Here is a 57,671-nt window from a genome sequence, read left to right as displayed (position 1 = left end):
GTTTCTCAATCAAAAGAAAAAGAAAATCAAGGGCAAGTAAAAGAAATTACGAAAAAGCCTTGGTTTTGGCCGGCGGTTTATCTTACGGTCTGTGCGGTACTGCTTAGCTCATTCTTTATGTTCCAAGGTGGCGGCACCGATTTAGCCGAAGAGGATCCAACGGAAGAAAATGAAGGAATCTTCGATTTCAATACAGATTCTGAAGACGAAGAAGCGGTTCCGGTAGGCACGGAAGAGGAGCAAATGCAGCTGCCGGTATTTGATGAGTCCGTGGTCAATGTTGTCGGTCATTTCTACGATCATAATGCGACGGCAGAAGAGCAAGAAGCTGCACTCGTATATTACAACCAGACGTATTACCAAAACAAAGGAATTGACCTTGCTAACGCTGATGGCGAAACGTTTGATGTAACAGCAGCGCTTAGTGGTGAAGTCGTAAGAGCAGAGCAAGATTCGCTTTTAGGACATGTTGTTGAGATTTCCCATGGTGATGACCTTGTAACGGCGTATCACAGTTTGCAAGACTTGCAAGTTGAAGAAGGCGACACGATTACGAAAGGCTCAATCATCGGTACAGCTGGTGAAAATGAGTACAACCGCGATGCGGGCGTACACGTTCACTTTGAAGTTCGAGAAAACGGTGTCGCGTACAACCCGATGGATGTTATGAATCTACGTGTTGCTGAAATGAGCTTTGACGATGCTGATGGTATTGATGAAGCGACTCCCTCAGACGAGGAAGGCGACGATGAAGCAGATGAACGTGAAGATGAAGACACTGAATTAGAAGAAGAAGCATCAGACTCAGATTCAGATGAAGATGATGACACAGAAGAAGAAGAATAAACTGTTCTCACCCTTGATTTGATCTTGCTCCCGACGATCGGGGGCTTTTTTTATGATGTAAGCGCTTTATTTAAAAATTCAAAAAATTACCTTGCATTTTTTTGAGGAACGTCGTATGATAATTTTCATAACTAGTGATGTTAATTATCTTTACATATTAGGAGGGGGATGCATGAAAAAGATTGAAGCGATCATTCGACCTGAACATTTTCAAAAGTTACGCGTTGGGCTCGAAGAAGTTGGGATTAGTGGCTTAACGGTTTCAGAAGTCGCTGGTTGTGGCAAGCAAAAGGGGCAAAAGGGTGTGTTCAGAGGCAATGCGTTTGAGGTGACGCTGTTGCCGAAAGTTAAAGTGGAAATGATCATCGCAGAAGAACAAGTTGAAGAAATCATCGATTTAATTTCGGAATCTTCTTTCACAGGAGAAGTTGGGGATGGCAAGATCTTCGTCTACGAAGTGGTTGAAGCGGTAAGGATTCGTACGAAAGAACGCGGGGAAAAAGCGATTTCATAAAAAGGGGGATTTCAAATGGACGCGATTGCAGTAGATACGATGTGGGTAATGATTGCTACGTTTCTTGTCTTTTTTATGCATGCTGGGTTTGCCATGTTAGAAACAGGATTTTCCAGGTCTAAAAACGCCGTCAACATTCTCATGAAGAATATGCTTACGATGGCAGTTTCTGTCATTGCTTTCTTTTTCATCGGGTATGCCTTCATGTTTGGGGATACTGCAGGTGGCTTTCTTGGTACGAGCGGGTTTGCCCTCTCTGGCGTTGATGACATTGGGTTCTTCGCGTTTCAAGCCATGTTCGCCGCTACGTGTGCAACAATTATTTCAGGGGCAGTAGCTGAGCGGATGAAGCTCGGAAGTTATATTGCGCTCGCGCTCATGATGGTCGTCATCATCTATCCGATGGTCGGTCACTGGATTTGGTCAGATAACGGCTGGTTAGCCAACTTAGGATTCGTTGATTTTGCAGGGTCAACCGTCGTTCACTTTACCGGTGCCGCTGCCGCCGCAGTTGCTGTATTCGTGCTCGGTGGTCGGATCGGTAAATACAATAAAGATGGCAGTGCCAATGCCATCCCAGGCCACAACTTACCACTCGGCGCACTAGGTGTGTTTATCCTTTGGTTCGGCTGGTTCGGATTTAACGGAGGTAGTACGCTTTCCCCAGCAGACCCTCTCCTCACTTCCGTTGTCGTCTGCACCGCGCTCAGTGCATCCGGGGGGATTGTCGCAACGGCGATGTACACGCTCTTCAAGTACAAGCGAGTAGATGGATCACTCACACTGAACGGCGCACTTGCAGGGCTTGTCGGGATTACAGCAGGTGCTGCTGATGTTGCCCCGATTGGCGCGCTTATTATGGGTCTTGTAGCCGGTATAATCCTCGTCGAAGCGGTTGCGCTTTTAGACAATAAGTTGAAGCTCGACGACCCGGTCGGCGCGATCGCTGTTCACGGCATTTGCGGCATTTGGGGAACGGTAGCCGTCGGATTATTCGCACTCGAAGGCGGATTGTTTTACGGCGGCGGAGCGACGCTACTCGGAATCCAAGCGCTCGGAGTGTTCGCCGTCATGGCTTGGGTGCTCGGCTCCACCTTCATCGTCGTGAAAATCATCGGTGCACTCGGTGGCGGCATCCGTGTGAGCGAACAAGAAGAATTAGAAGGATTGGACTTTAGCGAACACGGGTCAAACGCTTACGACTCCGGCTCCACAGCGCTCGGCTTGTCCGGACGTCAAAGTGTCGGCGGCTTAAGCGAAGATCTCGTCACTCGCTTAGACGCACTGTCTGATGACGATAAAAGCGCAAAAGTGTAACTCAAATGTGTAGGAACGCTCTAGGTCCCCGCAGGGATCTAGAGCGTTTTTTTGAGGGTGTTAAGGGGACGCAGATGAAGCGGCAGGAGCGCCAAGCGGAGGACGGTTTTGGTGTCGGCCCCCAGCGGGGCCAACAAGTCGATGGGTCTTTGGCTTGGCTTGATTTGCGCGCGAGTTGGAACAAACTGCGCGCATGTTTGGGGAAATTCGCGCTAAAACCGGTCAAAAGCGCAAACTTGCGCGCAGAAGGCATAAACTCGCGCGCAGAACGAGCGTTCGTCATCCGCGCAGCCCTGCCCGTGCACTTGCGGCAACCGGGCACAGGAAACAATTTTGCCATTCCACGCTAAAAACTGAATTTCTTGTCGGCGCGAGCCGCGCCCAACCGAGGAAGGTTTTGGTTTCGGCCTACCCTCCAGGGGTCCGACGTTTCTCTAGCTATATAAGCGCTAATGTGCACGCAAGTTCCCATGAAATCTACGTTTATTCCGCTAATCTCAACAAACTAGAGCGCAGAATACAGTGATCCGTCCGGAACGCATCCTGAAGAAATGGAATTGTTCTACCCTACTCGTCATGAATGACAGGACCATCACGTATATTTCATGGTCGCCTTCGTATAATTAGAACGAGTAACCCATTTTGTTTTAGGAAATGTTTTTTGATTGCTTGAATAAGCGGTCTGTAAGGCGATTTTTCTTACTTTTTCACAGCAAACCCTTGTCCTCACTGAGTTTTTGGTATATCTGCCGGTCTTGGTTAATAAACTGTAACAAACCATCCAGACTGGGAGGCGAGCGGTGTGCATGACTACATCAAAGAGCGAACCATCAAGATCGGTAAGTACATTGTGGAAACTCGAAAAACCGTCCGGACAATCGCTAAGGAGTTCGGCGTTTCGAAGAGTACTGTCCATAAAGACCTAACGGAGCGGTTGCCGGAAATTAATCCTGAATTGGCGAGTGAAGTGAAGGTTATTCTGGATTACCACAAATCTATTCGACATCTAAGAGGAGGAGAAGCGACGAAGGTAAAATATAAAAAAGATACAGAATCGGTATCCCAGCCATAATCATCTAATAGAAGTTAGAAAGTTCAAACATAACAAGAGATGAGGGTTTGATCGTTAGTGACGATCAACCTTCTTTACGTTTACAGCAGGACGAGCTTGAAGTGAGTGACGATTCATTCATAATGTGATACAGTAAATACACAAATATTCACACAAAAGGTGGTTCTTATGTTAAAAGATCACGTTCAACTCCCAGTCATTGCGGCACCGATGTTTCTCGTTTCAGGTACAGAAATGGTGATTGAAAGTTGTAAGCAAGGAATTATCGGGACGTTCCCGCTGCTCAATGCACGTACGGGTGAAGAACTGGAACGTTGGATGACAGAAGTGAAAGACGCGCTCGATCAAGCGAAACAAGACGATCCTGAGGCAACGATTGCTCCGTGGGGAGTGAACTTGATCGTGCATCGTTCAAACGCGCGGTATGAAGAAGATTTGGAGCGGATTCGGCAATTTCAGCCACCGGTCGTAATTACGTCACTTGGAAATCCAACACCGGTCGTTGAAGTCGTTCACAGTTACGGTGGGATCGTCATGAGTGATGTGATCACGACCAAACATGCAAAAAAAGCAGCGGGTGCAGGTGTAGATGGACTTATTCTCGTCTCAAGCGGCGCAGGAGGCCACGGTGGCTTATTAAACCCGATGGCATTTATCGCTGAAGTAAAGCAGTTTTTTGATGGAACAATTGTACTTGCAGGCTGCATTTCTAGTGGCCGAGAAGTGCTCGCAGCCGAAGTGCTCGGTGCGGATTTAGCCTACATGGGCACGCGCTTCATTGCGACTGAGGAAGCGATGGCACAACCGGAGTACAAGCGAATGCTTGTCGAAGCGAGTACCGATGACATTCTCTATACCGATGCCATTAGCGGGGTGAACGCCAACTTCCTCATTCCGAGCATGCAAGCCGCTGGCTTGGACCCGAAAAACTTACAACCCGCTGGGGAAGTCGATGTGACACACACGAAAAAAGAAGCCAAATCGTGGAAAGACGTGTGGAGCGCAGGCCAAGGTGTGACGTCAGTAAAGACAGTCGCATCAATTAAAGATACTGTAAAAGAAATTAAAGCTGAATATGAGAAAGCAGTGGACGAAATTAGTGCGAAGCGGGCGTGACTCGCATAACAAAACAAAACGAGCCTATATAGGCTCGTTTTGTTTATTCCACAAATCCGAATCGTTGGACGGGCCAGTAACGCAAGCTCGCTTTGCCGACGATCGCATCTTCCTCAATAAAACCGCTCGACCGGCTATCGATGCTGTTATTGCGGTTATCGCCAACGACGAAATACTCATCCTCGGGGATGATCTCGCCTTCCCCAATATCTGCGAACGTAAAGTCCATCGTCAAGTCATCGGTAAACGGCTCATCGATGAGCTCTCCATTAATGTATAAATCATTATCCGTATATTCCACTTCATCTCCAGGCAACCCAATGACCCGCTTAATGTGGTCTTCAGTTTCGGAGTAGTTAAACACAATCACATCAAATCGATCGGGCTCAGAAAATGTGTACGACAATTTATTAATAATGATCCGGTCCCCATGTTCAATGGTTGGGAGCATCGAACTTCCATTCACGAGATAATTCCCAAAAAGAAACGTTCTTACGATTAAAACAATAATCAACACAATTAAAATTGTCTTTACCCAAGACCAGATCTCTTTCATCAATGCCGTTGCCCTCCTCTGTCTATATTCTGATTGTACAACAACATCCAATCATCCACAAAGGATAGATAAAATTAGCATAAAAGGAAATGAAAGAGAGAACGGTCAGGATCTTATATTGTTAAAATATTATGTTGCAATATGCAGATAAATGCCTAATGGGCCGTCGATCACATAAGTGCTGCTCGTTCAATTTGCAAGTGGTGAACTTATGGAAGATGACTATACCTTGTCATCAAAAACAGGTAAAGGTAATTGCTAGATCGATAAGAAAAAAAGCACCCGACAGAGAGGTGCTTTTTTTCTTATCATAGTGCTCGCTTTTCAATCGCAACTATAAATTCACATCTTAGTGCTTAGATTATAACGGTCTTCTATACAGTGGAGGTTTCTATATCATTTGGTTTTTATCGTGGGCGTTTGCGTCTCCGCCAATGCCTTCAGTTCCTTCTACATTGACATTCAAAACGCCCCCGCCCATGTGGGCGTTGACCTCAGGCTCCATCGTGTCAAGGTCGTCTTCAGGTGCCTCACCGTTGCAAGCTGCGAGCACACTTAACAAGATCATACTGGAAATGATGCGTTTATTCATGGTCGTTCACCTCATTTCTTTTGCTAAGTATTCCCGAGTGAATGGAGAACATGCATCGCATGATTATGTCCATCGCTTCATACACTAAGCATATTACTTGTTCGATTTATAGTGCGGGTGTATGGTGTTCTATAGAATCAAACTAGAAAGGGTGGACAAAGTGAGTCAACTTCCCCTCTCCGTGCTTGACCTTGCGCCCGTGTTGCCGGGTCAAACACCAAGCGAAGCATTTGAAAATAGCAAGCATCTTATTCAACATACAGATCAACTCGACTACCACAGGTATTGGGTAGCGGAGCACCATAACATGGAAAGTATTGCGAGTTCAGCAACGAGTGTGCTCATTGGCTACCTTGCGGGGCACAGCGAAAAGATTCGAGTTGGATCTGGAGGCATTATGCTTCCGAACCACGCCCCACTCATTATCGCAGAACAGTTCGGAACACTGGAAAGTATGTATCCAGGCAGAATTGATCTCGGACTAGGTCGTGCACCAGGAACAGACCCGATGACGGTGCAAGCTTTGCGCAGAGATACGAGAAATGCTGTAAACCAATTCCCTGAGAACGTTAACGAGTTGCAGCAACTGCTAGGTGATGCGGATATGCCAGTGAAAGCTCACCCTGGTCACAACACGAATGTACCCATATACTTGCTCGGCTCGAGCACATACGGTGCACAGTTAGCAGCAGCGATGGGACTGCCATACGCATTTGCTAGTCACTTTGCTCCGAAAGAGCTACACAATGCGTTAAAGATTTATCACGATCGCTTCCAGCCTTCTGCATATCTCGATGAACCGTATGCAATGGTCACAGTCAATGCGACTGTTGCCGAAACAAACGAAGAAGCAGAGCGGCTTGCCTCTACAAGCAAGTTGAAGTTCTTAAGCATCATTCGTGGTAATCGAGGCGTGGACACCGCACCTGTCGATAACGTGGACGACTATATGAGCCCGATTGAAAAAGAGCAAGTAGAAAGCATGCTCAAATACTCATTTGTTGGCGACGAAGAGCGAGTGGCTACAGATCTAAAATCATTTTACAATGAGACGCGCTTCAACGAACTGATCGTCACCACCGATATCCACGATCAAGAAAAACGCCGCGACAGCTACACAAGACTCAAAAAGACATGGGACAACATTGAATTTTAAAAACGGAAGGCGAGCGTAGCTGTGTTAGCTATGCTCGCTTTTTTTTAATGTTTAAAGGGTGGGGCGGGGAGCGGCGCGGTGCGATCTAGATCGCCAACCCCCTAGACCCTTCAAAATTCAAGCGACATGTCGGCACCGGAGGTGCCGAAACCAATGAAAAACGATCTAGAGCACACATCTCCTAAAATCCCCCAAACCCGACTCCGCTCTACCCCACCTAACACCTACTCAGCGAATCGACGGATGGCGGCGAGATCTAGGTTGCCGCCGCTGGCAACGAGGACGATGTTGCCGCCATTGTGTGCAATTTTTCCCGAGCGCAATGCGGCGAGGGTAGCGGCGCCGGATGGTTCGATTACTTGTTTCATGCGAGACAGGTAAAAGACGAAGGCTTCGCGGATGTCTTCTTCGCTGACAGTGACGATTTCGTCGACGTGTTGCTGGATGATTGGGAACGTCATAGCGCCGGGTGTAGATGCACGTAACCCGTCTGCGATCGTATTGGCTGCATCAATGGAAACGCGTTCCCCTTGTTCGAGTGAGCGTCGTGTGTCATCGGCGTTGACGGGCTCCACGCCGATGACCTTTACTTCTGGATGGATGCTCTTGATGGCAGTCGCTACACCTGAGATAAGCCCGCCTCCACCAACAGGGACGACAACGACTTCTGGGTTGTTCACTTGGGATAGGATCTCTAGGCCAACGGTGCCTTGTCCGGCAATGATTTGCGTGTCATCGTATGGCGGGATGAAGGTTGCGCCGAGTTGATCAACGAGTTCGTTGGCGTGGGCGATTCGTTCCTCTGATGTCGTACCGCAGTGAACTACCTCTGCCCCGTAGTTACGAATGGCTTCTTCTTTGGCGGCGTTTGCATCCTCGGGAATGACGATTGTCGCATTTAGGCCGAGTTCTCGGGCGATGTAGGCGACGGCCTGTCCGTGATTGCCAGACGAAGCGGCAATGAGATGTTCTGCTCCTTGCTCTTTGGCTTGCATCACGCAATTGGTGGCACCTCGAATTTTGAAGCTGCCGGTTTTCTGCAAATGCTCAGACTTAATATATACGCTTGCGTTTGCTTGTTTGTTCAATGTGTTAGACGTAAGCACGGGTGTAACGTGAACAGTATTGTGCAGTCGGACGCGTGCTTCGTTTAATTCTTTAACGGTAATCATTGGCTAGGCTCCTTTAAATAGGGTATATGTATACTTCTATTCTAATACAAAAACTCCTCTTTGAATAAAAAGAAAGCGCTTTCGAAAAAATGATTGACACCTATCAGAATTGCGTGTAAATTAATACCGAAACCGGTTTAGTTACTCAAAGGGGGAGAGATCACTGCAATTATTTCCACAGTCATTTCATTGGGGAGCAGCAACGTCTTCTTATCAAATTGAAGGGGCGGCGTTTGCAGACGGAAAAGGCAAATGCATATGGGATACGTTTGTTGAGCAAGACGGAGCCATTCAAGATGGCACGGACGGGCGCGTAGCCTGTGACCACTATACGTATTATCGGGACGACGTCAAACTTCTAAAAGAACTCAACTTTAGCCACTACCGTTTTTCAGTAAACTGGGCTCGGATCATGCCAGACGGAAAAGACCGGGTAAACGAAGCCGGATTGGATTTTTACAAGCGACTCATCAATACATTAAATGAACAACACATCACGCCGATGCTCACGCTTTACCATTGGGAGCTTCCTCAACAATTAGAGGATGAAGGCGGCTGGTTAAACCGGGATACGGCTTACTACTTTGCGGAATATGCAGAGCGGGTGTTTCGCGAGTTCTCTGCTGAAGTGCCGTATTGGATTACGCAAAATGAGCCGTGGGTGGCATCGCGTTTAGGATATGGAGAGGGTGTTCACGCTCCCGGTAAGAAAGGGTTGAACCATTTCCTGACCGCCGCTCACCACTTGCTACTTTCCCACGGTCTTGCGACAGAGCGATTGCGCGCGATGAAGCAAACCGAGCAACAAACGGGCATCGCCTTAAACCTTAGTTCTCATTACCCGGCAGATGACCGCCTGTCGAGCCAAGAGGCTGCCACCCGGGCGGATGGCTTCTTAAACCGGTGGTTTTTAGACCCCGTTTATAAAGGAACGTATCCTAAAGATATGCTCACCATCTATGAAAAACAGACGGATCTGTCATTTTTACAACAAGGAGATTTAGAGCAGATTCAGCAGCCAATTGATTTTCTCGGCATTAATTATTATTCAAGCGATTTTGTTGAGTCGTCACCGGTGACGACTGAGAACCCCACAGGATCGAAGCCGGTGCAAACGAGCCTGCCAAAAACGGCTATGGAATGGGATGTGTATCCAGACGGGCTATATGATCTGCTCGTTAGGGTGACGAATGATTATGGAAAACAGCCGTTGTATGTGTCAGAAAACGGTGCGGCGTATCGAGATGAAGTGGTTGGGGGAGAGGTGAATGATGAGCAGCGAGCCGATTATTTAGACCAACACTTGCAATCGTGTTTACGGGCCATCCAGTCGGGCGTTGATTTACGTGGGTATTATGTCTGGTCGTTTCTGGACAATTTTGAATGGGCATACGGGTTATCAAAGCGATTTGGCGTTGTTCATATTGATTTTACAACACTTAAGCGAACGCCTAAGCAAAGTGCCTATTGGTTACAAGCGTTCATTGCTAGTCAGCGGGTACACTCATGAATGTTTACGAAAGCGGTTTCTTTAAAAAGGAGGGCGAATGGATGAAGTGGCGTAACGGGTATGTTGTTGTCGGTTCGGTACTGCTGTTGACTGCATGTAATGGGGATGAGGGGTCTTCTGCAGATGGAGAAGATGTGTCATTAACGATGTGGACGTTTGACACCGTTCCGTATGAGGAGATGGCAGAGGAGTATATGGAAGAACATCCACACATTACGATTCAAGTGGAGAATCTCGATATGGAAGACCACCACAACAACCTATTTAATGCTCTATCAGCAAGCAGTGGGGCTCCAGACATGGCGATGATTGAAGTGTCGGAAATGGATCGTTTCCAAGTGGCAGAGGACCGTTTTCACAATTTGTATGAGTACGGTGCAGAAGATGTGACTAGTGACTATTTGGACTGGGCGTGGGCAGTTTCGGAGAATACCGATGGTGACTTCTTGTTTGGGCTCCCTACAGACATTGGGCCGACGGTTATGTTTTATCGTCAAGATGTATTTGAAGAGGCAGGTCTGCCTAGTGAACCTGAGGAAGTGGAAGAGATGATCGCTACGTGGGAGGACTATGAAGAAACCGCGCGTACAATCTATGAAGAGACGGGAAAACCAATGGTCGATAACCCTGAGCTCATCTTTAACGCACAGCGAGACATTCGGCCAGAGGCGTACTTTAATGAAGAGGATGAACTCATTATGGAGACGTCCACGCACGTGCGCGAAGCCTATGATTACACGGTGGACATGATCGATGAGGGGACGGTTGGAAGTGTGGATATGTGGTCGCCAGAATGGGGGGACGCCCAAGCGCAAGGCAGCTACGCGACGATGTTAGCTCCGGCCTGGATGCAAGGGGTGATCCGGAACAATGCTCCCGATTCTGATGAGTGGCGCGTCGTGACGATGCCAGGAGATGAAGGCGGTAACTGGGGCGGTTCGTATATGACGGTTCCAGCGGAGTCGGAACATCCAGAAGAGGCGTATGAGTTTTTAGCGTGGATGCTTTCCCCGGACCAACAGCTCGAAGCGTTTCGGGCAGACGGCCTGTTCCCTTCCACACCAGCTACGTATGAGATGGAAGAGTTCCAAAATTATAGCGACGAGTATTTCGGTGGTCAAAACACCGCACAAATCTTTGCGGAAGCCGCTGAAGACGTGAGTTACATCTACAAAGGAAGACACTACGGCATGGCAAACGAGGAAGTGCTTGAAGCGCTCATGAATGTTGTTGATGGGTCTGACGCTGAGCAAGAATGGCAAGCGGCAGTGAATCGAATTGATCAGCAAATGAATCGGTAATTCTATTTCGGGAGAGGAGTGTGAATCATTCCTCTCTTCCCTTTCGAGGAGAGATAATCATGGGCCTTACCTTGGAGAAAAAACAGAAAAAAATTACTGAAAAGAAGCGAAATGCGCTATCGGGATATTTGTTTATTTCCCCATTTTATTTGTTGTTTGCTGTGTTTGGTCTGTTTCCGATTTTGTTTAGTTTCTATATTGGTTTCTTTCGTTGGGACGGGCTGAGCGACATGGAATTCGCAGGCTTACATAACTTTCAGTACATCTTAAACGATGAGTTGTTTTGGAAAAGTCTTTCGAACACACTCATTATTGGCATTATGGGAACCGCGCCTCAGCTTGTCATCGGAATATTGCTCGCGTACGCCCTTAATGCAACATTTTTAAAATACAAAAATGTATTTCGGATCATGATTTTTTTGCCGTACGTGACGTCGATTGTAGCGGTAGCCATTGTGTTTAGCGTTATTTTTAGTAACCAGCCACATGGGCTGATCAACTCGGTCTTTGGTTTGTTTGGAATGGACCCTGTCGTGTGGAACCGTTCGGAGTGGGGTGCGAAGATTGCGATAGCGACGATGATTTTTTGGCGCTGGCTCGGCTACAATACGCTTATTTATTTAGCGGGGATGCAAAGCATACCTGGGCATTTATATGAAGCGGCGCGGCTAGAAGGGGCATCAATTTTTCAGCAGCTTCGCTACATTACAATTCCAATGTTAAAGCCGTTCATTCTCTTTACCGTGTTTACGGCAACGGTCGGTGCTTTGCAAGTGTTCGCCGAGCCAATGATTTTCTCTGGGTATCGCCCGGAAGGTATGACGGTAGTGCTCTATTTGTACCGGGAAGGGTTTCATAATAATTACTTCGGAACCGCAGCGGCAACGTCGCTCGTCTTATTCTTTATTATTATTGTATTTACAGCTGTGAACATGTTCTTGACGAGTCGAATCGGTCAGCAGTCGAAACGGAGGGCGCGAGTATGAAAAAAGGAATCGTTTATACGCTTCTCATCATCGTTTCTTTGTTGTCGATTTTCCCAATCTATTGGATGTTTGTCATGGCGACGAACCCGAACCATGTGATTAATAGCATACCCCCTGTGTTAATTCCAGGTCCAGAAGTGATGACGAACTTTGAAAACGTCTTGAGTAACATTCCGTTTTTCCGTAACTTGCTGAATTCATTCTTTGTCGCAAGTACGATTACGATCGGCGTTATCTTTCTTTGCTCCCTTGCGGGGTTTGCGTTTGCGAAACTACAGTTCCCAGGTCGGCGATCTTTATTTCTCATCGTGCTTGCAACGATGATGATCCCGCCTGTACTGGGTGTGATTCCGCTTTATTATTTGATTACAAACTTTGGCTGGCTGAATGATTATCGTGCCCTTATTTTCCCAGGGTTAATTAACGCGTTCGGGATATTTTGGATGAGGCAGTACATCTATAGTGCTGTTCATGATGAGATTGTAGAAGCGGCCCGCATTGACGGGTGTTCCAACTGGCGAATGTATTGGAATATCGTCATTCCGATGGTATATCCGGCGTTTGCTACACTAGGAATTATCGTGTTTATGCAAATTTGGGGAGACTTTATGTGGCCGCTCATCGCTTTGCAAGACACATCGATGTATACACTTCAAGTTGCATTGAGTGTATTGGAGAGTGACCGGAGCCGGGATTACGGTATGATTATGTCAGGAACGTTTTGGGCGACCGTCCCACTCATCGTTGTGTTTCTTATTTTTAATCGATTATTTATCCGCAGCATCACCGACGGCGCGTTGAAGGGATAACTTTAGGAGTGTGTAGAAGCAAATGAGAATGACAATCAAAGAAATCGCACGCCTATCAGGCGTTTCGCAGAGCACAGTATCTAAAATCATTAACAACTACGATGATGTCGGGAGCGAGACGAAAAATAAAGTCTTGCAGATTATGAAAGAACACGGATACCGGCCATCGTATTCTGCCCAATCATTAGCGAAAAAAGTAACCCATGTGATTGGTGTTATCTATGCAGGGCGGGTAAATGCTGACTTTAACCATCCGTTTTTCGTCGATGTGTTAAATGCGTTTAAAAATAGCGTCGGGCGGCTTGGTTATGACTTGATGTTTTTTTCAAATGAACATTTTCACGAAGGAGACGAGGATTTCTTAGAAAGATGCCGCCATTACAATGTAGACGGGTGCATCATTATCGGCGGGGAGACAATTCAACCGTCTGTCTATGCACTTGACCAGAGTGAGATTCCATGTGTTGGCATTGATCTCACCTTGCGGGGCAAAAATTCGACGTACTTGATGACCGACAACGATGAAATGCTAGCAAAAGTCATCGAACATTTTTATTTAGAAGGTCACCGAGATATCGGCTTTATCGGTGGACAGAAACCGTCGACCATTGCCCGTCTACGTTTGGACGCCTTCCACAGCGCGATGCGTAGCTATCAGCTTCACGTTAACGAAGACTGGATCTATGAGGGGGATTTCTTCGAACAGAGCGGCTACGAAGCGATGCGCTCATTTTTGCAGCAAGAAACCGTCCCGTCCGCCATCTTTGCCGCCTCCGACTTGATGGCGATTGGTGCGCTCCGAGCATTGAAAGAGGCAGGGGTACCGCTTCGTTCATACAGCATCATCGGCTGTGACGACATCGATGCTGCCCAATACGTCGATCCGTCGCTCACAACGATCCGCCAAAACAAAGAAAAGATTGGCCAGCTCGCGTCCCGGTTGCTAAAAGACTTAATTGACGAGAACATGCACGGCGTGGAGCGGCTCGTTGAGCCAGAGCTCGTCATTCGGGCTTCGTCCAATCCGGTTGAGAATTGAAGTGGGGGATGCTTCCTGCTGAGAAGCGGTGACCCCGGTGTAACCGTCTATACCCTAGTCGGGCAACATTTTCCGCTGAACAGAATTACCCCCTCCCTGCCATACGTAGACGTTAAAGGTCCAGCTTCAATCGGCGCGAGTCGCGCCGAAGCGACTCCGGGTTCGTTTCGGCCCCGCTGGGGCCTACAGGTTGATGTCTTTCGGCTTTAAGTCTGCGTGCAAGTTTGTTACATATGGCAGGAAGAGAGTAGAAAACATAAACTGGACCGTTGTCGCCGCTATGACCATGGAGTGAGGAGGTTGGATAAGGAATCTGCGCTCCAGTTAGCCCCGAATTGCCGAGATACGGTCTGAATCTAGCGAACTAGAGCGCAGAAGGGTAAAACTTGGTCGCAGAAATGGGTTTGTGCAAACGTCAGCCGGGGCCAAAGGAACGCGGAGAATGGAATGTATGGTCTGGATCACCCTTCATGACTACTTTTATAGTTGTATGCGGGGATTTCAGACTTTTTTAACCCGGAGCTCGGGCAGAACCCAACGTAGAATGTTCTACGTTGGGTTTTCGACTTTCTATGTTGGGATTTACTCCTGGAATCATCAAATGTTAGCCAAAATCCCAACGTGAGAAGGTTTATGTGAGCATCCCGCCGAGCGGGGCAAGTGACTATCCTGCCTCGCATGTCTCCGAAGGAGACTTTTTTGTATTTTCAGTTGTATTTTCTAACCGAGTGTAATAAACTAACTTAAAACATAGTAAACAACTAAGTATTATCAAATATACATGAATTAAGGTGATCCGATGACATCCCTTGTCGATGTTCAACAGATGAGCAAATCGTTCCAATCCCATCAAGTTTTGTCAGAGATTTCGCTATCGATTGAAAAAGGAGAATTCGTTTCTATTCTCGGCGAAAGTGGCTGTGGTAAAAGTACGCTTCTCAATGTGATCGGTGGGTTTGAGGCACCATCATCCGGTGCTGTGCACCTTGATGAAAAACCGGTAGAGCGTCCGAGCCGCCGCGCCATCATGCTATTTCAACATTACGGGCTTCTTCCGTGGCGAACGGTACAAAAGAATGTCGAGTTCGCGTTGGAGTCGGAAGTTCCATCCAAAGAAGAACGCCGGACGCGAGCGGAACAGTATCTAGAGCTAGTCGGGCTGAGTAGCAGTGCTAACCAGTTCCCGTCCCAGTTGTCAGGAGGAATGCAGCAGCGAGTGGCGATTGCGCGAGCGTTGGCTATTCAGCCGGAACTTATCTTAATGGACGAACCATTTGCCGCGCTCGATACATTTAATCGCTACCACCTCCAAGATGAGTTGCTCCGCATTCAGCAACAAGAGGAGACGACGGTTGCCCTTGTCACCCATGATATTGATGAAGCTGTGTACCTATCAGACCGGATCATCATTATGGACCGAAATCCTGGCACGATTCGCAGAACAATCAACATCACGTTGCCGCGGCCAAGAGATCGAAGCCATGGCGATTTTCAATATTTTCGAAAGCTAATTTTTGATACGTTTCATTTTGGTAGAACCGAAATTGATTCTGATTATCACATCTAGGGGGACCCATGATGCCACGCCAATACTATGCAATCCCAGCGATATTGCTTCTCGTTTCGGCTATTGTGATGAGTGGGTGCCAGCAACGTGAAGCGGCTGCAGACAACACGATTAAGGTAGGCTATCTGCCTATCACTCATGCAGCGCCCCTATACATCGCCAACGAACAGCAAGAACAATTCATGCAAGACGCAGACATCGAACTCATCCGCTTTGGAACGTGGATTGACCTAATGGACGCGCTGAACAGTGGCAGAATTGACGGTGCATCCGTACTCTTTCCACTTGCGATGAAAGCCCGTGAAAAAGGGATTGACATCAAAGCAACGGCACTCGGCCATGAAGACGGGAATGCCATCATCGCCAGTCACGACATTCAACAAGTAGAAGACCTGCACGGCAAGACCGTCGCCATACCGCACACCTTGTCTACGCACAACTTGTTACTCGATAAAATGTTAGAGAATGCAGATATGGCTTATGACGATGTAAACGTTGTGGAGATGCCGCCAGCAGAAATGCCTGCCGCGCTCTCAGAAGGTCGAATTGAAAGCTATATCGTTGCCGAGCCGTTTGGGGCGATTGGCGTCACGCTAGACGTCGGCCATGTGCTCGGCCAATCTCATCAACTTTGGCCAGGGTGCTTATGTTGTGCAATGGTATTCAGACAGAGCTTTTTAGAAGATCGCCCAGAGTTAGCCAAACAATTTATGGAAGGCTATGTACAAGCAGGCGAACATGCTGAAGATGATCTTGATGCTCACCTCGCTTACTTGAATGTGGAAGAAGAAGCTTTGGAATTGTCACTAGAATGGATATCCTATGAAAACTTGAAAGTGAATCGTGAGGATTATGATTATATGACGGAGCGGGTGCTCGATTTAAACTTGATGGAGCAGCCACCATCTTATGAAGAGTTTGTTGATACGTCACTACTTGAGGAGATCCAACGTCGCCCATGAAGAAACTTGTAAATATTCTTATCGCGTTTACGCTCGTTGTCATCGTGTGGCAACTCGTTATTTGGATTGGAGATTACGAAGAAGCGCTTTTGCCATCTCCATTGCGGGTTGGAGAAGGAATCGTCAGCATGACGCTGGATGGTACGCTGTTTGAACATATGGTCGTCAGTTTGTACCGGTTCTTTACTGGATATGGCCTTGCCGTCGTCGTCGCCATCGTGCTCGGATTAATTTTAGGTCGTTCCCCAAGACTATGGGGGGTTGCTGATCCAATTGTGCAAGTGTTACGGCCAGTTGCTCCCGTTGCTTGGACACCGTTTATCGTGCTTTGGTTCGGAATTGGGAGCATGCCGGCCATTGTAATTATCTTTATCGCAGCGTTCTTTCCTGTGCTTCTTTCTACCGTCTCTGCCGTAAAGAAAGTGGATGCAACGTATTTGAAGCTTGCCGAGAACCTAGAAGTAAGGCAGCCGGCACTCATGTATAAAGTGATTCTTCCTGCTGCGTTCCCCGGCATTGCCAATGGCCTTCACCTTGCAGTCGGGACTGCGTGGATCTTCCTCGTTGCCGGGGAAATGGTCGGGGCACAGTCAGGACTTGGGTATCTCATCATTGATGCGAGAAACGCTTTGGACCTTGACCTCGTGCTTGCAGGCATTGTATTTATTGGCGTACTTGGCTTAGCCATCGATAAACTAATCGGGCTGTTTGAAACATGGGTTGGGAAACAGTGGGGATTCAACCGCTAGTTTGCCGTTCGTACGGCAGCACTTGCAATTGGTCAGATGGAATTCGCTCACCACTCTCACGATCAAAAAAACCAATGCTCACTTCTTGACCGGTCTGTTCGTCAACGAGCTTCTTATAACATTTGTCCAAGTGGTCTCGTCCCCAGAGCAGAAATGCATGAAAAACGGGCTCAAGTGCTCGCCCTTTTTCGGTGAGTGCATACTGATAGCGTGGAGGGTGTTTGCTGTACAGCTCAGATGTGACCATTCCTTCTGCTTCCAACGTCTTAAGTCGAGTTGATAAAAGGTTTGCCGAAACCGTTTCAAGATTATGCTTAATATCATTAAAGGTCTTGTTTCCGATAAGAATTTCATGAATGATGAGAAGCGTCCAGCGATCGCCGACGATGTTCAGTGTTTGTGCAATGTTACATGGAAGTGGGTAACGTTCTTTCATCACATTTCCTCCTTTTGTTTCGTAAGTATAACATAGAGTATACTAAGTTGATTTTTTTAACTAAGTATAATAAAATAACTACAAACAATAAAGGAGTGACGAACAAATGGCATTATTTTTAGTTGAAGCGACATTAGATAAATCTGGTGAGAACAAGTCAGCTGTAGAAGCAGCTGTCGCAACATTACATCTAGACGAGGGGCAACTCATTGAAGTACAAGTCGCTAGCGACTTTAAGAAAGTGTACGTCATTGTTGAAGCGAACAAAGAAGAGGAGATTCAGCCTGCATTTTCAGGTGAAGCATTTACAGTGCAGACGGTGAAAGAAGTGCGAATCGTCGGGCAAGAGCTAGAAGATGTGAAGAAAAATGCGGGACAAATCAATTATCTTGTTGAGTGGAATTTCCCTGCAGACTTAACGATGGACCAATACTTGGCACGCAAAAAGAAAAACTCTGTGCACTATGCGGAAGTACCAGAAGTCGAATTTCAGCGCACGTATGTATGTGAAGATATGACAAAATGTTTATGTTTTTATGATGCCCCTGACGATGATGCAGTGAAACGTGCAAGGGAAGCGGTAAGCGCACCTGTTAGCTCGATCACAAAACTATCTAGAGATTAATAGGAGGAGAAGCACATGCTTGAGCAATGGTTGAAAAAAACATTAAAGCCACTCGTGCAAGACATCGATATGGAAGGACTGTATCCAGATCAAATCTTACGAGGGCTTGGAGAGCATGGGTGCTTCTCTTCGCAGGATCGCTCTTATTTAGAAACCGTTCAACAAGAAGTCGAAACGGTGAAGGTCGTTTCAAAGTTTTGCATGACGACAGGGTTTATTGCCTGGTGCCACCTTGCGTTGCTCACATACGTTCGTCATACGAGTAATGAAGCGCTAAAGCAGCAGTTTCTTCCTGGATTAGAGCGTGGAGACATTCTCGGTGGAACGGGTCTTTCCAACCCGATGAAACATTTTGCCGGTTTAGAGCCTTTGCACCTGTCAGCGAAACCGGTCGGTGAAAACTACGAAGTATCCGGTACGTTGCCGTCTGTTTCAAACCTTGGCCCAAACCATTGGTTTGGCGCAGTCGCTCGTGTCGAAGGCGAAGACCGAAACATCATGATTTTTGTAAATTGCTCGAGTGAAAATATTCGCTTGAAAGAAAAGAAAGATTATTTAGGCATTAATGGAAGTGCCACCTATGCTGTTCGGTTTTCTGAGCAAGTCATCCGTGCGGAGCACATATTAGCAGAGGATGCCGATGCTTTTGTGGCAACGATCCGACCGTACTTCCTCGTGTACCAGATTCCGCTAGGGTTTGGGGTAATGGAAGCGGCGATTGCGGCGGTTAAAAGCGCAAACAGCAAACAAAATGGCTGCAACGAATATTTGAGCGAGCAGCCAGACACGATTAGCGCCTTATTAAAAGAGCAAGAAGCTACGCTTTCTAATCAGTTTGCGAACAAGGATGAGCTCTATTGGGAGGCACTATTGCCAATTAGAAAAGCGAGTGCAGAAGGGGCCATTTTAGCTGCGCACATGACGATGCTCCACGTCGGAGGTCCTGCGTATACAAAGAAAAGTCACCCCGCAAGAAGGTTGAGAGAAGCCTATTTTCTAGTCAATCTAACCCCGACCATCCGTCATTTAGAGAAAATGATGGACAATACTGAAACCCGCGTAGCCAAATGATTGGCTGCGCGGGTTTTTTTAAGGGGTGTGACTCAAGTCGCAGAGAAATCTCAAAACATTCGATCCTTTGATTCATATTTCGACATCGATGTGGTAAAATTAAGCATTGATGACTGTGAATGTGAGCGTAAGGGAACACTATTATACATATATTGACATTTTATTTGAGAGGAAGGTGCCAAATGTTTGGCAGAGATATTGGAATTGACCTAGGAACGGCAAATGTGCTCATGCACATTAAAGGGCGCGGCATCGTGCTTAATGAACCTTCAGTTGTAGCAATTGATAAAGGAACGGGGAAAGCGCTAGCCGTCGGTGAAGAAGCCTTTCGCATGGTCGGGAGAACCCCTGGCAACATTGTCGCCCTTCGTCCGATGAAAGACGGCGTCATTGCTGATTTTAATTTGACCGAGGCAATGCTTCGCCACTTCTTAGCGAAAGTGAACGTCAAATCGTCATTCGTAAAACCCCGGATTTTAATTTGCTGTCCGACAGATATTACATCAGTGGAACAAAAGGCCATTCGTGAGACGGTTGAAAAGAGCGGTGGCAAGAACGTGTACTTAGAAGAAGAGCCGAAAGTGGCCGCGATTGGTGCGGGTATGGATATTTTCCAACCGAGCGGCAACATGGTCGTTGACATAGGCGGGGGGACGACAGATGTCGCTGTCTTATCAATGGGTGGTATTGTCACGTCGAAGTCAATCAAAACGGCTGGCGATCAGTATGACAGCGACATTCTTGCGTATATTAAGAGAAAATACAAGTTACTTATCGGTGAACGAACGGCTGAAGATATTAAGAAAAATGTGGCGACCGTCTCGCCTAGCGGTCGGGACGAGCAAATGGACATTCGCGGGCGGGATATGGTGAGCGGGCTTCCGCAAACAATTACGGTTAATTCTAGTGAGATTAAAGAAGCATTAAGCGAGTCGGTTTCAAACATTGTGGCCGCTGCGAAGTTCGTATTGGAGCAAACACCTCCTGAGCTTTCAGCAGACATCATTGATCGAGGCGTTATTCTTACCGGAGGAGGAGCCCTTCTTCACGGTATGGACACACTGCTGACAGATGAATTAAAAGTGCCGGTACTCATTGCCGAGGAGCCGATGCACTGTGTGGCCATAGGTACGGGAATTATTCTTGAGAATTTGGATAAGATGTCGACGCGCTTAAAGGCATAATACGAGAGGGGAAGCGGACTATGATTCGTGGGTATTATCAAGCGGCTTCAGGGATGATTACACAGCAACGCCGAACGGAAATGTTGAACGACAACTTGGCCAATGTGAATACACCAGGGCACAAAGCGGACTACGCAGGCATTCGCTCGTTTCCGAACATGCTTATCCAAGCGATGAATACCGGTCAGAGGCAACCGGTCGGGGAACTTTCGACAGGTGTTTATATGCAGGAGCGAACGCCGGATTATCGTCAAGGAGACTTGCAAGAGACTGGAACGAGTACGGATGTTGCGCTATTACAAGGCTTCGTTGATGGTGGGGGCTTGTTCTTTGCTGTAGCAGGTGAAGATGGAGAAACTGCCTACACGCGAAACGGTAATTTCGCCGTTGATGGGGAAGGCTATTTAACGACGAGTGCAGGGCATCGTTTGCTCGGTAATGATGGTGAAGCAATGCTTGTCACGAATGAATGGTTTCAGATGAATGAGACGGGGGAGATTACCGACCAAGAAGGGAATGCGGTCGGTCAGTTGGACGTTCGTTTTGCAGAAGACCCGAACGATTTGGTAAAAGCCGGTGAGAGCCTTTTGACGACAGAGGGCGGAGAATTGCCAAGCGCAATCGGCAATGCTGATCTCCCATATTCGTTGCAACAAGGGTTTGTTGAACGATCCAATGTGGACCCGATGACGACGATGACGGATATGATGACCGCTTATCGACAGTTTGAAGCGAATCAAACTGTACTTCAAGCATATGACCAGAATTTACAACGGGCAGCAAACGACATCGGTCGACTTGGGTAGCCATATTTCCCGGGAAATGATGTCGGAAATGGGGGGAGCGACGAAATGATTTCATCAACGGTTTCCATGGGTCAGTTGCAACAAGGCATTGATACAATTTCTCATAACTTAGCGAATATGAACCGAACAGGCTATCAAAGAAGAGAGAGCTCTTTTGCCGATATGCTTTATCAACAAGTGAACAATCAAACCGTTCCACAACCAGAAGGTACACGTTACACACCGGAAGGGATTCGCGTCGGTACAGGGGCTGGATTAGCGCAAACGGCGATGCGTTTTGAGCAAGGATCGATTCACCAGAGTGGGCGTAGTCTTGACTTTGCACTCACGCAACCTGGACAGTTCTTCCCTGTGGAGCGAGATGGTGAGACGTACTTAACGCGTGACGGCGCTTTTTATTTAACAGAATCAGCAGCAGGAGCGTGGCAGCTCGTGACGAGAAACGGGGAAGCGCTGCTTGATGCGGATGGCAACGCAATGACTGTGCCTGGAGAGGCCGTTGATTTCACGTTGCAGCCAGATGGAACATTAAACGCACAGTTAAATGATGGAACAGAAGTAGCAATTGGCACGCTAAGTGTAGCGAATGTGAGTAAGCCGCAATTACTCGAAGCGATTGGCAATAATTTATTTGCAATTCCGGACGTGGATGCGCTTGATCTTGCCATTGGTGATGTACTAGAATATGAAGCGGCGACAAGTGAATCGGTTGTTCAAGGCGCGTTAGAACAATCGAATGTAGATATGGCTATGGAAATGGTGAAACTGATGGAGATGCAACGTCTATATAGCATGCATTCTCGTTCATTAAGTCAGTCTGACCAAATGATGGGCCTTGTGAACAGTTTACGTTAATGTAGTGCCCTAGAGCGTAAGGAGTATTCCATGACTGAGCAATCGACGGATGAATCAATGGAAGAGAACGACAAAAAACAAACCCGTAAAGAGCGAAGAAAAGAAAAGCGAGCGGAAAAGAGAGGCAGAAGAATTCGGGCTTTCCCAATCTGGCTTCGCTTACTAATCGTTGCACTTTTATTCATTGTTGCCCTCGTTCTCGGCTTGCTCTTTGGTTATAATATCATTGGAGGTAGTGAAGGTTTTGATATCCTGCAATGGGAGACATGGACAGACCTCTATGACTATATTAACGGCTAAAGGATGTTGAACAGATGCTATCAATTGAAGAAATTAAAGAGATCATCCCCCACCGCTACCCGTTTTTACTCATTGATCGGGTAACAGAACTGCAAGCGGGAGAAAGTTGCACAGCGATTAAGAATGTGAGTGCAAATGAGGAGTTTTTTAACGGTCATTTTCCTGATTTTCCACTCATGCCTGGCGTGTTAATCGTTGAGGCACTTGCGCAAACTGGAGCAGTTGCCCTATTGAAGCATGAGAATTTTGCAGGTAAACTGGCTGTGTTTGCAGGAATTGATAACTGTAGGTTTAAAGGGCAAGTGAAACCTGGCGATCAATTAAAACTGGAAACTACACTTACACGGGTGAGAGGTTCGATCGGTAAAGGTCACGGAGTCGCAAGTGTGGACGGACAAACCGTAGCCGAATTAGATTTGATGTTTGCCATCACAGATAAAGATTCATAATTGCGAAGGAGCCGACACCGGTTCCTTTTTTATATGATGAAAGTAAAGATTCACAAATAAGACATGAATACGTTTAAATTGTGTAGTAAAATGGGCGAATTGTAAGAATCGGATGACATTGTGAGACATTGTCTAAACACATTCAAAAATGAACGCAATTCATAGACGAGGTAGGATTAGGCTGATAAGATGTACACAGTTGATCAACAGATCAGCACGAGAAACTCAAACTCTTACATTTAAAGGGGAAATTAACAATGAATAAAAAATTACTATATGGTGCACTTTCTTCAATCCTAGCTGTCGGTATGCTTGCTGCATGTGGCGACGACGCTGAAGAGCCAGCAGACGAGAACGGTACAGACGACGTAGAAGTTGACGGTGACGACGACATGGACACTGAAGACGACTTGGACATTGACGAAGAGCCAATGGACGAAGAAGAAGACGACATGGGCATGGACGAAGATGAAGACATGGATGCTGACGAAGATGCAGATGCTGACGCAGACATGGACGATGAAGACGAAGACACTGACGCGTAAGTGTCATAAAAAGGCTGCCTAACGGTAGCCTTTTTTTTATGGAAAAACACGGTTATCATTTTAACGTTTTGTGAGATAATATAAACGCTAATCTGGACCGTTGAACGAGGTGCGTAACAAACATGACGTGGGATGTATTAAATGTAATTGGAACACTGGCGTTCGCGCTTAGTGGTGTGGTCGTCGCTATGGAAGAGCGATACGATCTAATGGGTGTGTATATTCTCGGATTTGTGACGGCATTTGGCGGGGGAGCCATTCGAAATTTATTGATCGGTGTACCTGTCACAGCTTTGTGGGATCAAGGTATGTTGTTTATTATTGCTTTCGTCGCGATTACGATTTTATTTGTGTTTCCACGCTTTTTAAGCCGTAGGGGCTCGATGTGGGGTGTGTTCTTTGATGCAATTGGCTTAGCGGCGTTTGCCGCACAAGGAGCCATCTTTGCAAACAGCATGGGCCTGCCCGTCAGTGCAGCCATTGCAGCAGCGGCGCTTACAGGCACTGGTGGTGGAATGGTCCGTGATTTGTTAGCTGGAAGAAGGCCGCTGTTTTTACAAAAAGAAATTTACATTGCGTGGACTTTAATTGCAGGAGTGCCCATCGGATTAGGTTGGGTGTCACATCCGATCGGTTATTTTGTCGTGGTTGTGCTAATTGTCACCCTTCGAATGCTCAGCGTGCGTTATCAATGGCGTTTACCGTCCCGACAACTAGGTACTTCGTAGTGCCTAGTGTCAATATGGACTATATAACCAATTTTGGCGATTTTTACAGTTCATTCTAGCTTTAATAAGTATAAAGTAGTAAAATACATATACTATTTGTTTCCTCATTCCTTGCAATCTAATCATAACCACATATGAAGTTAGGAGGGCTAGAATGGCAGTTAGCACGATGGGCAAATTTTTTGTCACTTCAGCCACAGTTACAGGGGCTGTATTAACCGTTCCGATGATCGCCGACGCCGCTTTGGAGAACCAAGTGCTCCGATTTGGCCAGCAATCCGAGGATGTTAAACATCTCCAAACATTACTTAAAGAAAAAGGATATTTTACATATCAAACCGCAACAGGCTATTATGGCGACGTGACCGTTCGGGCCGTTCGCCAATTCCAAGGGGATCATAACCTTGTTGTAGACGGTATTGCCGGCCCTAATACGATTGGTGCCTTACTAAAAGACCAACCACGCCAGCAAGTACAAGCCGTTAGTACGAATTCGAGTCGTTCATCTGGAATGCTTCGTTCTGGAAGCAAAGGCGAATCTGTCAGTCAGTTACAGCGACAGCTTCGAGATCTCGGCCACTTCTCATCAACAGTTGATGGTCACTTTGGCCGCGTCACGGAAGCTGCAGTCAGAGACTTCCAACGCTCCCATGGGCTTAGTGCCGACGGCATCGTCGGACCGAAAACCGACCGCCAGCTTCAAGTCGTAGGAGCCGCTGACAACCCGAACCGTAATACAAACAGTGGGCAGTCCGAAACCCGGCCTTCCTCATCATCTCCGGGGCTTTTATCACCAGGTGATCGTGGCAACAGCGTATCCGTTCTTCAGCAACAATTGAAAGACCTAGGTTATTACAGTCATGCCGTTACTGGCACCTTCGGTCCTATTACCGAACGCGCTGTTCGCGACTTTCAACGCAACAATCGCATCGGAGTCGACGGGCTCGTTGGACCACAAACCCACCGCACGCTCTCTGACAGTCCGAAGCGAGCAGGGGAAAGCGCAGGTTCGGGCTCAGGCTCGACGCCAACGCCATCTAACACCGTTCTTCGCCAAGGCGCACAAGGACAAGCAGTGACGAACTTGCAAAAACAATTGCGAGACAACGGCTACATGAATATCGCACCAACTGGAGTATTCGGTGACCTTACATACCAAGCCGTTCGTAAGTTTCAAGGAGACAAAGGCCTCGTCGTCGACGGCATCGCTGGTCCCGCTACATTTGGCGCTTTAAATGGAAACACCGGTAGTGCAAAACCCGCCCCGCCACCAAGCAGTGGAGGGAATAGCGGCAGTGGCTCCTTTAGTCTCACAGAATTAGTGAACACAGCATCGCAATACATAGGAACACCATATGTGTGGGGAGGGACAACCCCTTCTGGCTTTGACTGTTCAGGATTTATCCAATATGTATTCAACAAAAGTGGTGTCAACACCCCACGGACCGTTGCACAAATGTTCGCATCAGGAAGCTCGGTCAGCTCACCAAGTGTTGGCGACATCGTCTTTTTCGACACAACCGGTGGACCGTCCCACGCTGGCATCTATATCGGCGGTAACAAATTCGTTCATGCAGGCAGCTCTACCGGCGTAACCGTTGCCGACCTGAACAACAGCTATTGGAGCCCGCGCTACCTCGGTGCAAAACGTCTACACTAAAACGAACGTCCCCATTATTGGGGGCGTTTTTTCGTTGCAATTAAGGTCGGTGTCCCGAGCTACGTATCGAGGGAAGTAGAGTACTTTAGCAGAGGCGCGTGCCCGGTTGCCATAGGTGGACGGGCGGGGCTGCGCGTGAGTTTATGCCATCTGCGCGCAGATCAAGCCAAGCGAAACCGGTCTCGGGTCGGCGCGGCTCGCGCCGACGGAATGTTGGAACTGTGGAGTGGAGATCTGAGATTCTGCGCGACACGCTTACTCGCAATTAAAGTTTGGCACATACGAGAGATTGCTCAAAACGTGACGTTTCTATTATTCAGAATATACAACCATTCGTGTATAATGAGCGAAAATGATGGGTGAGGGGGAAACATGATGGAGGGCAATCGCTTAGGAAACCGTGCGTTAGATACGATTGAGAAGTTGGGCAACAAGTTGCCGCACCCGTTTATGCTGTTTGTGTATTTTATTGTGGCAATCATACTCACGTCATTTATCATAAGTTTCTTTGACGTGGCGTTTCAGGATCCGGAATCAGGAGATATGATTGAGATTAACAACATGCTATCAGCTGACGGTATTGAGTACATATTTTCCTCGATGCTCGATAACTTCACTGGATTTACGCCGCTCGGCACTGTTCTAAGCTTGATGCTCGGCATCGGGCTAGCTCAGAAGGTTGGCTTGATGGAATCGTTCATGAAGAAGACGATTACGAATGCGCCGAAACAGCTCGTCACATATGCCGTTGTGTTTGCCGGGATCCTTGGTAACCTCGCTTCTGACGCGGCTTTCGTGATTATCCCTCCGCTCGCTGCGATGGTTTTCTATTCCATAGGACGCCACCCGGTCGCCGGCCTCGCCGCAGGCTTTGCGGGTGTTGGCGCTGGGTTTACTGCCAACTTCCTAATCACCGGAACGGACGCCCTGTTGGCTGGCGTATCGACCGAAGTGGCGCAAACCATCAACGAAGATCTCTTTGTCACACCGGTTGATAATTATTTCTTCATGGTTGTGTCGGTGTTTATGCTCATTTTCGTTGCCGTTTGGATTACCGAGAAGGTGACCGTGCCGCGGCTCGGCAAATACGACCCGAAGTATGCAGAAGATGGAGTGCTCGACCAGAAAGTCGAGGAAATCACACCTGAAATCAATCGCGGCCTCCGGAACGCACTTATTGCTGGTGCGTTGTATATTGGTGTCGCCGCCCTCTTAATCCTGCCGCCCAACGCGATCCTCAGGGCGGACGACGGGTCAATGGTTCCCTCCCCGTTCTTCGATAACATCGTGCCGATTAACCTGTTGTTCTTTCTCGTCGTCTCCATTACGTATGGGGTAACGGTGAAAGAGATAACAGCTGCGCGGGATGTGCCCGAGAAGATGGCCGCTGCGATGAAAGATATGAGTGGCTTTATCGTGTTAATCTTCGCGGCTTCTCAGTTTATTGCGTACTTCGATTATACGAATATTGGGGCGTGGATTGCGGTGAGTGGGGCTTCGGCACTCGAAAGCATGAACTTTACGGGGCTGCCGGTCATCGTTTTGTTCATCTTGTTTACGACGATGTTAAACATGTTTATTTTCAGTGGGTCTGCGCAATGGGCGCTCATGGCACCGGTGTTTATTCCGTTGTTCGTCTATTTGAATTATGACCCTGCGTACATTCAACTCGCATACCGGATTGGAGATTCCTCAACGAACATCATTACACCGATGAACCCGTACGTGCCGATGGTGCTCGCCTTTTTGAAACAGTACGACACACGGGCAGGGTTTGGGACGTTATTTTCCATTATGATTCCGTATACGATCGTCATTTTGACATTGTGGATTATTATGTTTGTCGTCTGGTCACTGTTAGGGTTGCCGATTGGACCGGGGTCGGGAATGCATATTCAGTAAAGGAGGAAGGGAAATGGAACTTCCAAAGATCGGAAGAGCGGCAACGAGTGCTCTTCACCACGCGGGCATCTATACTCTTGAACAAGTGAGCGAACATACACAAAAAGAAATTGTGGCATTACACGGCGTTGGCCCGAAAGCAATTCGAATTTTGAGCGAAACATTGGAAGAAGCCAGTATGAAGTGGAAAGGGTAGCCTATCCGTAGATTTATATTTCATGATATTTTCAAGGAAGTTATTCTTGGCTCAGTGGCGGGCTCCTATGTTATACTACACGAATAATTCAGCAATTGATGAGTAAGGAGTGACGATTTGTATGAACTTTACGTGGGACGCAATGCTTTCACTAGCCATTGAAGTTGTAGCCATTATTATCATCTATTTGATCGTCCGAGCTGTTGGAAACTCCGTCATTAGCCGTACGTTTAAGAAGGCGGCGGAGAAGAAAGGAACCCAAGCCGGTCGAGCCAAAACGTTAAGTAACATCATTAAAAGCGTATTCGGTTACGCTACTTTGTTTATCTTCATCCTCGTCATGCTTGGTGCATTTGATATTGATATTATGCCGCTCATTGCAGGTGCGGGTGTGATTGGTCTTGCCATTGCATTCGGTGCTCAAGGTCTTGTGAGCGACATTGTGACGGGCTTCTTCTTGCTTCTTGAAAAGCAAATTGATGTTGAAGATTATGTGACGATTGCAGGACTCGACGGGATTGTTGAAGAAGTAGGGCTTAGAACGACGCGTATCCGTGGGTTCGATGGAACACTTCACTTCATCCCGAACCGCGACATCACGAGTGTGAGTAACCATTCCCGCGGGAACATGGAAGCCTTTATCGATATCGGCATCTCCTTCAACGACAACATCAACGAAGCGATGGCCGTTTTGCAAACCGCCACAAAGAAACTGTATGAAGAAGACGAGAACATCGTCGAAGAACCATACGTACTTGGTGTGACGAGCTTCGATGAATACGACATGAAGATTCGCATCCTCACGTACACGACCAACATGAACCAATGGGCCGTCGAACGTAAACTCCGCCAAGTGTGTAAAGAAGCACTGGACGAAGCGGGAATTCATATTCCGCTACCGCAACAAATCTATACCGACCATAAGGCAAACGGATAAGGGAGCAGGAATGAATTGGATGCCTTGCAAATGTTGAGGAACTTCCTCATCGCGTTCATCATCCTCATGACGTTAATTGTCATTGTCCTGATCATTTTAGCGGTCGTTGATCCAACAGAGCATACCATGCCGACCGGCACCATGATGAGCGTGTCCATCGGCGCCTTACTGTTCGTCATCAACAACCGCCTGATCCGCAAACAAGAAAAGAAGCTGCCCAAATGAAGGCAGCTTCTTTTCTTGTGCGCACTTGTTGAAGAGCTAGAGTGATGGCGGCGGGGGTCACTGCAAAAGCGATGCCCCTGCCCCGCCCGAAGTGCCAGCAAGTTGTCGGCGCGAGCCGCGCCGCGCCGAACCGAGACCGGTTCCTTTTCGTCCCTGCTGGGGACGACGGGGCGCCTGTATTTTGCCCGCAACGCAAAAAATACCGACCCTACGCAGGGTCGGTATTATCATTGGCTATAGGGCGTCAACAGCGCGTAAGATGGAGCGCGCGCTTTGGTCGCGCATGAGGTCGGTTTGTTGCAACGAAGCATCCCCAGAGTTGGTCATAAAGCCGAACTCGACGAGAGCTGCAGGCATTTGAGTGTTTGTGAGCACCCTGAAAGCACTTCCGCGAATACCGCGATCACGCATCGGCACTTCGGAAACCGCCATCTGTTGCAGAGTACGTGCCAACTCTTTGCTTTGCGAGCTTCCGTGCATATAGAACGTCTCGATGCCGTTTGCTTGTACTTCGAAAGAGGCGTTGGCATGGATGCTGATGAACACATCTGCGGACTGACGGTTCGCAAACGCCGCTCGGTCCTCCAAACCAACATACGTATCGCCTGTTCTAGTGAGTGATACGTCATATCCGGCAGAAGAAAGGTAGTTTGCCGCCCGCTCGGCAATGTCGAGCGCCAATTCTTTCTCCATTACATCACCGACAATTGCCCCGGGATCGCGGCCGCCATGGCCAGGATCGAGCACGACGCGCTGGACACCTTGTAATGACGCCTCGGGCGCTGGTTCCGGCACGGGTTCTGTGTTAGCTTCAGTGACGGTCTCTTCCTCGTCCACTTCGGAGACGCCGCTCGCAGTAATGAAGTCAAGACTCACATAACCCGCGCGGCCGTTGTATGTAATCTGTCCCCACCCCTCACTAACCTCAAGGTATTCTATCGTTTGTCGGTTGCTGAGTGCCCCGATCACGGGCGCATCTGCATTGGCTGAATCCCGTACATTCAGCGTGCCACTCGTATCCACATACCCAGTTTCGTATGCGTGTGCGTGTAAGGGCATCATCACAAGTATTGAGAAAAATAAGACGATTGCAGTAACGATGGATTTTTGCATATGTGGAAGCCCCTCTCTATCAATCTATCAATTAGGTACGTCTAAGATTACGAGAAAAATGCACCTTGCGTCAAGAACAATTGCTCGCCAAACTTCGGCGAATGATGGAAGAAAAACCCGATGGTGACAGGGTTTGTAGAATGTTGCTGGACGGTGATACGTGTGAAATTCAAGAGTAAATGCCTAGACGAATAAGGTTTCTTTTCTATATGTAAGCCCTTACAATATAAACTAAGAACATTTAGTGCAACCGATTGCACCACAAAAGAAGGAGGCGTGAATTTTGAAGAAGATACTCGTAGGGATGCTCGTCCTGGTTCTTGCAGCTTGTGCGCCGGACCGAGAAGAAGAGGCAGTCACAGAAACGCCAGACGGGGAAGCTCCAGAAAAACCAGACACGTTGCACGTATGGATTCACGAAGAAGACGACCACATCGCAGCAATGGAAGAAATCTTCGCCGCTTATACAGAAGAAACAGGCATCGAGATTGAGTATGCACAAATGTCTGCGATCGACCAATCTGAGAACATTGCGCTAGACGGACCCGCAGGTACAGGGCCCGACATCTATCATATCGCTCACAACGGCATCGGTAGCCAAGCAGCCCAAAACCTCGCCGCCCCGATCGAACTAGATGCCGAGCAAGAGGCGCGGTTTACGGAAGAAAGCATTGAAGGACTCACCTATGAAGGTCAGCTATATGGCATCCCCTTCGTTTCAGAAACGACCGCTTTGCTCGTGAATGAAAACATCGTCAACGAGCTGCCAACGACCGTCGATGAATTAGAAAACATTGCAGAGTCAGAAACCAACGTTTCGAATGATGAGTACGGATTTTTGGCAGATACGACGGAAATGTATTTTGCCTACCCATTCCTTACCGGTTTTGGGGGTTACATCTTTTCTGATGATGGTGACATCGGTCTAAATAATGAAGGAACGGTTCGAGGGGCCGAGCTGCTGCAGAGCTGGCATTCAAACAATTGGATTCCAACGTCCATTGACGGTGAAATTCAAGACGGGCTATTCATTGAAGGGAATGTCGGCGTTTCTTTGACCGGGCCGTGGAACATTCCAAGCTACGCTCGAGGTATTGGGGAAGAAAACTTGCGGTCAGCGCCACTTCCCGAACTGCCAAACGGAGAGATCGCTAGCTCATTCGTAACATTCAAGTCGTGGGTATTATCGCCGTTTTCAGATGAAGACTACTGGGCCCAAGACTTGATGCACTTCATAACAAACGACACGAATAACATGGAATACTACCGAGAAACGAACGAATTACCTGCCGTCACCCATTTGTTAGAAGACCCAGAAATCACTGACGACCCACTAATCCAAGGTTTTGCCGAACAGATCCAGCACGGAACCGCCATGCCAAATACGCCAGAAGCCGACCAAGTGTGGTACCCAATTAACGATGCCCTCCAATTCATCGCTGAAGGTCAAGACATCCAAGAAGTGCTAGACGAAGCCGTTGAACGAATCGAAGAAAACATCGAGATGATGGGCGGATAAAAGATGCGGCTATTAATCACCTCATAGAATGATCTATGAGGTGATTAAAGTTTAAACGATAACCGTAGGTACTTTTGGACAATCGCCGAGTAATCATAGTATAATAACATGACATTTCATATAATTTAGACTTGTTTATCTATTTTTGTTATATCCTGACTAAGGAGTTGGTTCGGTATGCAACTACAAGATCTGCTTCCACTAATGTCAAAGATGTACTTATCTCGAACGGTTGATAGCTTCCTAAAAGATGTAAAGCTTTATGAAGAAGACGAGATGAGAAATATTATTCTAAAGAACATTGAAGAGTTTAGAAACGACAAGAGAGTGAAGAGCAATTTGAACTTCAGGACGACAGATCGCGATATTACGCTTTTGAATCGACTGATACTCAAATGCTTGCTTGGTAGTCAAAACTACATACTCACCGAAAAGCAGTTGCATAAGGAAGTGCTTGATCTTCAATCTCAAATTCTGCATGACAGTCAAGACGAGGATTACATGAATGCCAAAATTGATGCGACCGCAGGTAGAGTGTACACAGCCGTATTAAACACAGCTTGGCTTAAAGACGATGCGCTAAATGAACATGAAATTAACATTCTGTATACGCTTAGGGATGAATTTAATTTGTCCATACGCGATCACTATTTATTGGAAAGTAAAATTGGACGGTTCCCGCGCAAAAATGGAAAACTACATTCGACACAGAACATTGATCAATCACTAAAAGACCTACAGCAAAGGGGGATTGTCGTTCGTATCAAATCAGATGCTCCTTATTACGTCATTCCAAGCGATATTGTAAGAATTGTTCGTTATGAAATGGGTGAAGAATTACGAACAGAGACGTATCAGCAGCTTTTAAAAGATTTAAATTTAACCCAACTAAAGCAAGTTCTTTCATCGATGAATATCAACACAAGTGGTGTTAAGGAAGCTATTATTGAACGAATCATCAAATATAACATTCTGCCTTCGCAAACACTCGCAAACCTAAGCAACACGGAGCTCACGCAATTTTTAAGGTCTAAAGAAGGCGTGAGAATAAGCGGGAACAAAGAAGAAAAAATCCAAAACATCATCGACTACTATGAGAACATTACAACGAAAGCCGACTCAGACCCAACAGATGAGCGGTCTATCTATTATGATTTTATGGATCAACTTGCCTCCAGAAACTACAAGGCTCTACGTGCCAATCGAGTCATTCAGAAAGACGTGAACGTAGAGACTTACTTTGAGCAAGCGACCGAGTACTTGTTTGAAAAGAAACTAGGTTTGCAGCTCGAAGAAATGCCAGGTTCAAAGCATGCCGACGGAAGAATCAAGTTCGACACAAAATCGGTTATGCTTTGGGATAACAAGAGCACAGAGAAATCATATACATTCCCTAATGCACACTTTGATCAATTTTTAGGGTACATTCGCTCTGAGAAAATGAGAGTTGCCGTCTTTCTCATTGTTGCTCATGACTTCACGCAAGAAGCGATCAACCAAGCACAAAAGTTAAAAGTCTTCTCTGAGCAAGACACCGGCGTAGCTTTAATTAGAACAGAGGATTTAAAGTACATTGCAGAACATTGGAAAGAGTATTCTGAACAGAAGAAGCCCGAGTTCAACCTTCAAGTATTTAACTTAACGGCAGAGATGAATCGCCAATTACTGACAAATAGAATGGAATGGATCATTAATTAATCGATTCCCCTATTAACTTCACCCCCTAATCTATCGATATTAAGAATAGAGAAGGGGGTTTTTCATTGAAACGGAAATTTACGATATCCCATAAATTTGGTCTTTTGGCAGGCTCCATGATGCTCCTCTTCATGGTCGGAACAGCGGCCATGCTATACATTCAAGTTACATTGAACATGGAAGACGCGATGCAAGATCGGTTGGAAGCTGACTTGTTGCTCGGTTATGAACTGATGGATCAACAATATCGGGGTCCTTGGAACATTGAAGATGATCAGCTATACAAAGGAAATCGCCTCGTCGATAGCAGTATGGTAGAGCACATTGCCGAACTGACAGGCGGTGATGCCACGCTATTTATGGAAAATGTGCGTGTCGCAACGACCATTGAAATTGATGGTGAACGGGCTATTGGCACAACCGCGCCTGAGGAAGTCGCCCAGACCGTTCTCGGAGACGGCGAACCATTCTTCGGTTCAACCGTTGTGGAGGGCGAGCCGTTTCAGACCGCCTACCAACCCATTGAGAATAACAATGGTGAAGTGATCGGCATGTGGTTCGTTGGACAATCTCAGCAGGGGATCGTATCTGCTATTTTAGACAATTTCTTTTGGTTGCTCGTCACTTATGTTGGGGTAATTGTTGTCGTTCTGCCCGTGTATTATTTCTTGAATCGCAATCTGAGTCGGCGTTTCAAGAACACGACCGACGTGCTCGCTCTCGCAGGTCAAGGGGATTTCTCACAACCGCTCACCGACGGGTCGCGGGATGAGCTCGGTATGGTGGCAACGAGCTATAATCAAATGCGAGAACAGGTCGAATTGTTGCTTACAAACATTCAAACTACATCGGAACAGGTCGCCTCATCATCAGAGGAGTTGTATGCAAGTGCCGAGGAGCTCGGCGCCGTCTCTGAACATAGTACCGCCCTCAATGAGGATGTTGCCAGCAAAGCGGAAACCCAACGCGCCCAGACTGGAGAAGCGACCGCCCGCGCCTCAGACGTAATGGACTTGATGCAAGTCATGAGCACGCGCCTCGGGGAAGTGCGCGACGTGTCGGAGGACACCGAGCGAGAAATAAAAGCTGGCGGGGTCCGCGTGCGCCAGTCGATGGAGAAAATGGAGCTCGTCCAATCTCAGACGCACGCTACGTCCGAGCGATTCGAAGGGTTGAAAAGAGACTCAGCCTCGATCGGTGAAATTGTGACGGCCATTTCTGAGTTCGCCGAGCAAACAAACTTGCTCGCCTTGAATGCCTCGATTGAAGCGGCACGGGCAGGAGAGAATGGCAAAGGGTTTGCTGTCGTCGCAAGCGAAGTGAAGCGTCTCGCCGAAGACTCTGCGAAAGCAGCTGAAGAAATTGCCCGCTATATTGGAGACATTCAATCGCAAATCTCCAGCTCAGCAGTTGACATTGAGGGCAGTTTGCGCACTGTCGAACAAGGCCTCGGTGAAGTCAACAATATCGATGAAGCGTTTCGTCGCATCGAGCAGTCCATGCAACAACTGTTCGCCAAAGTTGAAGAAATTAGCGAAGACGGTGGCCGTGTCACTACCGAAACTGTGCTCACCGACGATGCCATCCAAAACGTTGCTCGTGACATCGAAGCCATCGCAGGCATCACCCAACAAGTTGCCGCCTCATCCGAGGAGCAACATGCTTCAAGTGAAGAAGTCGCCAGCGCCGCCGAGTCCTTGGCTCAATCCGCGCAGCAGTTAAAAGAGCAAACAGCAGCGTTTCGGTTTTAGCGCGAGCTGCTGAAGTGGTGGTCGTTTGTCGGCCCCACTGGGGCCGACAGGTTGCTCGGTATTTGGCAGCATACCCAAACTGCGCGCGAGTTGACATGTGTTGCGCGCAAGTTACCTGAAATGGGTGGGGATTCTACGAAATTGAGCAAACATGCGCACAGTTGGTCTGAACTTGCGCGTAGATTGGCGCGTACCTGTGCGTCAAGAACTCGAAATGCTGTCGGCGCGAGTCGCGCCGAAGCAAGGGCGGTGGGCGTTCGGCCCGGCCGGGGCCGACAGGTTGCTCGGTATTCGGCAGCATTCCCAAACTGCGCGCGAGTTGACGTGTGTTGCGCGCAAGTTACCTGAAATGGGTGGGGATTCTTTGAAATTGAGCAAACATGCGCGCAGTTGTTCTGAACTTGCGCGCAGATTGGCGCGTACTTGTGCGTCAAGTACCCGAAATGCTGTCGGCGCGAGTCGCGCCGAAGCAAGGGCGGTGGGCGTTCGGCCCGGCCGGGGCCGACAGGTTGCTGGCACCTCAACCTGCAATCTGTGCTGGAGGTTCGTTAGGGAGCTTGGTTAAAGGTGTCAACAGCATTTTTTGAGACTTCGCCGTTGTGGATGTGTGCAGTAAGGTATTGAACGAAGGCTTTAACGACGGGTGATTCCAAAGAGTCTTCTGAGTAAATCATCCATGTTTTACGGATAAGGTCTTCATCATTAATCTTTAAATTGTACGTGAAGAATTGATCTTTTGGTTGCAAACAGATTCCTGGAATGATTCCATAGCCTAATCCGTGTCGAACCATTTCTTTACATGTTTCAATTCTGTCTACATCCATAACGATTTGTGGTGGCAGTTTGAAATTGTTGTTCCACCAGTCTTTAATCATTAATTCAAGCAATGGATCTGTCCTGAAGGAAATTCGTTTCATGTCCGGTAGTTTTTTTATATCAATCTTATCTTTTGAAATGAGGCATACATTCTCTTTACTTATGAGAATACTATTCGCTTTCCAATCATAGCCTCCACGGATAATGCCAATATGGATTTTTTCATCTTCCAATTTCTTTAAGATGGCAGAACTCCAGCCTGTCGTTACTTCCACTTGTATATTCGGGAATTCTTCCATAAATTTCTTTAATATTTCTGGCAACCGGTAATAAGAAAAGGTGCTAGATACGCCAAGGCGCAAATTTCCTTGGATTTTATTGCCCATATTCAACAACCAATCCTTCGTTTTTTCCAACTCGCGGCTCATTTTCTCAAAGTAATGAACAAGGTACTCCCCCTCACTCGTAAATTTCAATCCTTTATTACTGCGTTTCGCAATTTCAATACCGAATTCACGTTCAATGCTTGAAAGACGATAGGTGATTGCGGGTTGGGAGATATATAGCACTTCCGCAGTCTTCGTAATGCTTTTAACCTCATACAATGTCTGTAACAAAATCCAGTCTTTCTCATTCATTTTGTTGCCTCCCTTTTAGATTAAATTGTTGATGGATCTATTTTGAAAAACCGGAAAACGAACAACTATTCCGACATTTATATTATGCATGAGAAATCTCTAGTTATTTAATTCGAGAATAATAAATACTAATGTATATTTTCTAACATAGAAAAGAAAACTTCCGGAAGTCACTAGTATAGGGGCGATGAGATGTTTCAGAAGTATATAAAAAGTTTTTATAATAGTATATAGAATATATGTATTTTCATTCTTTGCCTCGGTTAATTATAATTCTACTAAGCTATTTAGAAGAAGGAGGTGGAGAGATTGAAAGAAGTTTATCAGTATATCGAAGATCATCAAGACCGATACATTCATTGGTTGCAAGAACTATGTCGCCAACCAAGTGTTTCAGCCCAAAATCGCGGAATGGAGGAGTGCGCACAATTAGTATCATCCTATCTTCAACATATTTGTGCATCACCAGAGCAAATATCCACGCCAGGGTATCCGGTTATTTATGGCGAGATTAATGAAAATCAATCAAGAACCCTCTCTTTCTATAACCATTATGACGTACAGCCTGAAGACCCTATGGATCAGTGGACGAACGATCCGTTTGCTGCAAACATTCAGGACGGGCGTATGTGGGCACGGGGTGTTGCCGATAACAAAGGGTCTCTACTTTCTAGAATCTGCGCAGTAGATGCCTACCAACAAGTGCACGGTAAACTTCCTATCAATGTAAAATTTATTATTGAAGGAGAAGAAGAAATTGGCAGTCCCAACCTTGGTGATTTTGCAGAGAAATACAAGGAAAAAATTAAGGCAGACGCGTGCATATGGGAAAATGGGTATAAAAACACTGATGGGAGTTTGCAAGTTCGATTAGGTGTAAAGGGCATGCTGTATTTAAAATTACAAGTACAAGGGGCCAATACAGATATGCATTCTTCCAATGCAGCGATCATTCCCAACCCAGCATGGCGGTTAGTGTGGGCGTTATCCACGTTAAAGGACGAAAATGAAAAGATACTCATTCCTGGATTTTACGACGGGGTACAAGCGCCTAACGAGAGTGAGAACCAGCTATTGGAAGACATGGTTTATCAAGAGCACGAAACATTGAAACAACTAGGATTAAATGAATTCCTTCTATCGCTTTCCGGTAACGCATTGAAAGAAAAGTTGTTATTCCAGCCAACGTGCACCATTTGTGGAATGGAATCTGGTTACACAGGTGACGGGTCGAAAACCGTTCTTCCTTCGATGGCTAAAGCAAAAGTCGATTTTCGTCTTGTAGGAAATCAAGACCCGAAAGACATCTTGCAGAAAGTTCGGCAGCATCTCGACAATCATGGCTTTGAAGACATTGCCATAACCACGTATGTCGCAGAACATCCTGCAAAAACGGACATAGACGCTGATATTGTGCGTACCGTTGTTGACAATGTCGCATCTGTTTACGGTGTTCCTCCTCAAGTGCAACGCACCGGTGCAGGTACTGGCCCAATGTATGTAGCTTGTCAGAAGTTTGGTATTCCTGCAGTTGGGTTTGGCGTAGGACATGTTGCTTCAAATCAGCATGCCCCGAACGAGAATATTTTTGTTAACGATTTTATACAAGGCATTAAATTTGCAGCACTCGTTATGCATCAATTTGCAGAGTGAATGTCAGACTATAAATATAAATAATAATAAAAATAATTAGTATTTTTTTATTTAAAAAATAAAAAGGGGGTATTAATGTTGAACAAATTCACAGTACGTTGTCTCGTGCCATTTGCGATAAGTGCCGTTGTTCTTAGCGGATGCATTACAGACGAAGATGCCATGACGACCGATCCAGGCGATGATGGTTTGGGGGATTCCAACACGAATGAAGAGAATTCCGAAGGTGAGGATTCGAGTGATGGCGGAACATTAACCATTGCGCAAGGAGCCGATATGGTTTCGTTTGACATACATGATCACAGCAATACAGGCACGGAGGCTATCCATGTCAACCTCTTTAGTTATCTTGTAAAGAATGACGTCGAAAATGGTGAAATTCTACCTGACCTCGCTACCGATTGGGAATTAATTGATGATGAAACATGGGAGTTTACCCTTCGTGAAGATGCCACTTTTCATAATGGTGATTCAGTGACAGCGGAAGATGTCAAATTCACGCTAGAGAGAGTCTCATCTGACGACACGCTTCAAGAATACGAAAACTATCGGCAGATTGAAGAGGTAGAAGTCATTGATGACTATACGTTTCAAATCCATACGAACGGGCCTCAACCTGCAATGTTAAACCGCATATCGCGCCTTGGTTCAGGAATTCTGCCGAAGGATTATATTGAAGAAAATGATTGGGATCATTTTCTGCGCGAGCCTGTCGGTTCAGGGCCCTATCAATTTGTGCAGTGGGCGATGGATGACAGGGTAGTGCTTGAAAGATTTGATGATTATTTTGAAGCCGATCAAGCGCAGTGGGACGAGATCGTCTTTCGTTCCATACCGGAATCTTCGACACGTGTAGGTGAAGTTCTAGCGGGAGGTGTGGACATTGCAATGAATATCCCTCCGATGGACTGGGATCGCGTGGAATCGAACGAAGGTACATCAATTGTAGAAGGGCCAACAAATCGTACGATGATGCTCGTTCCGAATCATCGTGAGGAATTCGCTACATCTGACATCCTTGTTCGGGAAGCAATTGATTTGGCCATTGATAACCAAGCACTGCTTGACAACTTGATGGGTGGGTCGGGAACCCCGTCATTGACGAGAGTAAATCCAGGGAATTTTGGGGTGAATGAAGCATTGCATGATGACTATCGCTTTGACCCAGAGGAGGCACGCGCCAAACTTGAAGAAGCAGGCTATGCAGATGGTCTAGAACTTACGCTCCATTCTCCTGATGGTCGCTACCTTCAGGACAGGGAAACGACTGAGGTCATTTCAGGAATGTTGAGTGAAGTAGGCATTGACGTCAATATCGATTTCATGGAATGGAGTTCGTTTGTTGATCTACGTGCAGCCAACCAGCAAGAAGATCTTTATCTTATTGGTTTATCCGGTTCTTTATGGGATGCTGCGCATCAATTAAGGCATCACTCGTCCATGGTTGCAGAGGACCATATTGGATATCGAAATGATGAATTTGATGACATTTATCTAGATGCCGAAGTAAACATGGATGAAGCTAGTCGTCAACAGCAATACGAGGAACTCCAAACGATCGCAGACGAAGATCTGATCAACATCATGCTTTTCCAAGCAGACAATTTCTTTGCTGTGAGTGACAGAGTCAATTTTGAACCTCGTCTTGATGAATTGTGGATGGTGGACGAGATTACGATTACTGAATAATGAATATGTATGTTGAAGAGGGGCCGTGGTGCTTGCATCATGTTTCCTCTTTTGGATACCGGGGGTGGAGAGGATGAAGAAATATTTATTTTGGCGGGTAATGCAAATTATCCCAGTATTGCTTCTTATATCAATGTTCGTCTTCGGTTTACTATATATGGCAGGCGATCCAGTCGCACTCATGCTTCCAGAAGATGCTACACAGGAGCAAGTCGATTCACTAAGAGCATCATTAGGGTTGGACCAGCCTTTTTATGTCCAATATTTTCATTTTGTTGGTGATCTGCTTCGAGGAGATTTCGGGTATTCCTATCGTTACAACCAGCCAGCGTTACCTATTGTATTGGAGCGATTGCCTGCGACATTTGAACTGGCGTTTTCTGCGATGTTCGTGGCGATCATCATGGCCATCCCACTCGGCATTGCCTCAGCAACTAAGCGAAATACGTTTCTAGATATTTTCATTTCTGGCGGTTCTGTGCTTGGAAAAGCGATGCCCAACTTTTGGCTAGGTATCATGTTTATCCTCATGTTTGCCATTACGTATCCGTTCTTTCCGGTCTCAGGGAGTGGGAGCTTTGCTCACCTCATACTGCCGGCAATCACGCTTGGAACGGCCAGTGCAGCAGAAATGACAAGAGTTTTGCGATCGAGCATGTTAGAGACGTTAAATCAAGATTATGTTCGAACGGCCGTAAGTAAAGGGGTTAGAAATACGAAAGTCGTGAACTTACACGCATTTCGCAATGCACTCGTACCGTTTATTACCATTACATTTTTACAGACGTCCTCACTTGTGAGTGGGGCGCTGATTACAGAAGTGGTATTTTCCTGGCCAGGATTAGGTCAACTGCTTATTCAAGCCATTAATGGCCGAGACATGGCCATTGTACAAGCTTCAATTTTTATGGTGGCGTTTATTGTCATTGCCATGAATCTTTTTGCTGACATATTATACCGCGTACTTGACCCAAGAATTCGATACGATTAGGAGGTTTTCTCATGCAAGCAGAGCAACAACTATCATCTTCAGAGTCCATGGCTAATCATAGTTTTTTACACACGCTAAAGCGTTGGGCCAGGCTTTTAATAAGAAGTAAAACTGGCATGGTAGGCCTCGTAATTACACTTTTGGTTACGCTGCTTGCAATCTTTGCTCCTTTGATTGCACCGTATCCTCCCTCCGAACAAAATTACACGGCGATGAATGTGCCTCCTTTCTGGTTAGAGGGAGGAAGCAGTGCTCATCTTCTTGGAACCGATAATCTTGGTAGGGATATGCTAAGTCGGATTATATACGGGACTCAAGTTTCACTGCTCGTCGGTATTTGTTCAGTTGTCGTAGCGGGGTTGATCGGAATGTTCTTCGGTTTAATTGCTGGATTTTATGGTGGGTTTATCGATAATGTTCTGATGCGGATCGTCGATGCTTTTCTGGCTATTCCGAACATCTTGTTCATTCTTGTCATTCTTGGCGTTATCGGTCCTGGGTTATTGACGCTCATCTTTGTCATCGGCCTAACAAACTGGGTGATCTACGCCCGACTCGTTCGAGGAGACGTGCTTTCCATTAAGGAAAGAGAATATGTCAAAGCGGCACGGTCAATTGGGACAAGAGATCATCAGATTATTCGCAAACACATATTTCCGAATGTGATTCCCTCCTTTATCGTCATTTCAACATTGAGCGTAGCGACGACAATCGTATTGGAAGCTTCCCTCAGTTATCTTGGGCTTGGCGTTCAACCACCAACAGTTTCATGGGGGGGAATGTTATCTGCAGGTCGAGATTACTTGGCGACGAGTTGGTGGATTGCCACCTTCCCTGGGCTTGCCATTACGTTTACGGTCCTCGGCATTATTTTCCTCGGCGATTGGTTGCGGGACGTACTAGATCCTCGCTCACAGACATTAAGGGCGTGAAAGTGACAACGACCATAAGGAGGTCAGGACATGAGTGAAGAGAAACACCTATTGGATGTGGATGATTTAAAGACCTACTTTTACACAGAGAATGGAACCGTACCGTCTGTAGATGGTGTCTCATTTCACATTAATAAAGGAGAAACCATCGCCATCGTTGGAGAATCAGGTAGTGGGAAAAGTGTCACATCGTTCTCCATCATGGGGTTGATTAAACCACCAGGCAAGATTGTAAGTGGGTCAATTCAGTTTGAAGGCAAGGAGATGACTTCGCTATCCAAACGACAGATGCGAAAAGTAAGAGGGAACGACGTATCGATGATTTTTCAAGAGCCGCTCACTTCATTGAACCCTGTACTAACGGTAGGCTATCAAATATCTGAAGCAATATTGCTACATCAAGATTTGAATAAGGCACAGGCCAAGGAGAAAGGAATCGACATGCTCAAACGGGTAGGCATCCCGCGTGCTGATAAGGTGTACACATCGTTCCCCCATTCCTTAAGCGGAGGGATGCGTCAGCGAGTGATGATTGCCATGGCACTGTCTTGCAACCCTAAGTTATTAATTGCAGACGAGCCCACTACCGCTTTAGACGTGACGATTCAAGCTCAAATTATGCACTTAATGCGGGAACTTACTGAGGAGCTGGATACGGCAATTATTTTAATTACCCATGATCTAGGGGTGGTTGCCGAACTCGTTGACCGTGTGGTCGTGATGTACGCAGGACAAGTCGTGGAGCAAGCCGATGTGTATACGCTGTTTTCAAATCCGAAACACCCATACACTGAAGGCTTACTTGATAGCACCCCGCGGATTCATGAGATGCATAGCGAATTGAAATCCATTCAAGGTACAGTACCTGTGCCAACAAACATGCCAAAAGGATGCCGCTTTCACCCTCGCTGTCCACATGCGATGGACATTTGTGCCCAGAAGGAACCGGAGGTGACCACTTTGGATGAAGGACAAGTCCGGTGTTGGCTCTATGACAACAACAAGGAGGCAGCGGTATGAGCAAGAAAACGGCGATGGAGACAAAGTCTACTGAATACCTTTTAGAAGTGAAAGGGCTAAAAAAGCATTTCGATGTCACACGAAGCCTTTTCGGGCGCAATAAGCAGTTTCTAAAGGCAGTCGATGGCGTCGATCTTATGATCAAAAAAGGCGAAACACTTGGTATAGTTGGTGAGTCAGGATGTGGAAAATCAACAACAGGCAATGTGATCACCCGACTGCTTGACGCGACAGCTGGTGAGGTATTGTTTGAGGGTGAAGATTTAATGAAGCTGAATAAAAAAGAAATTCGTGAAAAACGAAAAGACATACAAATGGTGTTTCAAGATCCTTTTTCCTCGTTAAACCCTAGAATGCGAGTGTTTGAGCTCATTGCTGAACCGTTACGCACACACAACATCGTCTCTGGATCCGCATTAAAAGAGGAAGTCTATAAGTTGTTGGACGTCGTTGGGCTCGATCATTCCTTTGCTCGCCGTTTTCCCCACGAATTTAGCGGAGGCCAGCGGCAGCGCATTGGCATTGCTCGGGCGCTGGCGTTACAGCCGAAACTCATCGTCTGTGACGAACCCGTTTCTGCACTTGATGTGTCCATTCAATCGCAAGTGCTGAATTTGCTCGCACGACTGCAAAAAGAGTTTCAGCTCACGTATATATTTATTGCCCACGGCCTACCAGCGGTAAAACATATTAGCGACCACGTAGCCGTTATGTATTTGGGGAGAGTGGTGGAATTAGCCCCGACAGAAGCCCTTTTTTCTCGACCGAAACACCCATATACAGAAGGGCTTATTCACGCAATTCCTGTACCCGACCCTACATTGCGGGCAAAAACAGAAGGGGATCTGTTGGAAGGAGACTTGCCAAGTCCGGTGAATCCACCCCCTGGTTGTCATTTCCATACACGATGTCCATATGCACAAGAGAAATGTAAAATCGAGGAACCGAAACTGTTGAACACGACGGACGAAGGTCATCGAGTCGCTTGTCACTTCCCTCTTGAAGCAGGTCACGGTGTGATTGTGGGTACAACATAAGTCAAGAATGTGGAGGAGAGCGTGAATGAATCGTTGTTTGAAAAACCTTTATGATCATTTACCGGTACAGGAAGGGTTGTCATTTTTAAAGGATAATCATAATCGTACACTTGATGAGCAAATTAAGCTAACAGAAATACCTGCACCGCCATTTAAGGAAAAATTGAGAGCTTCCTATATGATACAGGCGTTTGAAAACTATGGTTTGGAAGATGTTGAACAAGACGTTGAAGGGAATGTAACAGGGTTATATCGTGGAAGTTCCGACCACCCGTTGCTCGTGGTTTCAGCTCATATGGATACGGTGTTTTCCGAAGGAACAGACACGACCGTACGTCGGGATAAGGAAAGGCTATACGCTCCAGGTATATTCGATGACACGCGTGGCCTTGCAGAAATGCTCTCCATCATCCGAGCATTACAGAAAAGCCAAGTGCAAACAGACGGGTCAATTCTGTTTGTTGCTACGGTCGGAGAAGAGGGCATAGGGAATCTGCGCGGAGTAAAGGCGCTGTTTGATCATCGATCTGATATTTGCGGATTTATTTCCATAGACGGCACGAATGTCGGTCGTCTCGTATATGAAGCCACCGGTAGTCGCCGATACAAAATTGAATACACTGCGACTGGTGGACATAGCTACGGTGATTTTGGTTTGCCTAGTGCCACTCATGCTGCAGGCCGAGCGATAGCAACGATTGCCGATCATAAGTTGCCTGCACAACCGAAAACAACGTTTACCGTTGGGGAAATTCACGGTGGCACAGCGATCAATGCCATTGCCAGTTCGGCTCACTTCTTACTTGATATGCGGTCCACGAGTATAGCGGCACTCGACACGTTAGAATCGGAAGTGTTAGATGCGTGTAGAAGAGCCGCGGAGCAAGAGAACTTCCACTGGGAAGCGGGAGATGATGTGAAAGTCGACATTACATGCATCGGAGAACGTCCAGCAGGCAGTCAATCGCAATCAGCGACGATCGTACAAATTGCTGCGGAAGCGGGTCGGCTCGTTGGGATTAAACCCATTTTCCATGGATCCGGAAGTACAGATTCAAATGTGCCGATTCACCTTGGCATTCCTGCGGTTACCGTAGGTCGAGGCGGGGAAGGTGGAAGTACCCATACATTAAATGAATGGTTTGCACCGGAAAAAGCATACGCCGGTCCTCAGCGCACATTCCTTGCAATGCTCGCACTTATCGGTATCCTCGGTACGTCTGACCCTATGCTCTCGTCTAGAAATGACGCGTCAATGATCTCACAAAATGAATAAAGGGTCAGATGAAGCAAATTTAATGTAAATAAGGTGAAAAGGATGCCAATCGAACCTGAAAAAACGCATACTCCACGAAAGCGCATCTTTACCGAGCCCGTCTATAAATATTTGTTCGTCTCCGCTGCTCTTTTGTTTCTTGTGATGTCCCCGTTATTGCCGGTCCCTGCAGAAATGGGGGAACGAGGCTGGAGTACGCTGGCCATCGTATTTCTAGGTATCTGTCTTTGGTTTACAGGATTAATCCCTCCCGCAGTCACAGCAATGATGATCATTGTGCTCTTTCCATTGTTTGGTGTACTTGGCTTTGAAGAATCAGCCAGTACATTGGGTCGTGAAGTCATCTGGTTGATTATTGCCATGCTAATGATGGGTGCAGCCGTTGAAAAAACAGGGATGGACAAGCGGATTACTTACAATATGTTGGTCTTTACGAGAGGAAACATGAATTTAATCACTCTAGCCCTCATTACTGCAGGTTTTATTCTTACATTTTTTGTTCCTAATGCAATTGGTCGCGTTGTTGTGCTTGTCCCGATTGCGCTAGGCATTGTCCACTCCATAGGCGGAGATGAAAACCCTAATGTCGGTAAGGCGAGTATGTTTGCGATTACGTATACGCCGATCATTTGTGCCGTCGGGCTCATCACCGGTGCTACGGGATCGGTTTATGCTGCTAGCTTGTTTGAGTCGATGCTAGGATATAGCTGGACCTATGTGTATTGGATGGTTGTCATGCTTCCGAGCACAGCTGCTACCTTGCTCGTATTGTGGCTCGTCATCAGCTGGATGTTCCCGGTTAAAAACGTCAATAAACGTGCGGGTTTAGACTACTTCCATAAAGAAAAAGACAAGCTTGGTCGGATGTCTATGAATGAAAAAAAGCTTGTAGCGCTTTATGCAGTTCTCATACTGCTTTGGATTACACAGCCTGTCCACGGTTTCTCCATCTCACTCTCAGCTCTGATTATCGTCATTTTTCTCTACCTTCCAGGTATGGAAATTATGGTGTGGAAAGAAACGGTGAAAACTGTCGATTGGTCAGTACCTATTCTTTTTGCTGCCGGATTTACGATGGCACTTGCCTTTGAAGCAGGGGGGATTGTCAGCTGGGCATCATCATTGGCATCAGCGCATCTGAACGAACTTCCGCCACTGTGGCTGGCTGCTACACTACTCGGTGCCTTTTCGCTCATTCGTATTGGGTTTACAAACATGACGGCAATGATTGCGTCAATGTTGCCAGTCGCATTAACGTTTGCCGTTGGCACAAGTTTTAACCCGGTGTGGCTCGGCATGATCTGTTTGGCTGCCTGCAGTACAGGGTTTCTTTTTCCGTCTCAATCCATTGGTACGATGACTACGTATTCATTAGGGTATTACACAAGCCAAGAACTTCTGAAAGTCGGTACGTGGATCACAATCGCTGTTTTCGTGTTCACATTGCTTGCTGCGTTTCTATACTGGCCATGCATTGGTCTGCCCATTCATTAATAAAGAGGAGGAATTACCTTGAACAAACAAGTCCTTTCTGCAAACAAACAACTCATTGCTTCTGCTGTCGATACCCGTAAAGATGAACTGCGGGAACTTGCGCTCAACATTCACGCTCATCCAGAATTAGGCTATCAGGAATTTAAAGCGTCAACATGGCTCAGTGATTGCTTGGAAAAAGACGGGTTCATCGTAGAACGTGGAACGGCCGGTCTGGAGACGGCCTTTTCTGCTGTATGGGAAGGTAAACCAGGTGGACCGACACTCGGTATACTCGCTGAATACGACGCCTTACCTGGTCTAGGTCATGCATGTGGGCATAATCTTATCGGCACATCATCCGTTGGTGCCGCCCTAGCATTAAAAGATGCATTCCCGGAGCTCCCTGCCAAAATTCAAGTGCTTGGTACACCGGCTGAAGAGGGCCTTGGCGGGAAAGTTATTATGTGCGAAGAGGGTGTTTTTGATGATCTTGATGCGGCGATGATGTGTCACCCAAAAAACCAAACGATGGTACTGCGCGGTGGTTTAGCTCGTGTAAGCGCAACGTTCAAATTTTTTGGAAAAGAGTCTCATGCCGCATCCGCACCGGAAAAAGGCATTAGTGCACTGGACGCAGTCATCCAAAGTTTTCACGCAATTAATAGCCTTCGTCAGTTTTTTACCGATGACGTTCGCATTCACGGTGTCATTACAAAAGGCGGAGATGCCGCAAATATTGTACCGGGATACAGTGAAGCGCAGTTCCTTATTCGAAGCAATACACGGACAATGCTTGAAGAAGTGAAGGAGAAAGTCTATGCCGCTGTCCGTCAATCCGCTGCTAGCGTCGGCGCGAAGTGTGAGATTGATGAGCACCTCGTTTACGCAGAACGAAACACGAACGTATCCTTAGCCATGCTATTTAAAGAGAATCTTGAGGCCATGGGAATCGCTGTTCAAGCCCCGCCTGCTCAAGGTGGTATTGGTTCATCAGACATAGGCAATGTCAGTCAAATCGTTCCGACAATTCACCCATATGTAAAAATTGGGGAAGCGACCAACCATACACATGAGTTCACTGAGGAAACGAAATCTGAGGGTGGAATTGCGGGTATGATCCAGGCAGCAAAAGCGCTCGCCATGACAGCTTATGATTTGAGCGTACAGCCCGAAGCACTTCAACAAGTTAAAGATGAATTCAAAAAATGGGAAGAAGAAAAGAACGATAAAGGAGTGGTGAATCAATGATTACAGAAAACATTTCCGTGGAAAAAGATAAACTGCTCGTAGCATTAAACAATCATGACAACGCGTTGCGAGATCTAGCCCTGAAAATCCATGCTCATCCGGAGCTTTCCTTCAATGAACAAAAAGCTGTGGGGTGGCTCACATCCTACCTACAAAAAGAAGGATTCAAGGTGAATCAAGGGGTCGCTGGTTTGGAAACAGCATTCACTGCCGAATGGGAAGGGGCACCAGGCGGTCCGATTATCGGGATCCTTGCAGAGTATGATGCCTTGCCTACACTTGGCCATGCATGCGGACACAACCTCATTGGAACAGCTGCAGTAGGAGCGGCCGTGGCGTTAAAGGAGGCCTTTCCCGCATTGCCCGGGAAGATAAGAGTCATCGGTACACCCGCAGAAGAAGGCGGAGGTGGAAAAATATACATGTGTGATGCAGGCGTTTTTGACGATCTGGACGTAGCGATGATGGTTCATCCTAAAAACAGTTCGATGGTTCTTCGAGGTGGCCTCGCCTGCGTGAGCGCGAAATTAAAGTTCTTCGGCAAAGAATCACATGCGGCTTCTGCTCCTGAAAAAGGCATAAGCGCCCTGGATGCAATGCTCAATAGCTATAGCGCCATCAATAGTTTGCGCCAATTCTTCACAGATGACGTTCGGATTCATGGGATTGTTACCCATGGTGGCGATGCGGCTAACATTGTACCCGGATACTGTGAAGCAGAATTTATTATTCGAGCGTCAACAAGAAAACAGTTGTTGGAAGTTAAAAGCAAAGTTTTCGAATCGGCACGTCAAGCAAGCCGTGCCGTTGGTGCGGAGTGTGAAATTGATGAAGGACTGGTCTATGCGGAGCGCAACAACAATAAAGCACTTGCCCATCTATTCCAAGCCAATTGGGAAACAATAGGTGTTGAAGTGGTAGAGCCCCCAAAGGTGGGAGGAATCGGGTCATCTGACATCGGCAACGTCGGCCAAGTCACCGCCACAATTCATCCGTATATAAAAATCGGTGAAAGCATTAATCATACGTTTGAGTTTACAGACGAAACAAAATCCGAGGGTGGCATGATCGGGATGCACCAGGCCGCCGCAGGTTTAGCAATGACTGCATACGACCTTTGCACAGATGCAGAAGCGCTCAAAAACGTCCGAAATGAATTCGAAAATTGGAAAAAAGAAAACGACAAACAATAAACTCGAAGCCTAAGCAATAAGACGGGGATACGAATGAAGAACAAACATGTGTCGGCGCGCCGCGCCGAAGCAAGATCGGTTTCGTTTCGGCCCCGCCGGGGCCGTCCAAGATTGTTCGGTGTTTGGCAGAATTCCCAAACTCGCGCGCAGAACGCGGGTTCGTCCCGCTCCTGCCACTCCGCCCCCCTGCGGCAACCGGCCCAAAAACCAATCTCTGCATCCCCATAGCCAAACCCCTAACATCTTGTCGGCGCGCCGCGCCGATCCAAGACCGGTTCGGTTTTCGGACCCACCCGGGGCCGACAGGTCGCTAGGTGTTTGGGTGGAATCTGCGCGCGAGTTTGGTAAAGTCAACGCTAAAAGCGTTAAAAAGCGCAAACTTGCGCGCAGAATACCTGTGGCCCACCCTCTGCTTTACGCTCCCCACAAAAAAATCAAAAAAAGTTTTAAAAACAGGTTTAGTTTCTTCGGAAATGGTGAATATCATAAGTAACCCCATACCCCCTTAGTTATATATATGACCGGGCGCTATCCCCTGAATGCGAACGGTCGCTGGAGTGAATGAGAGTACATAGAACTCTTCAGAAGCTCCGGTACATATTGGAGGCCGCAAGAGGATTGCCCTCTTGCGGCCTTACGCGTTTCTTCCTATTATAAAGAAAACCCGCAAGGCGGCTGCCTCACGGGTTGGTTCACTTAGTCAAGTTGTAGGGCACTGTGCAAGAATGAAGCGAAATGTGCACGTGTCGCTGGGCGATTCGGTTGGAAATTACCGTTGTTTCCGCTGGATATACCAGCAGCGGTAAAGGCATTGATTGCATCGTAGTGTTGATGATCTTTGCTGATGTCGTTAAAGTCCTCGTCAGTAGTATAGTCGTCAAGGTCAAAAGCGTTATAGAAGACGGCAGCAACATGAGAGCGAGTCATTGGAGCAGCTGGTGAGAATTCATTGTTAGAGTTTCCGCCAAATAATCCTGCTTGCTCAACGGCTGCGATTGCTTCTGCGTTATGATGGTTACTTGGTACATCAGCAAATCCTGGATCTCCATCTGCGCTTAAGTCAAGTGCTCGTGCAATAAGTGTAGCAGCTTGTCCGCGATTTAACTCAAGTCCAGGTCTAAAAGTGTAATCTGAGTAGCCATTGATGATGCCTTGCTCACCAAGGTTAGTAATCGATCTGTAAGCAAAGTAATCAGAGTTTACATCATGGTATTGACCTGATGGTAGCGGTTCAGGTGTTGTCTCAGAAGCAACCTCTTCTTGCTCCGTAAGGACACGCTGTGCACCGACATAGCGGCTTCCCCAGTAGTATGGGTCGTTGATGCTGACGATGGATACGCCGCGTGAAGATGCGGAGTGGATCATGTCGCCTCCACCGATGTACATGCCGGAGTGGGATACGCCGCTTCCGGATGTGTTAAAGAAAACTAAATCTCCAGGTTGTAAGTTGCTTTTCGATACGCTTTGGCCGGCATTTGATTGTGCGGCGGCAGTTCGCGGTATGTCTTGGTCGAGTGCGCGATCGAAGATGTAGACGAGATACCCTGAGCAATCAAAGCCACTCGGTGATGTCCCTCCGAATCGATACGGTGTCCCCAAATGTTTCTTTCCTTCTGCAATCACTTCGCTTGCAGCTGAAGATGCGCTCGCTGGTGTGTAGTCTGCAGCAAATGCAGAGATCGCCAGCACGGCACTTGCCGCAGCCATTAAGAATTTACGCAATGTTACTTTCCCCTTCCCCCGTAGCACCCCTGCTACTTAAGTAATGAATCATAAAACTATGTAAGTATGTAATTGTGTTTGTTAATTGTCGTGTTGGTTGAACAATTCATAGTCTATCATAGGAAAATAGCCATGACGTTTACAGTTATGTAACAAGTTAAAGACAGAATGAAACATTATATGTCACAATATCGTAAAATAAAGGCAGTTTGAGCTTCATAACGACGATGGTTCGACAGAATTCTCCGTGCAAATGTCGATTCTTGCCGCATTCCTCACGTATAAGTCCCGAAAAGCGCACAGTATTCTCCTTTGTAACATGGTTGTAACAACACTATACAAAGAATTGAGAATCGGCTAGAATGAGTAAAGAATTGAACTAGAGGATACAAAAGGAGTTCATATGAAGAAATTGGCATTGTCGGTTGGACTATCGCTTCTTGTAGTTATGGCAGCATGTGGTGAGCAGGACCGCCCAGAAGATATATACAATCGATCCATGGATGTGATGGATGAATCGACGGAAAGTACACACTTTAAACAGTGGCAGACATTAAATGTAAATGGTGAATCCGTAAGAATTCAATCTCGTGGTGCAGTTCAGCTGCAACCTTTTGATTTGTACATGATGGCAACGTTAGACTTGATTGACTTTAATGAACCACTTGATTATTCATTCCGTGTTGATGGCAATGATGCCTACATTATTGAAGACGGAGAACCTCGTCAGTTTGCAGATGATGCACATGATACTGTTGTAAACATGATTAATCCCATTGATGAGATGCAAAGGTATAAGCCTTATGAACAATCAATGCTAATGAAAGAAATAGAAGATTATTATGAAGTTTCTTTCCGAACAGATGTAAACGATCATATTCCATTAGTATTGGAGAAGATGCAACAATGGGGTATGGAAGATGAGCTAGATGGAGCCATTGAGGATAGTATTGATGTGCAACGAATAGATATGGTGGCTTTCATTGATAAGGAGACGTACGAGCTTCATCAATTGGACACTCGTTACCGGTTTATTGTGGAGTTGCAAGGCGACCTACAGCAATTCGATGATCAGCAGAGTTTGCGATTTGAGTACATTAATGAAGTAGAGGGCGATGTTGAAGAATTTGTCCGTTGGGTACTTGAAGAAGAGCAGCGAGTAGATGAAGAAGAAGAGGAAGAAGAAGAGGAATGATAAGATAAGAATCTCCTATTAGTGGAGGTTCTTATTTTATATACATATTTCTACAGATTATAAGCCTAAAGAATCAATCCCCTTTTTTGAAAAAAGATTCTATGAATTTAAAATAAGTGACTTAACTCCTGTTTTAAAAAAGAAAATTAAAATCATACGGAAAAAACTAGCAATATTTGTCGTCATATTGTAAAATAAATGACAACTTGTCGAAATATCCATACTAATGCAAGCTAACATGGAATAAATTGCATGGATTTATGAAAAACCGCCTAGTTTTTAATTGACAGGTGGTTTTCAAGGTCTATATAATGAATGTTGGTAGTCTTGCAATCTAGGAAAATATGGTGATTGACTAAGTTACCGAGGAGGCGATGAGGAACGAGTTACTAATGATCACAGTGTAGTTTGACCATTTGTCGCCCGTCCGAAATGTCTCAGCAATTAAGAATGGCGGTACAAAGTTGTTTCATAATTCAAAAGAGACAACTTGTGCATTATACAAAAGGAGGAGTAAGAATGGCTTACCAACCAAAGTCTTACCGAAAGTTTATTGCAGGTACGATGACTGCAGCAATGGCAGCATCAGCATTTGCTGTCACAACGCCTCAGCAAGTTGCTGACGCACAAGAGCAAAGATTCTCGGATGTAGCACCAACGCACCACGCGTATGAAACAATTCAAAGAGCAGCAGATCGAGGAATTGTGAACGGTTATTCCGATGGTACATACCGTCCAAGTGAGCAACTCATCCGTGGGCAAGCAGCACGTATGATCGCAAACGCAATTGACTTAGATACACCACCTGTAACATCAACACCTTTTGAAGACCTAAGTGCTGAAAGCGTATATGCTGATGTAGCAGTTGCAATGCATGCAGAAGGTATCATCATTGGACGTCATGGCGGTACGCAATTTGATGCAGGTACAGTCATCTCTCGTGAGCAAATGGCTTCTATCCTCGTTCGTGCATTCGACCTAGAACCAATTCCAGGTGCAGACACGAACTTCACTGATCTTGACGACGCTTATGAAGCTCACCTTGAGAACATTGAAATTCTTGCTCACCACGGTATTACAAGTGTTGAGAGTGGTCTTTTCCGCCCGAAACAAGCAGTTGACCGTACACAAATGGCTGTATTCCTTGACCGTGCCATGGACGTACGCAACACATTGGATGCTGGAATTGTAAGCGCACAAGCACTTAACAGCCAAACTGTTGACGTAACATTCGCTGAGGAAGTTACTGCAGCTGACGCTGAGCAATTCGCATTCCCTGGTCTTGAAGTGCTCGACGCTAACGTCGTTGCAGACGAAGATGGCAACAACACCATTGTTCGCCTTACAACTTCAACACAAACTGCAGATGAAGAATATCGTCTTTACTACAATGGAGACCGCACTTCTATTACATTCACAGGTAGTGGCGCTGAAGCAACAACTCCGGTTGATGTAACAGAAGTTACTGCGATCACTCCTTACGGCATTTATGTAGAATTTGACGCTCCAGGCGAAGAGCTCGTAGACGCAACTGTCGTTGTTCAAGATCCTAATGGAACAACTCATGAAGTGTATCCACAAGACCTTGCTGCTGACGATACGGAAGCACTCTTCGAATTCGTTGAAGCCCCTGTATTCCCTGAAGCAGGTACGTGGATCGTTAACGGTGTGAACTACACAATGGAATTCGGCATCGGTGTAGAAGCTCTTGACCGCATCGGTGAAACGGTAGAACTTACTTTCAATGCTACAGTAGAAGAACTTTCCGTAAACGACATTGTCGTTCGTGACGCAATCACAAACGAGCGCCGTGGAATTGCTTCTGTTGTTCTTGCAGAAGATGGAAGATCAGCTCAAGTTAGCTTCTTGCCATCATCTGATCAAGGTGGCGGTGCATTCTTAGAGCCACTTCGTGAGTACAACTTCCAAATGACGATTCCTGGATTCCCACCTGCAACTTATACATTTGAGCGTCCAGCGTACCTTGAAAATGTACGTGTGGTTGACTCAAGCGCGAGCGACGAAACAGTCACTTTTAACGATGGAACAACATTGAATGCATATGAAGGAACAGACTTCGAAGCTGTTCTTGGTACAGGTGGTACAGTAGCATTCAACAGTAGCTATGACATCGTTGATTTCTTCATCGCTGACGAAGAAGTACTTCTAGGTGCTGTAACCGATGTACGTTTTGTAGGCACTGGTGACAACCGCAGACCAGTAGAAATTGCTCTTAATGGTGAGTGGTATGACCTTGCTGATGGTTATGACCTTCGTTACAACGGCGAAGTTGGAACATCGCTCGCATCTGTAGGCGGCCCAACAGCTGACTATGCAAAATTTGTTTTGAACAGCCAAGGCGAAGTTGCATTCTACGATGCGTATGATTGGGATGCTTCAATTCTTGTTGAAGAAGTAAATGACGGAATCGTCTCTGGATTCGGTCAAGAACTTGACGTTAACGATTACACAATCGTTGAAGATGGTCAAACGATCAGCTACGGCGATCTAACTCGTGGGGATAACCTTTTCTTCAATGACGATGCAGAGTATGCGGAAGTATACAATGATGTCGTTGTAGGAAACATCGACCGTATCTTCCAAAACAGCGTAGTTATTGATGGAGAAGAGTATGATTTTGATACAGAATCAGCTTACTACATTGATGAAAATGGTGAAGTCAGACCACTGAATGCGCTAGTTTTTGAAGACTTCGAGAACAGTGATGAGCCAGTATCTCTATACCTTAACCGCGCAGGCGAAATCTCCTTTGTTCTTGGTGACCTAGGAAGCCTAGTACGTAGTGAAGATGGTGCTTACCTTACCGCGGATGCAAATGCGTTCACACAAGGTGCTAGAAGCATTGTTGAACTTAACTACGTAAACACTGCTGGTGAAGAGGATGATGTCACTTTAACTAACCAATCGATTACTACGTTGAATGGTTATACGCCTGGTCAAGTGGTTTCTAGTGACGATAATCGAATTGTAGATGACTTTGAATTCACTTTCGATGATGATGGTACTGGCTCAATTCAAATCAGTGCTGAGGGTGCATTAATTAGTACTGTTACTTTCGACGAAAACAATAATGTTGAAGGACAAGTCATTGATCTTGTTCGCAACTCAGATGGTGAAGTTGTAGGGCTTAATACTCTCGAGCCAGCATCAAGCTTTAATGTTGGTCGTGATTTAGACTCTGCAAGTGTGGGCCAAAACTTCCTTAACCTTGGTACTGAAGAGAATCCAGCTAACGTTCGCGTATTCAGCGCAACCCCAGTGTTCCTACAAGATGGAGCAGGTAATATCGAGGGTGTATATAGCTGGGGCGAGATTGAAGAATTCGATCTAGTACATGAAGCAACTGTATACCACAGCAACAACACTGATGGCGTCGTTGATTACTTGGTCGTTGATATCGACAATACAGATATCGAGAGTGCGGTAACAGAGTATAACGTCGTTGTAGACAGCGTTACGCTAAATGCTGCAGGAACTGAAGTTGCTCGACTTACTGCCATCGTGAATGGTGAACGTCAAACATTTGATGTCGACCTCGACGATGACAATGAAGGCAATGACATTGATCTTGTAAACGCTGAAAATGCAGAAGATGAAACTGTACGTGGTCTTTTAGCCGAAATCGGCGTGAACGAAGATGGAGTCGTTACAGAGCTTGGTGGCGTTGACTCTAATTCAGTTGTAGCTGGTGAGTTAACTGTTGAATCACTTACGAATCGTACAGTGAGCTTCGAAGTAGATGGTGTACAAACAACATTTACTATTGAAGCTGACGGCTATCTTGTAAGCAACACAGGTGACACTCTAACAATCAATACTTCAAACCTTAACTGGTTAAGTGATATTGGTGAAGACAACAGCGTTCGCGCAGTCCTAGCTGAAGACAACAGTCGTTTCATTGATTACATCGTGATTGATGACGCTGGTGAAGATGCTGAAGATCCAATCGAAGAAGATCCAGATGTTGATGAATTTGAAACAATTGAGGAAGGCGTATTAGCAGTCAGAAGTGCAGTTACACAAGATCAAACAACAGCCTTCAGAAGTGCGATTAGAGGATTATTCGATATTGCTGAAACAGACATTGAGTTATTTGAGGGACTTATGAGTGCTTACCAAAGTGAACTTGCTGCAGATGATGATGCTCTCGCCACTTTCCCTGGAATAAGAGATGTAGTTTCTTTAGTAAATGGAAGCAACACTGTTAATGCTTCTTTTGATGAAGTTGATTTAGATCTAACGGTTTCTGCACCATCTGGAGCAGATGGAGACTTCGAGTTAGCTGTAGCCGATGTAACGGTAACAGTCGCTGATGATAATGATAATGAAGTTACCATTGACGCTGATGGAGAAGTAGAAGATGGCGAATATACACTTAGCTTAGCTGAACTTACTAATGGTGAGTACTCTGCAACAGTTGATATCGCTGGATTCCCTGGTACAGAAGTAGAGGATATTGAAATTCCAAATCATGTTGATAATGTAACTACGAGCTATAATGCACCTGATGATTCAATGAACCCACAAGGCGGTATTGGAGTAAATATTGCATTTGGAAGCAACATCAGCTCAATATTAGAAGATGTGGATGCATTATCAGTTACCCTTCTTAGAAATGATACTGAACTAGCAACAAATGTTCTAAATAATAATTACGATACTGAAGGAACAACGAGTATTGATTCTCCGTTTAACTTCGGTCGATCTGAAGTAGATTCACAGTTTGCTTGGGATCGTGGACTTTATCCATTGGCTGAGGAAGAGCCAACTGAAGTTGATGTACCAACACAAGTACGTGTTGATTATGAAATTAACGGCGTTTCCTATAGTGTGACTAGAGATGTTGATGAAGTAGACATTCCTAGTGATGACTCCGAAAATGGAGAAGAAAGTTAATAAAATAATCGAAACGTTCTCTGCTGGGCTCTAATTACAAGAGTATACCAGTTAGAAAGAACCCCACCTCTCAGGAGGCGGGGTTCTTTCTAACTGTTTTGTGGAATTTGATTGGTGAGAGTCCAATTCGTGGTTCAGCAAGTTTCACACAACCCCGTGCTTAATCTCCTGCGTCCAGTGACACGCATTTCCGTGGAAGGGGCGAAGTCAGGTGAAGTCGTAGCGCCAATGGGCGAGCGGAGCTCCTTAAAAGGTTCCTATGGCTAGGATGACGAATCCGTGTAGATGGGGCTGGAGAGAGCAGGTGCTTTGGCAAATATCGCATGCTAGGGTTTCGGCATCTGCCCTCCTTACGATAGGTTGCAGTCGTAATTGCTGTAGTCGACGTCTCTCTTGCTCGAGAGCGGGAGTCTAAGGGAATCAAAACAAGGGATACACATAACGGAACGTTTGAAGCTTACAATGGAGAGGCTGAAATGAGCCAATGACCGTTGTAAGTGGCAGCGGATTCGTAGTAACTGTGAAGCCTGCCGTTTGCACAATAATAATCGGCTAGTGTGACCCCCTATTTCACACTAGCAACGGAGAAGGAGCTAATTGGCTC

General features: G+C 46.5%; 50 protein-coding genes (1 of these 50 only partly in view). 43 read left to right on the top strand and 7 right to left on the bottom strand.

The window, feature by feature from the left end:
• The 5 genes from spoIIQ to ACE1TF_RS14155 form a co-directional block, all read left to right on the top strand.
• Positions 1–846, top strand: partial view of a stage II sporulation protein SpoIIQ gene (gene spoIIQ / locus ACE1TF_RS14175; RefSeq protein ID WP_375017695.1) — the 3' portion only. Its footprint begins 21 nt before the window's first position; 846 of the gene's 867 nt are visible here — the last part of the coding sequence; its start codon lies beyond the left edge, outside the window; it ends in the stop codon at positions 844–846.
• A 172-nt stretch (positions 847–1,018) separates the two neighbouring features.
• Entirely contained in the window at positions 1,019–1,360 is a 342-nt protein-coding gene (locus ACE1TF_RS14170) for a P-II family nitrogen regulator (RefSeq protein WP_375017693.1), read from the top strand.
• Between the two features lie 15 nt (positions 1,361–1,375).
• Entirely contained in the window at positions 1,376–2,677 is a 1,302-nt protein-coding gene (locus ACE1TF_RS14165) for an ammonium transporter (protein ID WP_052363946.1), read from the top strand.
• Between the two features lie 802 nt (positions 2,678–3,479).
• Positions 3,480–3,749, top strand: a complete 270-nt coding sequence (spoIIID, locus tag ACE1TF_RS14160) for a sporulation transcriptional regulator SpoIIID (protein WP_042402713.1) — start codon at positions 3,480–3,482, stop codon at positions 3,747–3,749.
• 168 nt (positions 3,750–3,917) lie between these two features.
• A complete protein-coding gene (locus tag ACE1TF_RS14155) occupies positions 3,918–4,865 on the top strand; it encodes an NAD(P)H-dependent flavin oxidoreductase (protein WP_375017691.1) in 948 nt (315 codons plus the stop codon).
• A 43-nt stretch (positions 4,866–4,908) separates the two neighbouring features.
• Here the strand turns inward: ACE1TF_RS14155 and lepB are convergent, their stop codons facing one another.
• Both lepB and ACE1TF_RS14145 read right to left on the bottom strand, forming a co-directional pair.
• A complete protein-coding gene (gene lepB, locus ACE1TF_RS14150) occupies positions 4,909–5,421 on the bottom strand; it encodes a signal peptidase I (protein ID WP_375017689.1) in 513 nt (170 codons plus the stop codon).
• A 391-nt stretch (positions 5,422–5,812) separates the two neighbouring features.
• Complete coding sequence (locus ACE1TF_RS14145) at positions 5,813–6,013, bottom strand: hypothetical protein (RefSeq protein WP_042402716.1); 201 nt, start codon at positions 6,011–6,013, stop codon at positions 5,813–5,815.
• Between the two features lie 160 nt (positions 6,014–6,173).
• On the opposite strand from ACE1TF_RS14145, the gene ACE1TF_RS14140 reads away from it, so the two are divergent.
• Positions 6,174–7,169 carry an LLM class flavin-dependent oxidoreductase gene (locus ACE1TF_RS14140; RefSeq protein ID WP_375017686.1) on the top strand — a complete coding sequence of 332 codons (996 nt, stop codon included), beginning with the start codon at positions 6,174–6,176 and terminating at the stop codon, positions 7,167–7,169.
• Between the two features lie 224 nt (positions 7,170–7,393).
• On the opposite strand, the gene ACE1TF_RS14135 is transcribed toward ACE1TF_RS14140, so the two are convergent.
• On the bottom strand, positions 7,394–8,341 hold the full coding sequence (locus tag ACE1TF_RS14135; protein ID WP_375017684.1) for a threonine ammonia-lyase: 948 nt from the start codon (positions 8,339–8,341) through the stop codon (positions 7,394–7,396).
• 163 nt (positions 8,342–8,504) lie between these two features.
• Here ACE1TF_RS14135 and ACE1TF_RS14130 point away from each other — a divergent pair, with 163 nt between their 5' ends.
• The 8 genes from ACE1TF_RS14130 to ACE1TF_RS14095 all read left to right on the top strand — a co-directional run bounded on the left by ACE1TF_RS14130 (position 8,505) and on the right by ACE1TF_RS14095 (position 17,264).
• Positions 8,505–9,851 carry a GH1 family beta-glucosidase gene (locus ACE1TF_RS14130; protein ID WP_375017755.1) on the top strand — a complete coding sequence of 449 codons (1,347 nt, stop codon included), beginning with the start codon at positions 8,505–8,507 and terminating at the stop codon, positions 9,849–9,851.
• A gap of 41 nt (positions 9,852–9,892) precedes the next feature.
• A complete protein-coding gene (locus tag ACE1TF_RS14125) occupies positions 9,893–11,152 on the top strand; it encodes an ABC transporter substrate-binding protein (protein WP_375017682.1) in 1,260 nt (419 codons plus the stop codon).
• Positions 11,153–11,211: 59 nt separating this feature from the next.
• Positions 11,212–12,138 (top strand): carbohydrate ABC transporter permease, encoded by a 927-nt coding sequence (locus tag ACE1TF_RS14120; protein WP_375017680.1) that lies wholly within the window; start codon positions 11,212–11,214, stop codon positions 12,136–12,138.
• Positions 12,135–12,947: a carbohydrate ABC transporter permease gene (locus ACE1TF_RS14115; protein WP_375017678.1), complete on the top strand. Its 813-nt coding sequence runs from the start codon at positions 12,135–12,137 to the stop codon at positions 12,945–12,947. The genes ACE1TF_RS14120 and ACE1TF_RS14115 overlap by 4 nt, the downstream gene beginning before the upstream one ends.
• Before the next feature lie 22 nt (positions 12,948–12,969).
• Complete coding sequence (locus ACE1TF_RS14110) at positions 12,970–13,986, top strand: LacI family DNA-binding transcriptional regulator (RefSeq protein WP_042402719.1); 1,017 nt, start codon at positions 12,970–12,972, stop codon at positions 13,984–13,986.
• A gap of 799 nt (positions 13,987–14,785) precedes the next feature.
• Positions 14,786–15,553 carry an ABC transporter ATP-binding protein gene (locus tag ACE1TF_RS14105; RefSeq protein WP_375017675.1) on the top strand — a complete coding sequence of 256 codons (768 nt, stop codon included), beginning with the start codon at positions 14,786–14,788 and terminating at the stop codon, positions 15,551–15,553.
• A gap of 11 nt (positions 15,554–15,564) precedes the next feature.
• Entirely contained in the window at positions 15,565–16,515 is a 951-nt protein-coding gene (locus tag ACE1TF_RS14100; protein WP_375017673.1) for an ABC transporter substrate-binding protein, read from the top strand.
• Positions 16,512–17,264: an ABC transporter permease gene (locus ACE1TF_RS14095; protein ID WP_375017671.1), complete on the top strand. Its 753-nt coding sequence runs from the start codon at positions 16,512–16,514 to the stop codon at positions 17,262–17,264. The genes ACE1TF_RS14100 and ACE1TF_RS14095 overlap by 4 nt, the downstream gene beginning before the upstream one ends.
• Here the strand turns inward: ACE1TF_RS14095 and ACE1TF_RS14090 are convergent.
• Positions 17,254–17,700: a winged helix-turn-helix transcriptional regulator gene (locus ACE1TF_RS14090; RefSeq protein ID WP_042402725.1), complete on the bottom strand. Its 447-nt coding sequence runs from the start codon at positions 17,698–17,700 to the stop codon at positions 17,254–17,256. The two genes, ACE1TF_RS14095 and ACE1TF_RS14090, sit on opposite strands and share 11 nt — an antisense overlap.
• 106 nt (positions 17,701–17,806) lie before the next feature.
• Here ACE1TF_RS14090 and ACE1TF_RS14085 point away from each other — a divergent pair, with 106 nt between their 5' ends.
• The 14 genes from ACE1TF_RS14085 (at position 17,807) to ACE1TF_RS14020 (ending at position 29,183) form a co-directional block, all read left to right on the top strand.
• Entirely contained in the window at positions 17,807–18,325 is a 519-nt protein-coding gene (locus tag ACE1TF_RS14085) for a DUF4242 domain-containing protein (RefSeq protein WP_042402729.1), read from the top strand.
• Between the two features lie 15 nt (positions 18,326–18,340).
• Entirely contained in the window at positions 18,341–19,396 is a 1,056-nt protein-coding gene (locus tag ACE1TF_RS14080; protein ID WP_375017669.1) for an acyl-CoA dehydrogenase family protein, read from the top strand.
• Between the two features lie 182 nt (positions 19,397–19,578).
• The gene (gene mreB / locus ACE1TF_RS14075; RefSeq protein WP_375017667.1) at positions 19,579–20,580 is read left to right on the top strand and encodes a rod shape-determining protein; all 1,002 of its coding nucleotides are present in this window, start codon (positions 19,579–19,581) and stop codon (positions 20,578–20,580) included.
• 20 nt (positions 20,581–20,600) lie between these two features.
• Entirely contained in the window at positions 20,601–21,386 is a 786-nt protein-coding gene (locus tag ACE1TF_RS14070) for a flagellar hook-basal body protein (RefSeq protein WP_375017665.1), read from the top strand.
• 45 nt (positions 21,387–21,431) lie between these two features.
• Positions 21,432–22,241, top strand: coding sequence for a flagellar hook-basal body protein (locus tag ACE1TF_RS14065; RefSeq protein ID WP_042402734.1), 810 nt, complete (start codon positions 21,432–21,434; stop codon positions 22,239–22,241).
• Positions 22,242–22,271: 30 nt separating this feature from the next.
• The gene (locus ACE1TF_RS14060) at positions 22,272–22,541 is read left to right on the top strand and encodes a DNA-directed RNA polymerase subunit beta (protein WP_042402736.1); all 270 of its coding nucleotides are present in this window, start codon (positions 22,272–22,274) and stop codon (positions 22,539–22,541) included.
• Positions 22,542–22,555: 14 nt separating this feature from the next.
• Positions 22,556–22,990, top strand: a complete 435-nt coding sequence (gene fabZ / locus ACE1TF_RS14055) for a 3-hydroxyacyl-ACP dehydratase FabZ (RefSeq protein WP_042402738.1) — start codon at positions 22,556–22,558, stop codon at positions 22,988–22,990.
• Between the two features lie 257 nt (positions 22,991–23,247).
• Complete coding sequence (locus ACE1TF_RS14050) at positions 23,248–23,535, top strand: hypothetical protein (protein ID WP_042402739.1); 288 nt, start codon at positions 23,248–23,250, stop codon at positions 23,533–23,535.
• Positions 23,536–23,657: 122 nt separating this feature from the next.
• The gene (locus ACE1TF_RS14045) at positions 23,658–24,263 is read left to right on the top strand and encodes a trimeric intracellular cation channel family protein (RefSeq protein ID WP_042402741.1); all 606 of its coding nucleotides are present in this window, start codon (positions 23,658–23,660) and stop codon (positions 24,261–24,263) included.
• Positions 24,264–24,417: 154 nt separating this feature from the next.
• Positions 24,418–25,923 (top strand): C40 family peptidase, encoded by a 1,506-nt coding sequence (locus tag ACE1TF_RS14040; protein ID WP_375017661.1) that lies wholly within the window; start codon positions 24,418–24,420, stop codon positions 25,921–25,923.
• A gap of 375 nt (positions 25,924–26,298) precedes the next feature.
• On the top strand, positions 26,299–27,825 hold the full coding sequence (locus ACE1TF_RS14035; protein ID WP_375017659.1) for an AbgT family transporter: 1,527 nt from the start codon (positions 26,299–26,301) through the stop codon (positions 27,823–27,825).
• Positions 27,826–27,838: 13 nt separating this feature from the next.
• Positions 27,839–28,021, top strand: a complete 183-nt coding sequence (locus ACE1TF_RS14030; protein ID WP_375017657.1) for a helix-hairpin-helix domain-containing protein — start codon at positions 27,839–27,841, stop codon at positions 28,019–28,021.
• Positions 28,022–28,142: 121 nt separating this feature from the next.
• On the top strand, positions 28,143–28,958 hold the full coding sequence (locus tag ACE1TF_RS14025; RefSeq protein ID WP_375017655.1) for a mechanosensitive ion channel family protein: 816 nt from the start codon (positions 28,143–28,145) through the stop codon (positions 28,956–28,958).
• 15 nt (positions 28,959–28,973) lie between these two features.
• Positions 28,974–29,183 (top strand): hypothetical protein, encoded by a 210-nt coding sequence (locus ACE1TF_RS14020; protein WP_042402747.1) that lies wholly within the window; start codon positions 28,974–28,976, stop codon positions 29,181–29,183.
• 234 nt (positions 29,184–29,417) lie between these two features.
• Here ACE1TF_RS14020 and ACE1TF_RS14015 read toward each other — a convergent pair whose 3' ends face one another.
• Complete coding sequence (locus ACE1TF_RS14015) at positions 29,418–30,296, bottom strand: N-acetylmuramoyl-L-alanine amidase family protein (protein WP_375017653.1); 879 nt, start codon at positions 30,294–30,296, stop codon at positions 29,418–29,420.
• A gap of 283 nt (positions 30,297–30,579) precedes the next feature.
• On the opposite strand from ACE1TF_RS14015, the gene ACE1TF_RS14010 reads away from it, so the two are divergent.
• The 3 genes from ACE1TF_RS14010 to ACE1TF_RS14000 all read left to right on the top strand — a co-directional run bounded on the left by ACE1TF_RS14010 (position 30,580) and on the right by ACE1TF_RS14000 (position 35,264).
• Complete coding sequence (locus tag ACE1TF_RS14010) at positions 30,580–31,815, top strand: sugar ABC transporter substrate-binding protein (protein WP_375017651.1); 1,236 nt, start codon at positions 30,580–30,582, stop codon at positions 31,813–31,815.
• 177 nt (positions 31,816–31,992) lie between these two features.
• Positions 31,993–33,513 (top strand): SAP domain-containing protein, encoded by a 1,521-nt coding sequence (locus tag ACE1TF_RS14005; protein WP_375017649.1) that lies wholly within the window; start codon positions 31,993–31,995, stop codon positions 33,511–33,513.
• Positions 33,514–33,578: 65 nt separating this feature from the next.
• Complete coding sequence (locus tag ACE1TF_RS14000) at positions 33,579–35,264, top strand: methyl-accepting chemotaxis protein (RefSeq protein ID WP_375017647.1); 1,686 nt, start codon at positions 33,579–33,581, stop codon at positions 35,262–35,264.
• Between the two features lie 548 nt (positions 35,265–35,812).
• Here the strand turns inward: ACE1TF_RS14000 and ACE1TF_RS13995 are convergent.
• Positions 35,813–36,718 carry a LysR family transcriptional regulator gene (locus tag ACE1TF_RS13995; RefSeq protein WP_375017645.1) on the bottom strand — a complete coding sequence of 302 codons (906 nt, stop codon included), beginning with the start codon at positions 36,716–36,718 and terminating at the stop codon, positions 35,813–35,815.
• A gap of 300 nt (positions 36,719–37,018) precedes the next feature.
• Between ACE1TF_RS13995 and ACE1TF_RS13990 the strand changes: the two genes are divergently transcribed.
• The 10 genes from ACE1TF_RS13990 (at position 37,019) to ACE1TF_RS13945 (ending at position 49,233) form a co-directional block, all read left to right on the top strand.
• Entirely contained in the window at positions 37,019–38,371 is a 1,353-nt protein-coding gene (locus ACE1TF_RS13990) for a M20/M25/M40 family metallo-hydrolase (protein WP_375017643.1), read from the top strand.
• Positions 38,372–38,449: 78 nt separating this feature from the next.
• Positions 38,450–40,060 (top strand): ABC transporter substrate-binding protein, encoded by a 1,611-nt coding sequence (locus tag ACE1TF_RS13985; protein WP_375017641.1) that lies wholly within the window; start codon positions 38,450–38,452, stop codon positions 40,058–40,060.
• A gap of 73 nt (positions 40,061–40,133) precedes the next feature.
• Complete coding sequence (locus ACE1TF_RS13980; protein ID WP_375017639.1) at positions 40,134–41,051, top strand: ABC transporter permease; 918 nt, start codon at positions 40,134–40,136, stop codon at positions 41,049–41,051.
• 47 nt (positions 41,052–41,098) lie between these two features.
• Positions 41,099–41,983 (top strand): ABC transporter permease, encoded by an 885-nt coding sequence (locus ACE1TF_RS13975; RefSeq protein ID WP_375017753.1) that lies wholly within the window; start codon positions 41,099–41,101, stop codon positions 41,981–41,983.
• 30 nt (positions 41,984–42,013) lie between these two features.
• Entirely contained in the window at positions 42,014–43,003 is a 990-nt protein-coding gene (locus ACE1TF_RS13970; protein ID WP_042402764.1) for an ABC transporter ATP-binding protein, read from the top strand.
• Positions 43,000–44,040, top strand: coding sequence for an ABC transporter ATP-binding protein (locus tag ACE1TF_RS13965; RefSeq protein ID WP_375017637.1), 1,041 nt, complete (start codon positions 43,000–43,002; stop codon positions 44,038–44,040). The genes ACE1TF_RS13970 and ACE1TF_RS13965 overlap by 4 nt, the downstream gene beginning before the upstream one ends.
• Positions 44,041–44,065: 25 nt before the next feature.
• Positions 44,066–45,316, top strand: a complete 1,251-nt coding sequence (locus tag ACE1TF_RS13960; RefSeq protein WP_375017635.1) for a M20/M25/M40 family metallo-hydrolase — start codon at positions 44,066–44,068, stop codon at positions 45,314–45,316.
• A gap of 42 nt (positions 45,317–45,358) precedes the next feature.
• Positions 45,359–46,810: an SLC13 family permease gene (locus ACE1TF_RS13955; protein WP_375017633.1), complete on the top strand. Its 1,452-nt coding sequence runs from the start codon at positions 45,359–45,361 to the stop codon at positions 46,808–46,810.
• An 18-nt stretch (positions 46,811–46,828) separates the two neighbouring features.
• Positions 46,829–48,040, top strand: coding sequence for a M20 family metallopeptidase (locus tag ACE1TF_RS13950; protein ID WP_375017631.1), 1,212 nt, complete (start codon positions 46,829–46,831; stop codon positions 48,038–48,040).
• A complete protein-coding gene (locus ACE1TF_RS13945) occupies positions 48,037–49,233 on the top strand; it encodes a M20 family metallopeptidase (RefSeq protein ID WP_375017629.1) in 1,197 nt (398 codons plus the stop codon). The genes ACE1TF_RS13950 and ACE1TF_RS13945 overlap by 4 nt, the downstream gene beginning before the upstream one ends.
• Positions 49,234–49,929: 696 nt before the next feature.
• Here the strand turns inward: ACE1TF_RS13945 and ACE1TF_RS13940 are convergent.
• On the bottom strand, positions 49,930–50,955 hold the full coding sequence (locus tag ACE1TF_RS13940) for a C40 family peptidase (RefSeq protein WP_375017627.1): 1,026 nt from the start codon (positions 50,953–50,955) through the stop codon (positions 49,930–49,932).
• Positions 50,956–51,358: 403 nt separating this feature from the next.
• Between ACE1TF_RS13940 and ACE1TF_RS13935 the strand changes: the two genes are divergently transcribed.
• Complete coding sequence (locus ACE1TF_RS13935) at positions 51,359–52,150, top strand: DUF6612 family protein (protein WP_375017625.1); 792 nt, start codon at positions 51,359–51,361, stop codon at positions 52,148–52,150.
• A gap of 519 nt (positions 52,151–52,669) precedes the next feature.
• Positions 52,670–57,067 (top strand): S-layer homology domain-containing protein, encoded by a 4,398-nt coding sequence (locus ACE1TF_RS13930; RefSeq protein ID WP_375017623.1) that lies wholly within the window; start codon positions 52,670–52,672, stop codon positions 57,065–57,067.
• The last annotated feature ends 604 nt before the right edge of the window (positions 57,068–57,671 follow it).

This window comes from Geomicrobium sp. JSM 1781026 (genome assembly GCF_041949955.1).
Classification (GTDB): Bacteria; Bacillota; Bacilli; order Bacillales; family Marinococcaceae; genus Geomicrobium_A.
This window is presented reverse-complemented; position numbering and strand designations above follow the sequence as displayed.

What these genes read in the sequence shown, in the direction of transcription:
- ACE1TF_RS14170 (WP_375017693.1), top strand. Translation starts at nt 1,019, where the DNA reads ATGAAAAAGATTGAAGCGATCATTCGACCTGAACATTTTCAAAAGTTA.
- ACE1TF_RS14165 (WP_052363946.1), top strand. Translation starts at nt 1,376, where the DNA reads ATGGACGCGATTGCAGTAGATACGATGTGGGTAATGATTGCTACGTTT.
- ACE1TF_RS14155 (WP_375017691.1), top strand. Translation starts at nt 3,918, where the DNA reads ATGTTAAAAGATCACGTTCAACTCCCAGTCATTGCGGCACCGATGTTT.
- lepB (WP_375017689.1), bottom strand. Translation starts at nt 5,421, where the DNA reads ATGAAAGAGATCTGGTCTTGGGTAAAGACAATTTTAATTGTGTTGATT.
- ACE1TF_RS14145 (WP_042402716.1), bottom strand. Translation starts at nt 6,013, where the DNA reads ATGAATAAACGCATCATTTCCAGTATGATCTTGTTAAGTGTGCTCGCA.
- ACE1TF_RS14135 (WP_375017684.1), bottom strand. Translation starts at nt 8,341, where the DNA reads ATGATTACCGTTAAAGAATTAAACGAAGCACGCGTCCGACTGCACAAT.
- ACE1TF_RS14125 (WP_375017682.1), top strand. Translation starts at nt 9,893, where the DNA reads ATGAAGTGGCGTAACGGGTATGTTGTTGTCGGTTCGGTACTGCTGTTG.
- ACE1TF_RS14120 (WP_375017680.1), top strand. Translation starts at nt 11,212, where the DNA reads ATGGGCCTTACCTTGGAGAAAAAACAGAAAAAAATTACTGAAAAGAAG.
- ACE1TF_RS14115 (WP_375017678.1), top strand. Translation starts at nt 12,135, where the DNA reads ATGAAAAAAGGAATCGTTTATACGCTTCTCATCATCGTTTCTTTGTTG.
- ACE1TF_RS14110 (WP_042402719.1), top strand. Translation starts at nt 12,970, where the DNA reads ATGAGAATGACAATCAAAGAAATCGCACGCCTATCAGGCGTTTCGCAG.
- ACE1TF_RS14105 (WP_375017675.1), top strand. Translation starts at nt 14,786, where the DNA reads ATGACATCCCTTGTCGATGTTCAACAGATGAGCAAATCGTTCCAATCC.
- ACE1TF_RS14100 (WP_375017673.1), top strand. Translation starts at nt 15,565, where the DNA reads ATGCCACGCCAATACTATGCAATCCCAGCGATATTGCTTCTCGTTTCG.
- ACE1TF_RS14095 (WP_375017671.1), top strand. Translation starts at nt 16,512, where the DNA reads ATGAAGAAACTTGTAAATATTCTTATCGCGTTTACGCTCGTTGTCATC.
- ACE1TF_RS14090 (WP_042402725.1), bottom strand. Translation starts at nt 17,700, where the DNA reads ATGAAAGAACGTTACCCACTTCCATGTAACATTGCACAAACACTGAAC.
- ACE1TF_RS14085 (WP_042402729.1), top strand. Translation starts at nt 17,807, where the DNA reads ATGGCATTATTTTTAGTTGAAGCGACATTAGATAAATCTGGTGAGAAC.
- ACE1TF_RS14080 (WP_375017669.1), top strand. Translation starts at nt 18,341, where the DNA reads ATGCTTGAGCAATGGTTGAAAAAAACATTAAAGCCACTCGTGCAAGAC.
- mreB (WP_375017667.1), top strand. Translation starts at nt 19,579, where the DNA reads ATGTTTGGCAGAGATATTGGAATTGACCTAGGAACGGCAAATGTGCTC.
- ACE1TF_RS14070 (WP_375017665.1), top strand. Translation starts at nt 20,601, where the DNA reads ATGATTCGTGGGTATTATCAAGCGGCTTCAGGGATGATTACACAGCAA.
- ACE1TF_RS14065 (WP_042402734.1), top strand. Translation starts at nt 21,432, where the DNA reads ATGATTTCATCAACGGTTTCCATGGGTCAGTTGCAACAAGGCATTGAT.
- ACE1TF_RS14060 (WP_042402736.1), top strand. Translation starts at nt 22,272, where the DNA reads ATGACTGAGCAATCGACGGATGAATCAATGGAAGAGAACGACAAAAAA.
- fabZ (WP_042402738.1), top strand. Translation starts at nt 22,556, where the DNA reads ATGCTATCAATTGAAGAAATTAAAGAGATCATCCCCCACCGCTACCCG.
- ACE1TF_RS14050 (WP_042402739.1), top strand. Translation starts at nt 23,248, where the DNA reads ATGAATAAAAAATTACTATATGGTGCACTTTCTTCAATCCTAGCTGTC.
- ACE1TF_RS14045 (WP_042402741.1), top strand. Translation starts at nt 23,658, where the DNA reads ATGACGTGGGATGTATTAAATGTAATTGGAACACTGGCGTTCGCGCTT.
- ACE1TF_RS14040 (WP_375017661.1), top strand. Translation starts at nt 24,418, where the DNA reads ATGGCAGTTAGCACGATGGGCAAATTTTTTGTCACTTCAGCCACAGTT.
- ACE1TF_RS14035 (WP_375017659.1), top strand. Translation starts at nt 26,299, where the DNA reads ATGGAGGGCAATCGCTTAGGAAACCGTGCGTTAGATACGATTGAGAAG.
- ACE1TF_RS14030 (WP_375017657.1), top strand. Translation starts at nt 27,839, where the DNA reads ATGGAACTTCCAAAGATCGGAAGAGCGGCAACGAGTGCTCTTCACCAC.
- ACE1TF_RS14025 (WP_375017655.1), top strand. Translation starts at nt 28,143, where the DNA reads ATGAACTTTACGTGGGACGCAATGCTTTCACTAGCCATTGAAGTTGTA.
- ACE1TF_RS14015 (WP_375017653.1), bottom strand. Translation starts at nt 30,296, where the DNA reads ATGCAAAAATCCATCGTTACTGCAATCGTCTTATTTTTCTCAATACTT.
- ACE1TF_RS14005 (WP_375017649.1), top strand. Translation starts at nt 31,993, where the DNA reads ATGCAACTACAAGATCTGCTTCCACTAATGTCAAAGATGTACTTATCT.
- ACE1TF_RS13995 (WP_375017645.1), bottom strand. Translation starts at nt 36,718, where the DNA reads ATGAATGAGAAAGACTGGATTTTGTTACAGACATTGTATGAGGTTAAA.
- ACE1TF_RS13980 (WP_375017639.1), top strand. Translation starts at nt 40,134, where the DNA reads ATGAAGAAATATTTATTTTGGCGGGTAATGCAAATTATCCCAGTATTG.
- ACE1TF_RS13975 (WP_375017753.1), top strand. Translation starts at nt 41,099, where the DNA reads ATGGCTAATCATAGTTTTTTACACACGCTAAAGCGTTGGGCCAGGCTT.
- ACE1TF_RS13970 (WP_042402764.1), top strand. Translation starts at nt 42,014, where the DNA reads ATGAGTGAAGAGAAACACCTATTGGATGTGGATGATTTAAAGACCTAC.
- ACE1TF_RS13965 (WP_375017637.1), top strand. Translation starts at nt 43,000, where the DNA reads ATGAGCAAGAAAACGGCGATGGAGACAAAGTCTACTGAATACCTTTTA.
- ACE1TF_RS13960 (WP_375017635.1), top strand. Translation starts at nt 44,066, where the DNA reads ATGAATCGTTGTTTGAAAAACCTTTATGATCATTTACCGGTACAGGAA.
- ACE1TF_RS13955 (WP_375017633.1), top strand. Translation starts at nt 45,359, where the DNA reads ATGCCAATCGAACCTGAAAAAACGCATACTCCACGAAAGCGCATCTTT.
- ACE1TF_RS13945 (WP_375017629.1), top strand. Translation starts at nt 48,037, where the DNA reads ATGATTACAGAAAACATTTCCGTGGAAAAAGATAAACTGCTCGTAGCA.
- ACE1TF_RS13935 (WP_375017625.1), top strand. Translation starts at nt 51,359, where the DNA reads ATGAAGAAATTGGCATTGTCGGTTGGACTATCGCTTCTTGTAGTTATG.
- ACE1TF_RS13930 (WP_375017623.1), top strand. Translation starts at nt 52,670, where the DNA reads ATGGCTTACCAACCAAAGTCTTACCGAAAGTTTATTGCAGGTACGATG.